57 protein-coding genes are annotated in these 57,671 nt (G+C 42.6%); 19 read left to right on the top strand and 38 right to left on the bottom strand.

Annotation, left to right across the window (positions count from 1 at the left end):
* Window positions 1-439: 439 nt before the first annotated feature.
* A complete protein-coding gene (pssA, locus tag RM556_RS10655; protein ID WP_311362658.1) occupies window positions 440-1,291 on the bottom strand; it encodes a CDP-diacylglycerol--serine O-phosphatidyltransferase in 852 nt (283 codons plus the stop codon).
* A gap of 303 nt (window positions 1,292-1,594) precedes the next feature.
* Between pssA and xdp1 the strand changes: the two genes are divergently transcribed.
* Both xdp1 and prsT read left to right on the top strand, forming a co-directional pair.
* On the top strand, window positions 1,595-2,485 hold the full coding sequence (gene xdp1, locus RM556_RS10660; protein ID WP_311374574.1) for an exosortase-dependent surface protein XDP1: 891 nt from the start codon (window positions 1,595-1,597) through the stop codon (window positions 2,483-2,485).
* Window positions 2,486-2,582: 97 nt separating this feature from the next.
* Window positions 2,583-5,354, top strand: coding sequence for an XrtA/PEP-CTERM system TPR-repeat protein PrsT (prsT, locus tag RM556_RS10665; protein WP_311374575.1), 2,772 nt, complete (start codon window positions 2,583-2,585; stop codon window positions 5,352-5,354).
* A 68-nt stretch (window positions 5,355-5,422) separates the two neighbouring features.
* On the opposite strand, the gene clpB is transcribed toward prsT, so the two are convergent.
* The 3 genes from clpB to rluD form a co-directional block, all read right to left on the bottom strand.
* Complete coding sequence (clpB, locus tag RM556_RS10670; protein WP_311374576.1) at window positions 5,423-7,993, bottom strand: ATP-dependent chaperone ClpB; 2,571 nt, start codon at window positions 7,991-7,993, stop codon at window positions 5,423-5,425.
* Window positions 7,994-8,078: 85 nt separating this feature from the next.
* Window positions 8,079-8,837, bottom strand: a complete 759-nt coding sequence (pgeF, locus tag RM556_RS10675) for a peptidoglycan editing factor PgeF (protein ID WP_311362670.1) — start codon at window positions 8,835-8,837, stop codon at window positions 8,079-8,081.
* On the bottom strand, window positions 8,837-9,817 hold the full coding sequence (rluD, locus tag RM556_RS10680) for a 23S rRNA pseudouridine(1911/1915/1917) synthase RluD (protein WP_311374577.1): 981 nt from the start codon (window positions 9,815-9,817) through the stop codon (window positions 8,837-8,839). The genes pgeF and rluD overlap by 1 nt, the downstream gene beginning before the upstream one ends.
* Before the next feature lie 246 nt (window positions 9,818-10,063).
* Here rluD and RM556_RS10685 point away from each other — a divergent pair, with 246 nt between their 5' ends.
* Complete coding sequence (locus RM556_RS10685; protein ID WP_311374578.1) at window positions 10,064-10,831, top strand: outer membrane protein assembly factor BamD; 768 nt, start codon at window positions 10,064-10,066, stop codon at window positions 10,829-10,831.
* A gap of 85 nt (window positions 10,832-10,916) precedes the next feature.
* Here RM556_RS10685 and RM556_RS10690 read toward each other — a convergent pair whose 3' ends face one another.
* The 3 genes from RM556_RS10690 to RM556_RS10700 all read right to left on the bottom strand — a co-directional run bounded on the left by RM556_RS10690 (window position 10,917) and on the right by RM556_RS10700 (window position 12,849).
* Window positions 10,917-11,582 carry a ChrR family anti-sigma-E factor gene (locus RM556_RS10690; protein WP_311362673.1) on the bottom strand — a complete coding sequence of 222 codons (666 nt, stop codon included), beginning with the start codon at window positions 11,580-11,582 and terminating at the stop codon, window positions 10,917-10,919.
* On the bottom strand, window positions 11,575-12,189 hold the full coding sequence (locus tag RM556_RS10695; protein ID WP_311362674.1) for a sigma-70 family RNA polymerase sigma factor: 615 nt from the start codon (window positions 12,187-12,189) through the stop codon (window positions 11,575-11,577). Before RM556_RS10695 ends, RM556_RS10690 begins: the two co-directional genes overlap by 8 nt.
* 93 nt (window positions 12,190-12,282) lie before the next feature.
* Complete coding sequence (locus RM556_RS10700) at window positions 12,283-12,849, bottom strand: LON peptidase substrate-binding domain-containing protein (RefSeq protein WP_311362675.1); 567 nt, start codon at window positions 12,847-12,849, stop codon at window positions 12,283-12,285.
* Between the two features lie 154 nt (window positions 12,850-13,003).
* Between RM556_RS10700 and RM556_RS10705 the strand changes: the two genes are divergently transcribed.
* Genes RM556_RS10705 through RM556_RS10725 form a run of 5 tightly spaced genes read left to right on the top strand, consistent with a single transcriptional unit; the run spans window position 13,004 to window position 17,445 of the window.
* Window positions 13,004-13,426, top strand: coding sequence for a nuclear transport factor 2 family protein (locus RM556_RS10705; RefSeq protein WP_311362676.1), 423 nt, complete (start codon window positions 13,004-13,006; stop codon window positions 13,424-13,426).
* The gene (locus tag RM556_RS10710) at window positions 13,426-14,166 is read left to right on the top strand and encodes an SDR family NAD(P)-dependent oxidoreductase (RefSeq protein ID WP_311374579.1); all 741 of its coding nucleotides are present in this window, start codon (window positions 13,426-13,428) and stop codon (window positions 14,164-14,166) included. Before RM556_RS10705 ends, RM556_RS10710 begins: the two co-directional genes overlap by 1 nt.
* Window positions 14,166-15,446 carry an FAD-dependent oxidoreductase gene (locus RM556_RS10715; RefSeq protein ID WP_311374580.1) on the top strand — a complete coding sequence of 427 codons (1,281 nt, stop codon included), beginning with the start codon at window positions 14,166-14,168 and terminating at the stop codon, window positions 15,444-15,446. The genes RM556_RS10710 and RM556_RS10715 overlap by 1 nt, the downstream gene beginning before the upstream one ends.
* Entirely contained in the window at window positions 15,443-16,174 is a 732-nt protein-coding gene (locus tag RM556_RS10720; RefSeq protein WP_311374581.1) for a DUF1365 domain-containing protein, read from the top strand. The genes RM556_RS10715 and RM556_RS10720 overlap by 4 nt, the downstream gene beginning before the upstream one ends.
* Before the next feature lie 14 nt (window positions 16,175-16,188).
* Complete coding sequence (locus tag RM556_RS10725; RefSeq protein WP_311374582.1) at window positions 16,189-17,445, top strand: cyclopropane-fatty-acyl-phospholipid synthase family protein; 1,257 nt, start codon at window positions 16,189-16,191, stop codon at window positions 17,443-17,445.
* Window positions 17,446-17,483: 38 nt separating this feature from the next.
* Here RM556_RS10725 and RM556_RS10730 read toward each other — a convergent pair whose 3' ends face one another.
* Together RM556_RS10730 and pomA are read right to left on the bottom strand one after the other, a co-directional pair.
* Window positions 17,484-18,422 (bottom strand): flagellar motor protein MotB, encoded by a 939-nt coding sequence (locus RM556_RS10730; RefSeq protein ID WP_311362681.1) that lies wholly within the window; start codon window positions 18,420-18,422, stop codon window positions 17,484-17,486.
* Window positions 18,422-19,183 (bottom strand): flagellar motor protein PomA, encoded by a 762-nt coding sequence (pomA, locus tag RM556_RS10735; RefSeq protein ID WP_311362682.1) that lies wholly within the window; start codon window positions 19,181-19,183, stop codon window positions 18,422-18,424. The genes RM556_RS10730 and pomA overlap by 1 nt, the downstream gene beginning before the upstream one ends.
* 274 nt (window positions 19,184-19,457) lie before the next feature.
* On the opposite strand from pomA, the gene xseB reads away from it, so the two are divergent.
* From xseB to dxs, 3 genes are all read left to right on the top strand, one after another.
* A complete protein-coding gene (gene xseB / locus RM556_RS10740) occupies window positions 19,458-19,691 on the top strand; it encodes an exodeoxyribonuclease VII small subunit (RefSeq protein WP_311362683.1) in 234 nt (77 codons plus the stop codon).
* Between the two features lie 6 nt (window positions 19,692-19,697).
* On the top strand, window positions 19,698-20,588 hold the full coding sequence (gene ispA, locus RM556_RS10745; protein WP_311362684.1) for a (2E,6E)-farnesyl diphosphate synthase: 891 nt from the start codon (window positions 19,698-19,700) through the stop codon (window positions 20,586-20,588).
* Between the two features lie 124 nt (window positions 20,589-20,712).
* Complete coding sequence (gene dxs, locus RM556_RS10750) at window positions 20,713-22,575, top strand: 1-deoxy-D-xylulose-5-phosphate synthase (RefSeq protein WP_311374583.1); 1,863 nt, start codon at window positions 20,713-20,715, stop codon at window positions 22,573-22,575.
* Between the two features lie 21 nt (window positions 22,576-22,596).
* On the opposite strand, the gene RM556_RS10755 is transcribed toward dxs, so the two are convergent.
* From RM556_RS10755 to lpxD, 11 genes are all read right to left on the bottom strand, one after another.
* Entirely contained in the window at window positions 22,597-23,091 is a 495-nt protein-coding gene (locus RM556_RS10755; RefSeq protein WP_311362686.1) for a phosphatidylglycerophosphatase A, read from the bottom strand.
* Window positions 23,091-24,065 carry a thiamine-phosphate kinase gene (gene thiL / locus RM556_RS10760; protein ID WP_311362687.1) on the bottom strand — a complete coding sequence of 325 codons (975 nt, stop codon included), beginning with the start codon at window positions 24,063-24,065 and terminating at the stop codon, window positions 23,091-23,093. Before thiL ends, RM556_RS10755 begins: the two co-directional genes overlap by 1 nt.
* A gap of 3 nt (window positions 24,066-24,068) precedes the next feature.
* Window positions 24,069-24,491 (bottom strand): transcription antitermination factor NusB, encoded by a 423-nt coding sequence (nusB, locus tag RM556_RS10765; protein ID WP_311362688.1) that lies wholly within the window; start codon window positions 24,489-24,491, stop codon window positions 24,069-24,071.
* On the bottom strand, window positions 24,492-24,968 hold the full coding sequence (gene ribE, locus RM556_RS10770) for a 6,7-dimethyl-8-ribityllumazine synthase (RefSeq protein WP_311362689.1): 477 nt from the start codon (window positions 24,966-24,968) through the stop codon (window positions 24,492-24,494).
* Window positions 24,969-25,037: 69 nt separating this feature from the next.
* Window positions 25,038-26,144 (bottom strand): bifunctional 3,4-dihydroxy-2-butanone-4-phosphate synthase/GTP cyclohydrolase II, encoded by a 1,107-nt coding sequence (gene ribBA / locus RM556_RS10775; protein WP_311362690.1) that lies wholly within the window; start codon window positions 26,142-26,144, stop codon window positions 25,038-25,040.
* Between the two features lie 60 nt (window positions 26,145-26,204).
* Window positions 26,205-26,864 carry a riboflavin synthase gene (locus RM556_RS10780; protein WP_311362691.1) on the bottom strand — a complete coding sequence of 220 codons (660 nt, stop codon included), beginning with the start codon at window positions 26,862-26,864 and terminating at the stop codon, window positions 26,205-26,207.
* 28 nt (window positions 26,865-26,892) lie between these two features.
* Complete coding sequence (gene ribD, locus RM556_RS10785) at window positions 26,893-28,065, bottom strand: bifunctional diaminohydroxyphosphoribosylaminopyrimidine deaminase/5-amino-6-(5-phosphoribosylamino)uracil reductase RibD (RefSeq protein WP_311374584.1); 1,173 nt, start codon at window positions 28,063-28,065, stop codon at window positions 26,893-26,895.
* Window positions 28,065-28,514, bottom strand: a complete 450-nt coding sequence (gene nrdR, locus RM556_RS10790) for a transcriptional regulator NrdR (RefSeq protein ID WP_311362693.1) — start codon at window positions 28,512-28,514, stop codon at window positions 28,065-28,067. Before nrdR ends, ribD begins: the two co-directional genes overlap by 1 nt.
* A 190-nt stretch (window positions 28,515-28,704) precedes the next feature.
* Complete coding sequence (gene glyA, locus RM556_RS10795) at window positions 28,705-29,961, bottom strand: serine hydroxymethyltransferase (RefSeq protein ID WP_311362694.1); 1,257 nt, start codon at window positions 29,959-29,961, stop codon at window positions 28,705-28,707.
* A 150-nt stretch (window positions 29,962-30,111) separates the two neighbouring features.
* Window positions 30,112-30,963, bottom strand: coding sequence for a zinc-dependent peptidase (locus RM556_RS10800; protein WP_311374585.1), 852 nt, complete (start codon window positions 30,961-30,963; stop codon window positions 30,112-30,114).
* A gap of 51 nt (window positions 30,964-31,014) precedes the next feature.
* Window positions 31,015-32,034, bottom strand: coding sequence for a UDP-3-O-(3-hydroxymyristoyl)glucosamine N-acyltransferase (gene lpxD / locus RM556_RS10805; protein ID WP_311362696.1), 1,020 nt, complete (start codon window positions 32,032-32,034; stop codon window positions 31,015-31,017).
* Window positions 32,035-32,176: 142 nt separating this feature from the next.
* Between lpxD and ettA the strand changes: the two genes are divergently transcribed.
* Complete coding sequence (ettA, locus tag RM556_RS10810; RefSeq protein ID WP_311374586.1) at window positions 32,177-33,841, top strand: energy-dependent translational throttle protein EttA; 1,665 nt, start codon at window positions 32,177-32,179, stop codon at window positions 33,839-33,841.
* Window positions 33,842-33,917: 76 nt separating this feature from the next.
* Here ettA and RM556_RS10815 read toward each other — a convergent pair whose 3' ends face one another.
* Window positions 33,918-34,646 (bottom strand): alpha/beta hydrolase, encoded by a 729-nt coding sequence (locus RM556_RS10815; RefSeq protein WP_311362698.1) that lies wholly within the window; start codon window positions 34,644-34,646, stop codon window positions 33,918-33,920.
* Window positions 34,643-36,010: a DNA repair protein RadA gene (gene radA, locus RM556_RS10820; protein ID WP_311362699.1), complete on the bottom strand. Its 1,368-nt coding sequence runs from the start codon at window positions 36,008-36,010 to the stop codon at window positions 34,643-34,645. Before radA ends, RM556_RS10815 begins: the two co-directional genes overlap by 4 nt.
* 206 nt (window positions 36,011-36,216) lie before the next feature.
* Here radA and RM556_RS10825 point away from each other — a divergent pair, with 206 nt between their 5' ends.
* Both RM556_RS10825 and RM556_RS10830 read left to right on the top strand, forming a co-directional pair.
* Window positions 36,217-38,661, top strand: coding sequence for a PilZ domain-containing protein (locus RM556_RS10825; RefSeq protein ID WP_311362700.1), 2,445 nt, complete (start codon window positions 36,217-36,219; stop codon window positions 38,659-38,661).
* 531 nt (window positions 38,662-39,192) lie between these two features.
* A complete protein-coding gene (locus tag RM556_RS10830) occupies window positions 39,193-39,720 on the top strand; it encodes a CreA family protein (protein WP_311362701.1) in 528 nt (175 codons plus the stop codon).
* On the opposite strand, the gene serB is transcribed toward RM556_RS10830, so the two are convergent.
* On the bottom strand, window positions 39,709-40,734 hold the full coding sequence (serB, locus tag RM556_RS10835; RefSeq protein WP_311362702.1) for a phosphoserine phosphatase SerB: 1,026 nt from the start codon (window positions 40,732-40,734) through the stop codon (window positions 39,709-39,711). The two genes, RM556_RS10830 and serB, sit on opposite strands and share 12 nt — an antisense overlap.
* A gap of 130 nt (window positions 40,735-40,864) precedes the next feature.
* On the opposite strand from serB, the gene RM556_RS10840 reads away from it, so the two are divergent.
* Entirely contained in the window at window positions 40,865-41,449 is a 585-nt protein-coding gene (locus tag RM556_RS10840) for an AhpA/YtjB family protein (protein ID WP_311362703.1), read from the top strand.
* Here the strand turns inward: RM556_RS10840 and RM556_RS10845 are convergent.
* The 10 genes from RM556_RS10845 to rpoE form a co-directional block, all read right to left on the bottom strand.
* Window positions 41,425-42,219 (bottom strand): TatD family hydrolase, encoded by a 795-nt coding sequence (locus tag RM556_RS10845; RefSeq protein WP_311362704.1) that lies wholly within the window; start codon window positions 42,217-42,219, stop codon window positions 41,425-41,427. The two genes, RM556_RS10840 and RM556_RS10845, sit on opposite strands and share 25 nt — an antisense overlap.
* 30 nt (window positions 42,220-42,249) lie before the next feature.
* Window positions 42,250-42,894, bottom strand: a complete 645-nt coding sequence (gene pdxH, locus RM556_RS10850) for a pyridoxamine 5'-phosphate oxidase (protein WP_311362705.1) — start codon at window positions 42,892-42,894, stop codon at window positions 42,250-42,252.
* A 50-nt stretch (window positions 42,895-42,944) separates the two neighbouring features.
* Window positions 42,945-43,850 carry a GTPase Era gene (gene era, locus RM556_RS10855; protein ID WP_311362706.1) on the bottom strand — a complete coding sequence of 302 codons (906 nt, stop codon included), beginning with the start codon at window positions 43,848-43,850 and terminating at the stop codon, window positions 42,945-42,947.
* Window positions 43,843-44,517 carry a ribonuclease III gene (gene rnc / locus RM556_RS10860; protein ID WP_311362707.1) on the bottom strand — a complete coding sequence of 225 codons (675 nt, stop codon included), beginning with the start codon at window positions 44,515-44,517 and terminating at the stop codon, window positions 43,843-43,845. Before rnc ends, era begins: the two co-directional genes overlap by 8 nt.
* A gap of 88 nt (window positions 44,518-44,605) precedes the next feature.
* Complete coding sequence (lepB, locus tag RM556_RS10865; protein ID WP_311374587.1) at window positions 44,606-45,532, bottom strand: signal peptidase I; 927 nt, start codon at window positions 45,530-45,532, stop codon at window positions 44,606-44,608.
* Entirely contained in the window at window positions 45,532-47,328 is a 1,797-nt protein-coding gene (lepA, locus tag RM556_RS10870; RefSeq protein ID WP_311362709.1) for a translation elongation factor 4, read from the bottom strand. Before lepA ends, lepB begins: the two co-directional genes overlap by 1 nt.
* Before the next feature lie 248 nt (window positions 47,329-47,576).
* On the bottom strand, window positions 47,577-48,059 hold the full coding sequence (locus RM556_RS10875) for a SoxR reducing system RseC family protein (RefSeq protein ID WP_311374588.1): 483 nt from the start codon (window positions 48,057-48,059) through the stop codon (window positions 47,577-47,579).
* Window positions 48,056-49,105, bottom strand: a complete 1,050-nt coding sequence (locus RM556_RS10880; protein ID WP_311374589.1) for a MucB/RseB C-terminal domain-containing protein — start codon at window positions 49,103-49,105, stop codon at window positions 48,056-48,058. The genes RM556_RS10875 and RM556_RS10880 overlap by 4 nt, the downstream gene beginning before the upstream one ends.
* Before the next feature lie 63 nt (window positions 49,106-49,168).
* Window positions 49,169-49,774 (bottom strand): RseA family anti-sigma factor, encoded by a 606-nt coding sequence (locus tag RM556_RS10885; RefSeq protein WP_311374590.1) that lies wholly within the window; start codon window positions 49,772-49,774, stop codon window positions 49,169-49,171.
* 73 nt (window positions 49,775-49,847) lie between these two features.
* Window positions 49,848-50,426 (bottom strand): RNA polymerase sigma factor RpoE, encoded by a 579-nt coding sequence (gene rpoE / locus RM556_RS10890; protein ID WP_311362713.1) that lies wholly within the window; start codon window positions 50,424-50,426, stop codon window positions 49,848-49,850.
* A 192-nt stretch (window positions 50,427-50,618) separates the two neighbouring features.
* Between rpoE and nadB the strand changes: the two genes are divergently transcribed.
* On the top strand, window positions 50,619-52,214 hold the full coding sequence (gene nadB / locus RM556_RS10895) for an L-aspartate oxidase (protein ID WP_311362714.1): 1,596 nt from the start codon (window positions 50,619-50,621) through the stop codon (window positions 52,212-52,214).
* A 5-nt stretch (window positions 52,215-52,219) separates the two neighbouring features.
* Here nadB and RM556_RS10900 read toward each other — a convergent pair whose 3' ends face one another.
* The 3 genes from RM556_RS10900 to RM556_RS10910 all read right to left on the bottom strand — a co-directional run bounded on the left by RM556_RS10900 (window position 52,220) and on the right by RM556_RS10910 (window position 53,971).
* The gene (locus RM556_RS10900; protein ID WP_311374591.1) at window positions 52,220-53,170 is read right to left on the bottom strand and encodes a MaoC/PaaZ C-terminal domain-containing protein; all 951 of its coding nucleotides are present in this window, start codon (window positions 53,168-53,170) and stop codon (window positions 52,220-52,222) included.
* Window positions 53,167-53,628: a hypothetical protein gene (locus RM556_RS10905; protein WP_311362716.1), complete on the bottom strand. Its 462-nt coding sequence runs from the start codon at window positions 53,626-53,628 to the stop codon at window positions 53,167-53,169. Before RM556_RS10905 ends, RM556_RS10900 begins: the two co-directional genes overlap by 4 nt.
* A 91-nt stretch (window positions 53,629-53,719) precedes the next feature.
* Window positions 53,720-53,971 carry a succinate dehydrogenase assembly factor 2 gene (locus tag RM556_RS10910; RefSeq protein WP_311362717.1) on the bottom strand — a complete coding sequence of 84 codons (252 nt, stop codon included), beginning with the start codon at window positions 53,969-53,971 and terminating at the stop codon, window positions 53,720-53,722.
* A gap of 126 nt (window positions 53,972-54,097) precedes the next feature.
* Between RM556_RS10910 and ygfZ the strand changes: the two genes are divergently transcribed.
* Window positions 54,098-55,075 (top strand): tRNA-modifying protein YgfZ, encoded by a 978-nt coding sequence (gene ygfZ / locus RM556_RS10915; protein ID WP_311374592.1) that lies wholly within the window; start codon window positions 54,098-54,100, stop codon window positions 55,073-55,075.
* Between the two features lie 11 nt (window positions 55,076-55,086).
* Entirely contained in the window at window positions 55,087-55,572 is a 486-nt protein-coding gene (locus tag RM556_RS10920; protein ID WP_311362719.1) for a peptidylprolyl isomerase, read from the top strand.
* A 46-nt stretch (window positions 55,573-55,618) separates the two neighbouring features.
* Here RM556_RS10920 and RM556_RS10925 read toward each other — a convergent pair whose 3' ends face one another.
* Window positions 55,619-55,957, bottom strand: a complete 339-nt coding sequence (locus RM556_RS10925) for a P-II family nitrogen regulator (RefSeq protein WP_311362720.1) — start codon at window positions 55,955-55,957, stop codon at window positions 55,619-55,621.
* Window positions 55,958-55,982: 25 nt separating this feature from the next.
* Window positions 55,983-56,819, bottom strand: coding sequence for an ammonia-dependent NAD(+) synthetase (gene nadE / locus RM556_RS10930; RefSeq protein ID WP_311362721.1), 837 nt, complete (start codon window positions 56,817-56,819; stop codon window positions 55,983-55,985).
* Between the two features lie 140 nt (window positions 56,820-56,959).
* Between nadE and RM556_RS10935 the strand changes: the two genes are divergently transcribed.
* On the top strand, window positions 56,960-57,532 hold the full coding sequence (locus RM556_RS10935; RefSeq protein ID WP_311362722.1) for a GspH/FimT family pseudopilin: 573 nt from the start codon (window positions 56,960-56,962) through the stop codon (window positions 57,530-57,532).
* The last annotated feature ends 139 nt before the right edge of the window (window positions 57,533-57,671 follow it).

A 57,671-nucleotide genomic window follows, 5' to 3' on the forward strand; every position in this document is an offset into this window, starting at 1 on the left:
TGTGCCGTCTCAAGCGGGATGCGTATACTACCTACATCCAATTTATTGTCAAGCTTTTTTACGATTTTATTTCAATTTATTTTTGACCGAAGTCCTTAGTAAATCGAAGCCAAATTGTAATGTTGCTAGCCACTCCAACATTGTCTCTAAACTTTCGTTTGGATGTCTCCGTTGAAGTGAGCGCGCATTTTACAGACTTCTTTCATCGAGTCAAGCCTAAAGACAAAGTTTATTTATCATTTACTCAATGTATAACAACTTTACATTCAAAGGTTAAAAAACACACAAGAATTAATATTAAAGCCATGTTTTTCAGTTAGATACAAAAGAGCCAGGACAACTTAGTAGTTTGTCCTGGCTCTTTTATCGTTTATGTAGCCCCACAAATAGGGGTTACATGATCTAAAAGTTTCTTACACAGATAAGTGATATATTTGTCTTAATTTTTGCTACCCGTTTCTTCTTTATCTACAGGCATTTTTTCTTTGCTGTTATCATCCTTAATATCTGGTTCATCGCTAACCTCTTCTACTGGGTCAAAATCGGCGTCTTCCTCTGCCTCTCCGATCACATCTTCGAGAGTGACTTTATCAACAGTTCTAAATGTATTTACCGGACCAGCAATTGCGTAAAGCATAAAGACAATAAAAAGAACTAATGACGGTGCTGTTGCAACAACAATAAATATCAACATAACCACAAGAAGTGCCACGAAAGGGACTTTTCCATGCCATTCGACTTCTTTAAAACTGTTGTATTTGAAATTACTGACCATTAATAGCCCTGATAGGCCAGTCACAAGTGCAACGATCACACCGTAGTCGTTTCCATCGATATCATAATCAATACCTACCCAAACCATTCCAGCAACTAAGGCAGCAGCTGCCGGACTCGCCAAGCCTTGGAAGAATCGTTTGTCTGCGATGCCGACCTGTGTGTTAAAGCGTGCGAGTCGCAATGCAGCACCTGCAACATAAACAAATGCTGCTAACCAACCAATTTTTCCCAAATCGGCTAAGCCGTAATTATAAGCTACCAACGCTGGTGCCATACCAAAAGAGACCATATCTGCCATAGAATCGTATTCGGCACCAAAGTCACTCTGCGTATTAGTCATTCTGGCGACTCGGCCATCTAACCCGTCAAAGATCATCGCAACAAATATCGCTATTGCTGCTGACTCAAAATGATTATTCATCGACATAACAACCGCATAAAACCCTGAAAACAACCCCGCGGTTGTTAGCAAATTGGGCAGTAGATAAATACCTTTTCTTTTATTCGCGGTCATGTCGTTCAATTATTCCTCTGAGTAAAGTAATACGTAATTGTTAACTGGCTAATATTATCATACATATCAATGCAACGTTAATGAAGCGTAGTTATGCAAATGCGTAGTAATCAAAATCTATGTTAATATTCTACCGTCACTTTCTTACTACAGAGTTGTCAGCTTTTTATACACCACCTGTAGAAGGGAAACAAACATTTCACCTTAACTATTGTTTAGTATAGTAAATTTATCACTGGCTTATATTTTGCATAGGGTTATATTAATAAAATTTGAAAGTAGTAATAGAGAATTGGAATTCAAATGACTTTAAAAAAATTAGGTTTTCTTATCGCACTAACGTCGATATCAGCAACATCGTTTGCGTCTAGCCAATATGCATCTGTAGACCCTGCGTGGGATTTCAGAGCTTCATCTAACGATACGAACAGTCATTTTAGTAGCCCATCGGATTTTGGTAACATCAATCCTTTCGGTACTAACAACCAATTAAACGGTTCCGTTAACGGGATAGACTTGTCAATAACGGCTTGGTCTAGCTCTTTACACAACAACGTTTCTAGCTGTAAAGACAGCCAAGGCCAAGACCTGTGCATACAAAGCGTTGAGTTAACACGCTACAGCACGGGCCTGGGCGTAATTAATGGCGATGAGAGAGATGATACACCTAATCACTCTGTAGATAATAACAACCAAGATTATGACATGGTTCTTTTATCATTCAGTGAAAAAGTGAATATCAGTAATTTGTATACTGGCTGGAACTACGCTTATACAGATGCTGATGGCTCTAATGAGTCGAGAACACAAGGTGGCGCTGGCGCATCGATTATGGCTTATACCGGCGGCAGTATCACAGGTAATTTACCATTTAGCACAACTGACACATGGGAAAGTATTACTCATCAAGGTTGGAACTTACTAGACGCCGATACCACACGAAACGGTCGAGTGCGTAGCAGCGGCCAAAACCTGGATGTCCTACCTGTTACAAGCTCGGGTGTTTATTCAAAATTCTGGCTCGTGGGTGCAGCTCACTCTGTGCTGAGAAACGCGGGTCATATAACTGATCACATCAAAATTGCTGGTGTAGATTTTGTGAAGCAAAATACACCTAACATTCCTGCAAATGCACCAGGCATCTTAGCATTGTTTGGCGCTGGGGTGCTCTTCTTGTTAAAACGTAAGAAGTAACATAATAACTAAATTTAAAAAAGGCGGTCTTTACCGCCTTTTTTTTTGATATTATCTTGCCATTATCTGCCTGTTCCTGAGTAAAGACGTACCTACTATGAAACTTATTCCAATCATTTCCGCTCTGATTTTGTGTTTTCCAGCGCTAGCTCAAGTAAATACTGACTTTGAAAACGCAAAAACTGCATTTGATAATGGCAACCTTGATGCTGCCTATATCCATTTGAAAAACAGCTTAGATAAAGATGCAAGTCACCTTCCTAGTAAAATATTGATGGGGAAAGCCCTAGCTATTTCTTTTTATTACGAAGACGCTATATTGGAATTCGAGGAGTCCTTGGATGCGGGTGCTGATGCTAATCTCATCATCGTAGATTACGCTAACGCCCTTTTGGTCACAAAACAATACGAGACAATACTAGGGCTGTCGGCTAAAGGCTTAACTCAAGAAAACGAATCGATATTGAACACGTTGCAGGCTAAGAGTCATAACGCATTAGGCAACACGCAAAAAGCCGCGCAGTTGTTTGATAAAGTGGTAAGAATCAGCAACAATCCTGACGTACTTGTTTCAGCAGCGCGCTTTAAGATTCAGCAAGAAAATTATGATGAAGCTCAAACGCTATTAGATAACGCGCTCAGCAAAGATGCATTCAATACCGAAACACTGCGTACTCAAGCAACACTTTATAACATACTAGGCGATACCGATCGTTATGTCATTGCCTTAGAGAGTGCTATTGCAGCTGACGAAAACCAACCCTTAGTGTTGAGAGATCTTATTTCTGCTTACCTTTCTTCTGGAAAACTGGAACAAGCAAGTGATTTACTCGATAGAGTTTTAGTCAGTGCGCCAGATGACCCGATGGCTCAGTTTTTAAGTGCCTGGGTACTTACTCAAAAAGGTGATTTTGACAATGCTAACGTTAAACTCGAAGAGCTCGTCAACTACCTATCATTAATTGATGATGAATTAATGCAAGACGCTGATGGTTTGGTCTATATCAGCGGTATGTCTAATTATGCAATCAACAACTTCGAAGCTGCTAGCCAAGATTTAGAAAAGTATCTCGCGAAACGTCCTAATGATTTAAATGCAAGTTTGTTACTTGCTGATATTTATAGCCAAGAAGGAAACTATACGACCGCAGCAAACCTTTTAGAAAAATTTCAAGAAATCGCTTTAGAAGACTTAAATTTTGGCAATAAATTATGCACGATATATTTGCAAGCAGATGCCAATCACAAATGTAACTGGCTTATCCTCCAGATGGAAAAAAGTTTCGCCGGTAATCCTGAATTTATCGCTTTAAAAGCGAAAGCCTTAGCCTCTAGAGGAAAACTAGATGAGGCACTAAAAGAGCTGGACTCTATTGGCGAAGATTCTGAGGGGGCGCTGCTATCCAAGACACTGCTTAGCATTCAGGCAAACCGCTTGGTCGAAGGCAGAAAACTTGTAGAAAAGCTTTTGGCTAAACAACCTGCGAATAACGATTATAAAAACCTTCAAGCTAGCATCGATATAAAAGAGGCAAAGCTCGAAACGGCTGAAAATACGATAAATGAAATACTTGAAAGCAACAATTCACACTACTCTGCTCGTTTTAACTTAGCTTCTATCCGCTTTAGGCAGGCTCAGTATGATGATGCTTTTACTCTTTTATCGAAATTAGTGGCGGAGCGTCCCAATGATATTACTACCCTTCTTCTCAAATCGAGAGTACTTCGTCAACTCGAGCGCTTTGATGAGGCTAAGGACCAGGTATCTAACATACTGTTAATTGATAGTAGTTATATCCCAGCGAAGCTGGAGCTTGCAGAATTGTATGAACTAGAAGGTCAATATGAAGATGCTATTGCTATAGTTACTCAACTTTTAAAGAATAGCTTTTTGAATGCAAGGTACCTAGATAAACGAGCCAATCTTTACCTCGCTCAAGGTAATTTGGCAGCTGCAAGAAAAGACCTTTTAACACTATTCAGCTTATACAAAGACAATTCGTTTCAGTTACTCGATTTGATGTTATTGCAGAAAAGAGCAGATGACTTTGCAAACGCTAGAAAGAGTATCGAACGTGCCATTTCCATCTCTTCTGATGAATATGTCATTCGACGTGAATACACAAAGTTATTAATTCAAACATTCGATATGCAACTGGCAAACAAAGAGCTAGAAAAGCTCTATCAAGATTTCCCTGTTGTCGCAGACACTGATGTGCTCAAGGGTGACTATTTAGTTGGCCAAAAGAAGCTGGAACAAGCTAGTAATTACTATCTGGACGCGGTTGAAAAACAAAATTTGTTCGCCCAAGCCATGGCAAAAAGCTATCAACTCGCGCAATTAGGCTATAACGAAGAACGTTTTGTTAAACTTTTTGAATCTATCATAACAGATGATGAACGTTCTGATTTGGCTAGAAACCTATTGGGCGATTATTACAGCAAGAACGGTATGTTTACTCTAGCCAAACAACATTACTCACAAATAATCAAAAACAACTCCTATACGTTTTTACCTATTGTAATGAACAACTTAGCCAACATTTATTTGCAGGAAGATAAAATAAATACCGCGTACGACTTAGCTAACAAAGCCTATGTACTCAGCCCAAATAACGCAAACATCTTAGATACACTTGGCTGGACCCTGTCATTGCAAGGTAAATATGATGAGGCACTGAGCCTACTTCGTAAGTCTTTTGCAATGAACACAGCGACGCCTGACGTTCGTTATCATATTGCTTATACATTAGCGAAGCTAGGTCGTAAGGCAGATGCCCAAACCGAACTCGAAAACCTACTACAGTTGTTCGAGTCCTTTAGCTACGAAGAGGAAGCAAGCGCATTGTTGAAGCAGTTGAAGAGCTGAATAATTCGCTAAGACCAAGCCTCCAATGACGGTAGTGTTCTGTCAATGGAGGCAAAAGTTAGCAAAAATTACACTATAGACAAGCGTCCATCTAGCACATCAATACGCACCACTTCCTTATCTGCCAGACCATCACTTAAGAGTTTTTCCGCTAAGGGATTCTCTATCTGTGTTTGAATCGCTCGTTTTAATGGCCTTGCTCCAAACACTGGGTCAAAGCCAGCATCAGCAATGAGATCTAATGCGGCGCCAGAAATTTCAAACTTAAGCCCCATCTCTTGCAAACGCTGACGCAAACCTAACAATTGGATTTTGGCAATTGACTTGATTTCGTCTTTTCCAAGTGAGTGGAATACCACAATATCGTCTACACGATTAATAAACTCAGGACGGAAATGGTTATTCACTTCTCCCATCACCTGCTGTTTCATTTGCTCGTAACTACTGTCATCTTTATGGTTTTGAATAATGTCAGAGCCTAAGTTTGAGGTCATTATGATCAAGGTATTCTTAAAATCAACTGTACGGCCCTGACCATCTGTTAACCGTCCATCGTCGAGTACCTGTAACAAAATATTGAATACATCCGGGTGGGCTTTTTCAACTTCATCCAACAAGATGACTGAATATGGTTTGCGGCGAACGGCTTCGGTTAAGTAACCGCCCTCTTCATAACCAACGTAACCTGGAGGTGCACCGACCAAACGAGAAACAGAATGCTTTTCCATGAACTCTGACATATCAATTCGCACCATTGCGTCTTCTGTGTCAAACATGAAATTAGCTAATGATTTACATAACTCTGTCTTGCCCACACCTGTTGGACCTAAGAATAAAAATGAACCCGTTGGTTTATCTGGGTCCGCTAAGCCAGCCCGAGAACGTCTAATTGCATTCGAGACAGCTTTTACTGCTTCTTGTTGTCCAATGACTCTCTTCCCGATACTGCCTTCCATGTTGATCAATTTATCTTTTTCACCCTCAAGCATTTTACTGACTGGGATGCCAGTCCAGCGAGAGAGCACATCGGCAATTTCATTCTCTGTCACTTTATTCTTGAGCAATAGTGTTTCAGTCGTTTCCGCTTCACTGGCTTGTTCAAGCTTTAATTCGAGTTCGGGAATCCTTCCGTATTGTAGCTCGGACATACGAGATAAATCGGATGCTCGTCGAGCTACTTCCAAATCAAGCTTAGCCTGCTCCAACTCAGCCTTTATAAACTGCGTGCCTTGCATTGCTTGTTTTTCTGCACGCCATAATTTTTCTAGTTCGGCAAATTTTAGTTCAAGCTGTTCCCGTTCTAACTCAATCACTTCCAAGCGTTTATGCGATGCAGTATCGGTTTCCTTCGCCAGTGCTTGTTCTTCCAGTTTCAATTGAATAATACGACGCTCGAGCTTATCCATTTCCTCTGGCTTCGAATCAATTTGTAATCGAATGCTCGAGGCCGCCTCATCAATAAGATCTATTGCTTTATCAGGCAATTGTCTGTCGCTAATGTAACGGTTTGACAAGCTCGCTGCTGCAACAATAGCAGGGTCGGTGATATCCACAGAGTGATGTAGTTCATAACGCTCTTTTAAACCTCGCAAAATTGCGATCGTATCTTCAACCGATGGTTGATCTACCTGTACTTTTTGAAAGCGTCGTTCAAGGGCTGCATCTTTTTCAATATATTGACGATATTCGTCAAGAGTCGTTGCACCAACGCAGTGTAACTCGCCTCTTGCCAGCGCAGGTTTCAGCATATTACCAGCATCCATTGCCCCTTCACCTTTGCCAGCGCCGACCATGGTGTGCAATTCATCAATGAAAAGAATCACCTTCCCTTCTTCTTTGGCTAGTTCGTTTAGTACTGCTTTGAGCCTTTCTTCAAACTCACCGCGGTATTTAGCGCCAGCCAGCAGTGACCCCATGTCTAAGGACAATACACGTTTATTTTTTAGGCCTTCCGGCACTTCACCATTAATGATACGTTGCGCTAAACCTTCAACAATCGCTGTTTTACCTACACCTGGCTCACCAATAAGAACGGGGTTGTTTTTAGTTCTTCTTTGCAGCACCTGAACTGTTCGACGAATTTCATCGTCTCGGCCAATGACAGGATCTAATCGACCCTGTTCAGCGCGCTCAGTTAGGTCGCTAGTGTATTTTTCAAGTGCTTGACGAACATCTTCCGCGTTAGGATCCGTGACCTTTTGGCCATTTCGCATTGAATTTATCGCTTCTTCGATTTTTTCTTTTTTTACCTTCAAGCTTTTGAAGATTGTTCCCAAGTAGCCTTTATCTTCAAGTGAGGCCAACACAAATATTTCAGAAGTGATGTAATCATCTTTGCGCTGTTGCGCGATTTTATCGCTCAAGTTCAGCAGCTTAATTGAATCATTCGACAGCTGAACATCACCGCCGATCCCCTGAAGTTGCGGCAACCTCTCAATGGCTTCAGACAGAGAAGAACGCAAGCTATTAACGTTAACGTCAGCTTGGTCAAATAACGAGCGCACCGAACCGCCTTGCTGGTTCAGCAAAGCCATCATCAAATGTACCGGTTCTATATATTGTTGGTCACGACCAAGCGCTAAACTTTGCGCATCAGAAATGGCTATTTGAAACTTACTAGTGAATCTATCTAATCGCATAAATAATATGACTCCATTACTTGTATGATTAGTATTTGGTGGCGAATAAGACAACTTTCAAGTTTATTTCTTATTCAATTGTCAATCATTTGATTACGATCAAGTTTGCCATTCGCCCGCAGGCTTTGAAGTTTTGGTGCGTCGTTCTGCGATGAGAGAATAGATTGCCGCTTAAATAAGTGCACATATTTGCAAAATACTGATGCTTGACACCAACGGCTGTGAGTTTTTGACTGGCAACTAGCTGCAAATCTAATAGATACTTGTTTTCTTGGTCGCAACTTGAGAGCGATTCTGGATATGCACCAAATAAATCCGCAACATCATGCCCGACTTCAAAGTTCGAAGCGGAAATAGCAGGTGCAAACCAAGCATAAATATCAGCTTTCTGACATATAAATTGACCCAAGGTGTTTTCAATCACACCATCAATCAACCCTCTCCAGCCGGCATGCACAGCAGCAATTTGTGTTCCCGCTGCATCTACTAGCATTATCGCCATGCAGTCAGCTGTCATTACGACACAAGGCTGCGCTTTACTCTGTGAATATGCTGCATCTGCAGATATCGGTATATTAAGCTTGTCATTTGACGAAGCTTCTAAGGAAACACACTTCGTACTGTGAGTTTGATTCAGCCAATGAACTGGCTTGATGTATGGAAGTTGTTTTGAAAGGTAACTATTTAGGCGTTGACGATTTTCAGTAACATTGGCTGCATCGTCACCAACATGGGCCCCAAGGTTCAAGCTAGCATAAGGGCCCTTGCTGACGCCGCCATTTACTGTCGTACTACAGCAAATGACTTTGTCACGTAAAGGCCACTCTGCGTGAATAAGCTCCACTATATATCGATACCATTAATCTTGGTGTCTTCACGTACTTCTGCAAGCAAGTTGACAAAATCTTCAGGTAGTGGCGCTTGAAATGTCATTTCTTCCTGGCTGATTGGATGAGTGAGTGACAATTGCGCAGCATGTAAAGCTTGACGTTTAAATCCACGAAGCGTATTCACAAAGGATTCACTGGCATGTTTCGGTAAACGTGGGCGCCCACCATATAAAGTATCACCGACCAAAGGATGCTTAATATGTGACATGTGAACACGGATTTGGTGAGTTCTGCCACTTTCTAGCTTTAAGCGTAAATAGGTATAGGCACGAAACTTTTCTTTAACACGGTAGTGAGTAACTGCTTCTTTCCCCGCTTCAGACACAGCCATGGAAGTACGCTTATTCGGGTGCCGACCAATGGGCTCATCTACCACGCCACCTGCGACCATTGTGCCCATGACGAGAGCTTCATATTCTCGCCCCATGCTTCGTGACTGAAGTTGTTCAACTAAGCTAGTTTGGGCAGGCAAGGTTTTAGCAACAACCATTAAACCAGTCGTATCTTTGTCGAGACGATGCACTATCCCAGCCCGAGGTACTTGATCGATATTTGGTACTTTAGCCAATAAAGCATTCAGTAATGTACCATCTTGATTACCAGCACCTGGGTGAACGACTAAACCAGCATGTTTGTTAATAATTATGATGTGCTCATCTTCGAACACAATATCTAAATCGATATCTTGTGGAGTGTTCGTTACCTGAACTTCTTGGGTCGCTTTTATTTCGATCAGCTCCCCACTCTTTAGCTTGAGACGAGGCGTGTTGACTACTTCGCCATCAACAAGGACGTAATCAGCTAAAATCCACTCTTTTAGCTTTGAACGTGAATATTCAGGGAACAAAAGCGCTAAACATTGGTCTAGTCTTTTATCGAACATCGTTTCTGGTACTTCTGCAGAAAGATCAATTTGTATATTATTGGCTGGCATAGGTTTCGCTTAATTAAGAATAGCGGTCATTATACCAATACAAGCGCAAGAGTATAACCAGAGAATGTCATGAATCGCGAAAAGAACAAATTATTCACTCTGCCTGAGTTTAAATAAGACAGTAAATAAAGCTTAGTGTAGAATATGACGCAAGAGAATATGCGACCATAGCGAGTTACTTGAAACTAGCCATGATAGAGCAAGAATTATAAACTCAGTTATAAATAGAAAGGTAAATCGAATTCAATGAAATTCACGAAAAAAACAGGCGTAGCAATATTAGCCGCATCAATTTTTACTTTAGGTGGTTGCGCATCATCTGAAGAAGAGCAAATCCAAGCGGTTGCTAATCAGGGCGTACAAGCCTTATATACCGATGCAAGAGACAGTATGTCGGTAGGCAACTTTGCCCAAGCTTCTCAAATTCTCGGCCTAATCGATTCGACGTATCCCTTTGGTGCACACTCACACCAAGTACAACTTGATCTGATCTATTCATACTACAAAGGTGGAAAGCCTGACCAAGCCTTAGCAACGATCGATCGCTTTGTACGCTTGAATCCTAACCACGCCGATGTTGACTATGCGTACTTTATGCGTGGTGTCACAAACATGGAATTGGATAACAATTTGTTTCAAGAGTTACTTGGCGTCGACCGTGATGACCGTGATCCTTCGAAATCAAAAGAAGCGTTCGAGGATTTCCGTCGATTAATTCAGAAGTACCCAAATAGTAAATATGCTGCCGACGCAAGAGAGCGTATGTTACATATCAAAAACCGTTTGGCGAAGTATGAGATTGCGGTTGCTCGTTTCTATATGCGTCGCCAAGCCTATGTTGCCGCGGCAAACCGGGGTCGATATGTGATCGAGAACTTCCCTGATACAAGTCAAGTGCAACCTGCACTTGAGGTAATGGTGTCAAGTTATGATCAGTTAAACCTTACCGAACTTAAAGAAAACACGATGCGTACGCTGCGTTTAAATTATCCGGATAGTGAATTCTTAGATTAAGCAAAAGCCGTCACCAACATGATGGCTCTCAAACAAAAAAACACGTCAAATGACGTGTTTTTTTTTGATCAACATTCTTCAGATATTATTTGAAGAACAAATGGCTAAATGGATTTATCAATCTAGCCCAACCCGAAGTAAAGTGAAGAGGTTTATCAACGATACTAAATACCAAACAGCCTTCATCTGCTTGCGTACTTGGGCTGTGCTTGTGCTCGCCATTCATGACCATGAAGTCACCAGTGTCGTATTCTGATATACCGTCACTGAACTCACCATTTATGACTAGGGTCATTTCGCTACCACGGTGAGTATGTTCAGGTACGCTCCCGCCCTTCTCCATGTAAATGAAGTTGGCAACGGTGTCACCACCGATATCAACAGGCGCTTGCCATAGTTTACCTACAAGATGGGACCAGTTCCCGATTGAATCAGCAAAACGCGTTAAGGTACGAGGTAACTCAAACGTCTTTCCATCCAAATCGATGATATGGTTCTTAGGAGTGACTTGAATACCCGCATCAACTTCCTGAGAAGTGATCATCTCTAGCATGCCAGAAAATTCACTTTCAGTGCTGTCAATTGTTTCGGGAAACGCCACTTCTGCATTCGCTTCTATGTATAACTCAAGCTTGTTTCGACATTGAGAACACATATCGCAGTGTGCTGAAACAATAAGTGCTTCAGTAGACGATAGTGTCCCATCTGCGAACTGGCTGAGTTGCTGGATGCTGGGATGAAACTTAATCATGTGTTGCTAACATGTCCTTCAATCTTTGAAGCGCAAGTCTTGTTCGAGACTTTACTGTGCCCAAAGGAATTTCTAATTCGTCAGCAACTTCTTGTTGTGACTTTCCATCGATATAAATTGCCTCAATGACTGCTTTCTGCTTCGCTGGCAACTCATCAAACAATTCACCGACTTGCTCTAAGGTTATCTTTTCTTCGAGCGACGTCTCTTTTGGATCTGCTGTTTGCTCGCACAATATTGGCCACAGATCATCGGAACATACATCTTCTTTTCGGTTCTGCAATTTACGCAACATGTCAAAGCGGATGTTTCTTGCGATAGTAAAAATCCAAGTAGATGGAGAACCTTTCTCTGCGTTAAACAGGTGTGCCTTTTGCCAAACGTTAGACATTGTATCTTGCACAAGCTCCATTGCGATTGCCTCGTTCCCCATTTGTTTGAGGGCATACGAACGCAAGCGAGGGGCAAAGTAGCCGAACACTTTGGCAAACGAAGCTTTGCATCGTTTTTTTGCTACTGTATCTAGGTGAGCAGACATCTCAGCCGCACAATCTTTAGGCTTTCGAACGTCTGGCTTGTTATTTTCCAATGGAATTCCGATTAGCATTCAATTCAGTCCTGTCGTATTGATTACTGTAGTATACGAATCGTGATTAAGAAAGATCACTTATTAAATTCTTTCTGTTGGCTGTAATTACGATTACTCAATTAGCTGTGAAAGATACGCAACAATCTTTTTGCAGTCTTTTTGCGCGAGAAAATGCTGCTTTTGTTCTGCATCAACCGGCAGCAATTCTAACCACCGATTAATCACCCACAATGGGTCGTCTAGCTTGACCTGGTCGTATAAACCGCTAACTTCCTGATAAGTTTCAAATATCTCACCAAGTCGCTCATTCATTGGGCTCAGTTCATTAATGTCAAAGTTACACTGCCATACATCCACCGGCTCGCAACTCGCCACTCGGAGTTCATCTTTTTCGGTTTCAATGTCGTTTATGCTGACGCAGTACTGGCCTTCTACCGTAATCCCTAAAAGACCATCCTCAAGGACATCAAAATCAATCACTTTGCAATACGTTCCCGTAGGAAAGATATGAGTGTTGAGCGTTTTATCTCCCTTTGCATTCAACATACATATCACGAATCCACCGTTGCTTTCGCAGGCTTCTTTTACCATGCGAGTATACCTGGGCTCGAAGATGCGTAAGGCCATTCTCCCCTCGGGAAGAATATGTGATGACAGTGGAAATAATGGAACTTTCATAAATGTTTTCTTAACTCAATAAATTTGAACTACACTTTCATTACGGGATGAAGGATAAATAGATCGAATTGTTTAAAATTAAAAATAATTAATATCCTGATCTCAACTGTAAACAGAAGGGTACAATCACTATCATTTCGAAATTTAGAACAACATGACCGCAATACAAAAATTTGAATCGTTCTACACAGATTTAGCGTCGATGAAAATAGAACAGCTTGCCAGCGTTTACAGCAACGATGTTGTATTTATCGACCCAATAGCTGCTCATGAAGGCATCAACGCGGTTGAGGATTACTTTTCAAAACTGCTGCACAACGCGAAGTACTGCACATTCAACATACATGAAATCCAAGAAACAAAGACAAACAATCATGTAGTCACGTGGCAAATGGTATTCACATCGTCGCGCATGAACAAGGGAAAGCCAATCGCCGTTGACGGTATTACGATGTTAAAAATAGCTGACGACCGTGTCGTTTACCACCGAGATTATTACGACTTGGGTCAGATGGTGTATGAGAATATCCCACTCATCGGTCGACTAATAAAGAAAATAAAAAGGGCTTTGAGCTAATGACGACAATATTAATAACAGGTGCAACCTCGGGTATAGGAGAGGCGCTCGCAAAACTAGCCGCACAATCCGGCCACCAAGTCATCGCATGTGGAAGAAACGAAGACAAGCTTGCTGAGCTTGAGAAATTACCTTGCATCCAAACCTGCAAGTTCGACGTTACTAATGAAGAAGAGACAAAAAAGGCACTGGCTGATGTTAAATGCGACATTGCTGTGCTTAACGCTGGTACTTGCGAATACGTAGACTTACCTGAACTCGAACCAGACATGTTCAAACGCGTGTTCGATGCAAACGTATTTGGGGTTGTAAATATGATTGCGGGCCTACTGCCTAAATTGGAAAAAGGAAATAAAATCGTTTTCGTTGATAGCTTAGCTAGGCTATTGCCATTTCCACGCAGCCAAGCATACGGTGCTAGTAAAGCAGCGCTGAACTACATGGCGAAAAGCTTTGAAGTGGATTTAGCAAATAAAGGAATTAAAGTACAAACTTTATCTCCGGGCTTCGTAAAGACGCCTCTTACTGACAAAAACGACTTTCCAATGCCAATGGTGATAACTGCTGATGATGCAGCAAAATATATGCTAGATGGGATATTTAAGTCTCGGTCGAGCGTTTATTTCCCGCGTCGGTTTAGTTTTATCGTTCGCCTATTAAACCTTTTACCTGAATCCGTTCAGCGTAAACTCTGCATTGGTATGAGACAGAAACCACGGAAAGCTAGGAACAAAAAATAATGACAAAGCGCGTTGCCATCGTTGGCACTGGGATATCAGGCTTAACAACAGCCTATTTATTGAATAAAGAACATAATATTACTGTATACGAAGCCAACGATTATATCGGCGGCCATACAGCAACTAAGAAAGTCGAAGTAGACGGTAAGGAATATGCAATTGATACAGGGTTTATTGTCTACAACGATTGGACTTATCCCAACTTCATAAAGCTACTCAGTACACTAGGTGTTCCAACTCAAGCGACCGAAATGAGTTTCAGTGTTAAGAACCTGAAAACCAAAATGGAGTACAATGGGAACACCATCAACAGTTTGTTTGCTCAGCGACGCAATATATTTAGGCCAGCATTTTGGCGTCTAGTGCTTGATATTGTAAAATTTAATAAACTTTGCAAAGCTCATATTGAAAATCAAAGGTCGACTGACAATATAACGCTTGCTGATTTTATAAAACAGCACAAACTCAGTGATGTTTTTACGCAAAATTACATCCTCCCGATGTGCGCTGCAATTTGGTCCACTAGCTTAGAAGCTTCAGCGAATTTTCCATTAGCCTTTTTCCTTAAGTTTTTTAATAACCATGGACTGCTCAATATTACTAATCGCCCTCAATGGTACACGCTCATCGGCGGCTCCAGCGAATATATTGGTCCGTTGACAGCATCATTCAAAGATAAAATCTTACTCAACTCACCCGTTCAAAGCGTATCGCAAAAAGATGGAAAGTTTATAGTCACTAGCGGTGAAAATGCACAGACATTTGATGAAGTCGTTTTCGCTTGTCACAGTGATCAGGCCTTAGAAATTCTAAGTTCCGATGCATCCAGTGAACTTGACCTCGATAGCTACTCGGCAGTGTTGAGTGAAATCCCCTACTCTATGAATGAAGTCGTTATGCACACTGACACAAGTATATTGCCAGAGCGGCCGCTTGCATGGGCTAGTTGGAACTATGAGATAGAGGGGGCTGCTTCTGAATCCACCAGACCAGCGGCGATCACATACAATATGAATATCTTACAAAGACTGAATAGCGATACCACGTTCTGTGTCAGTCTGAATAACACTGCGGCAATTGATCCAGCGAAGATTCTCGGTACGTACCATTACGCTCACCCTCAGTTTAGCCCTGCTATGGTCTCTGCTCAGGAGCAACGCGAATTAATTTGCGGCAAAGAAGGCATCCATTTTTGCGGCGCTTATTGGTATAACGGCTTTCATGAAGACGGTGTACGCAGTGCGCTTGATGTTTGCGAAAGGTTTGGAGCAAGCCTGTGAGCGAAACGCTAGAGTCTGGTATTTATCACGGCATAGTGCATCATCAGCGCTTTGTGCCAAAAATACACCGCTTTAACTATCGTATTTATCTGTATTGGCTCAAGCTAAGCGAACTCCCGACATTGAATGAGCGAGTTCGTGGATTTTCAACCGAGCAAAAAGGGTTCAGTCCTGTTAAGTTTTTACGACCAGACTTTTTAGGTGAGCCCACTTTACCGATTGAAGAAGCCGTATTGCAGCGAATGAATGAGCTTCATGGCAGCCACCTTGAAGGTGAGGTGTTTTTTCTTGGCCAAATAAGAACATTTGGGTGGTATTTTAGCCCAGTGAACTTCTACTATCTACGTAATAAACAAGGATATTTCACACACATGCTAGCTGAAGTGAGCAATACTCCTTGGAATAAACGTCACCATTATTTAGTAGACCTCGATAAACAAGAAAACAATGACAAAGCGTTTCACGTTTCGCCATTCAACCCGATGGATATGCAGTATCAGTGGCGAATCAAACAGCCCGCAAGTAAGCTAAATCTGCACTTAGCCTGTATAAAGGACACAAAGCATTTTGAAGCAGCATTAGATATGGAATTGCAACCACTAAACAGTCAAACATTACGTAGCGCCTTGTTATCCATTCCCAGCATGACTATCAAAACTGTCGCTGGCATTTACTGGCAAGCTCTTAAGCTATTCTTTAAACGCGTACCAATTTATATGCACCCATGAGGTAAGGATTAAATATGTCACATGGTGAACAAACACTTCCCAATTCAGATTCAATGTCATTTATGGACAAGACCTACCGTAGTCTATTTGTAAAAGCGTTACAGAATATGCCTGAGGGTCACTTAACACTAACCGAAAATGGACACTTGGTCGCCCAGTGTGGCGATCCAGACCAAGACTTACACGCTGAAGTTAATATTATTGACACCCGTGCCTACAAAAAATTATTGCTCGGTGGTAGCGTTGCATCTGGTGAAACTTTTACAGAAGGTTGGTGGACAACGCCAAACCTGACCAATGTAATCAGAATTTTTGCTCGTAATTTAAGTACGCTCGACGAATGGGAAAATAAGTTTAAATGGGTAACGATGCCTGTCATGAAAGTACAACACTTCATGCGCAGAAATAGCCGAGACCAAGCGAAGAAAAACATCTCAGCTCACTACGATCTTGGAAATAAGCTTTACACTAAGTTTTTAGACGATTCCATGATGTATTCTGCAGCTATTTATCCAGACGCAAACGCCACTCTGGCCGAGGCGCAGGAAAATAAACTGAGATCAATCTGTGATAAGTTGCAGTTAACACCCAGCGACCACCTTATTGAAATAGGCACTGGTTGGGGCGGTTTAGCAATATTCGCGGCAAAACACTATGGCTGTAGAGTCACAACCACCACTATCTCAGATGAACAGTATGCCTATGCTCAGGACTGGGTAGCGAAAGAACAACTAGAAGACAAAATTACACTACTAAAGAAAGACTATCGCCTGCTTGAAGGCAAGTTCGACAAATTAGTGTCGATCGAGATGATTGAAGCGGTTGGCAAAGCCTACCTGCCAAACTTCTTTGAAAAATGTTCTAGCCTTCTTAAACCGCAAGGTTTAATGGTGTTACAGGCGATTACTATCGATGATCGTCGTTATGACAGTTACTCAAATAGCGTCGACTTTATTCAAAAGCATATCTTCCCAGGTGGCTTTTTACCTTCTCAATTAGCAATCAATCAGTTTTTGAAAAAGAAAACCGATATGAATATTCGAGACCTACACGACATTGGTTTGGATTACGCTAAGACCTTGAGAGATTGGCACACCGCATTTAATGAGAACAAGCAAGCACTGGAAGCAGATGGTTATGATGAACGTTTTGCTAGAATGTGGCAGTACTATTTGAACTATTGTGAAGGTGGTTTTTTAGAGCGTGCTATCAGTACAGTACAGTTGGTGCTGAGTAAACCTCACTATCGAGCTGAACTGGATCGCGCATAGGTGAATAGATAGCCCTGGAGTCAGGGCTTTTTTAACATTTACTGTTCTGGTTCGGTGCCAGGTAATACCGAAATAGGCTCAGCATATTTCGGTTTGCCTTGCATGACTGAAATCTCGACTCGACGATTTTTGCTTCTGGCCTCAGGAGTGTCTTCTTCTTCCATTGGTTGCGTAGCTGCTTTACCAACTATTTTCATACGCGCTTCATCAAACCCTGGCGCTCTTCTTAACTCTTCTGCCACTGCAACGGCTCGCTGTGCAGATAAGTCCCAGTTAGAACGGTATAACTCGTTAGAAATGTTGATGCTGTCGCTGTGCCCGGTAACTTCTATTTCACCAGGCATTTCAGCCAGTAATTCACCAATGCTGCGTATGACCGGCTTAAATTGCGGTTGCAAGAATGCAGAGCCAGCTGAAAATGAACCGTTTTCACGAATACGAATAACGATCTGCTGTCCAAGATTTTCAACATCCACAGCACCATCTTTGATTTCCTTTTGAAGGAGATCTTCCACTTTCTTTGTGTTTTGTTCGGTTTGTTCTTTGGTGGAAGCTGACGCTGCAGCTGCCGCAACCTGATTCGCCGTTTGTGACGATTGACCGCCGCGGAAAGTACCTCTTTGTTTCTGTCTACCACCCGCATTATCTTCCTCGCCATCTTGGAAGTTCAGCATTGGCTTTGTAATTTCTTGGGTAATTTGCTGCACGGTTTCAATTGGTGTTGGGTCGGGCTTGCCTGGTCTGAACTCCATAGCAATCACACTGGTACCTTTGGGAATATCTTTTAGTTCGATTTTGTTTTGCACACCAAAAGCAAACTTCATTGAGCCCGCTATTTGTTTAAACTTCTTCACGTCCATTTCAGAGAATGAAAGTAACAGTACAAAGAAGCACATCAATAAAGACATTAAGTCAGCAAACGTCCCCATCCAAGCGGGTAGCCCTTCGGGGGGACATTTTGGGCATTCGTCATCCACTACTCTGTCTCTCCAGAAGCACGCTTACCTTCGGCGATGTAACCTTTTAGTACACCTTCAATGACACGCGGGTTTTGGCCATCAGCAATACCTAGAATACCATCCAATATAAGACTCTGGTTCAACTTTTCTTCAGCCGCTCTGACACTTAATTTAAAGGCAATTGGCAAACATACGATGTTTGCTAAGAAAGCGCCATAAAGGGTAGTTAACAATGCAACAGCCATTGCGGGACCGATTGCTTTTGGATCATCCATATTTGATAGCATGGCTACCAGACCAATCAATGTACCAATCATTCCCATTGCAGGCGCAACATCGCCCAATGATTTAAAAATAACAGAGCCAGCATCATGGCGCTCAGAAGTGTTGATAATATCTTTACCCATGGTCGTTCGGACAACGTCAACATCGTGACCATCAACTAACATGTCAACTCCCTTTTGCATAAAGGAGTTATCTATTTGCGCCTCTTCCAATGCTAAAAAGCCGCCTTTTCTAGCAGCATCTGCCATCTCAACGATCTTTTCGATCAGTTCCTCTGGGCTCTGAATTTTGAACATGAAAGCCTTTCCGGCCACCTTTCCAGCGCCAAGAAACTGAGCGAGTGGATATTGTGATAAAACAACGAAAATTGAACCACCAAAAACGATCAAGACTGAAGGTACATTGAAGAACATACCTAAATCACCGCCAAGGATCATTGCCATTAAGACAAAGCCAATTGCGCCAATCATGCCTATAAGGGTAGCTAAATCCACCTGTCGCTCCTAAAATGCCTGCTGTTTATCTGAAGAAATTCACTCGGATGTGAAGTCTACCGCCTACTTAAAAAATCGCGGTATCAAGTTTAATACCTTTGTATTTTGAACAGTTTTAAGCTGTCTATAGCGTTAACGGCAATTCCCATTAAAGCTTTATGTGTGAAGCTACATTTTATATGGAATTATCGTCAAATAGGTGGAAACTCGTTGACCTTATAAACCGCCTCAGTTATGGTTCTGCCAATGCTTTTAGAGGAAAATAATAAGTCCAATGACTGAACAAAAAACAACGTTTGAAGCGGCAATGCTAGAACTAGAACAAATTGTGACCGAGATGGAAAAAGGTGACATTCCACTGGAAGAGTCATTGAAGAAATTTGAACGCGGTATTCAACTTGCCAGGCAAAGCCAGCAGCAATTGAAAGCTGCCGAGCAAAAAGTGCAAATATTGATGCAATCGAATGGTGGCGAAAGCTTAGAAGAATTTGAAGCTGAAGAGCCATAGAACCAGATGCAAGTTCATGATATTCAAGCAGCATTGCAGCAAAGAATTGACGATAAACTGACCCAGTTCATATCTCAGCAGTGCTTAATTGCGGAAGAATTATCTGCGGCAATGCAATATAGCTTATTTGCAGGCGGGAAAAGAATGCGTCCGCTTCTACTTACTTTAGTAGGCGATATGCTAGGTGCACAAAAAGATGATTTAGATGTTGCGAGCATGGCAATTGAGTGCGTGCATGCTTATTCACTTATTCATGACGACTTGCCAGCGATGGATGATGATGCTTTACGAAGAGGCAAGCCAACAAACCATATTAAATTTGGTGAGGCAACCGCAATACTCGCAGGTGATGCCTTACAAACCTTGGCTTTTGAAATTGTGTTGAACCACCCTCTTTCAGAAAAAGCGGAGAATAAACGTTTGGAAGTAAGTCGAATTCTCGCTCATGCTTCAGGTCTTAACGGCATGTGCGCTGGCCAAAGTATCGACTTAATGGCGACTGGTAACACTATCTCACTAGATGCACTGACAGAATTACACCGTTTGAAAACAGGGGCTCTACTAGAAGCATGTGTTTCTATTGGTGCGGCTTTAGCGCCCGATGTCGATGTTCAGCACATCAGCACATTACAGAGTTATGCACGCACCATCGGTTTAGCATTTCAAGTACAAGATGATATTCTGGATGTTGTATCAGATAGCGAAACCTTAGGTAAACCGCAAGGTTCGGATTCTGAACTTGATAAAAACACCTTTGTGTCACACTTGGGCTTAGAGGGCTCTCAAAGCTTTCTGCAGAAATTACATCATGAAGCGCTACAAGCCTTACATTCGTTGCCATATGACACCGAGAACTTAGTCGCTTTTACCGATTATCTGGTGACTCGAAACAATTAGTTTCATAATTAGCGCAACAAGCACCTTTTTAGGTAAAATAATCATTAAAGCCGCAACATAATATTCGCAGAATACTGTTATAATTAGCGAAGTTGATGCAGTAACGACAGAAGACAAAACATACATGACACTAGATTTAGCTAACTACCCTAATTTGGCAAAAGCGAACATACCTGAAGAGCTAAGAAAACAGCCAAAGGAATCGCTGACCAAAATAGCCAATGAATTACGCCGCTATTTGCTTGATAGCGTCAGTCAAAGTAGTGGCCATTTCGCGTCTGGATTAGGCACAGTCGAATTAACCGTCGCTTTGCATTATGTTTACAACACCCCCTTCGATCGTCTTATTTGGGATGTGGGCCACCAAGCATATCCCCATAAAATTCTGACTGGTCGCCGTGATCGCATGACAAGCATTCGTCAAAAAGGCGGATTACACCCCTTTCCTTGGCCGCCTGAGAGTGAATACGATACTTTTGCTGTTGGACACTCATCTACTTCTATTAGTGCTGCTTTGGGCATGGCAATAGCCGCAGAAAAAGAGGACAAAGGACGTAAGGTGGTCGCAGTAATCGGCGATGGCGCTTTAACCGCAGGGATGGCATTTGAAGCTTTAAATCATGCAGGTGACATCGCTAAAGATATGGTTGTCATATTGAACGACAATGAAATGTCTATCTCGGAGAATGTCGGTGCACTGAATAGCCATTTGGCTCGTTTACTGACAGGTAACTTTTTCAATTCCATCAGAGATGGTGGCAAGAAGCTGCTAAGTACTGTCCCTCCGATCAAAGAGTTTGCGAGTCGCGCAGAAGAGCATATCAAAGGTATGGTCGTGCCTGGTACGATCTTCGAGGAACTTGGCTTTAATTACTTCGGCCCTATTGACGGACATGATGTTGCGGGCATGGTAGATACACTTTCAAACATGCGTAAAATGTCAGGCCCTAAAATTTTGCATGTCGTGACCAAGAAAGGGAAAGGCTATGAGTTAGCCGAACAAGACCCAATTAAGTGGCACGCCGTGCCTAAGTTCAATCATCTAGAGCAGAAGTTACCCAAATCAGCACCTAGCTCACCTAACTTCTCAGCCATTTTTGGTAAGTGGTTATGTGAGATGGCTGAGAAAGATGCAGACTTAATGGCAATTACCCCTGCTATGAGGGAAGGCTCTGGTATGGTTGAGTTTTCTCAGCGCTTCCCTGAACAGTATTTTGATGTAGCGATTGCAGAGCAGCACTCTGTGACTCTAGCTGCCGGTATGGCGAGAGAAGGTAAGAACGCTATTGTGGCAATTTACTCTACTTTCCTTCAACGAGCATATGACCAACTCATTCATGATGTGGCTTTGCAAAATCTACCTGTGCTCTTTGCAATTGATAGAGCCGGTCTAGTAGGTGCCGATGGACCAACACATCAGGGAGCCTTTGATATCAGCTTCTTGCGCTGTATTCCAAATATGCTCATCATGACTCCTTCCGACGAGCTTGAATGCAGAAATATGTTGTATACGGGGCATATCGCTCAACAACCAGCTGCAGTAAGGTATCCACGAGGTTCTGGCTCTGGTATCGATGCCACTGGTGAAATGGAGGCCATCGAAATTGGAAAAGCCAAGAAACTCAGCGACGGTGAGAAAGTTGCAATCCTGAATTTCGGAACGCTAATGCCATATGCGAAGGAGGCCGCAAAGGCACTTGGAGCAACCTTGGTAGATATGCGCTTTGCTAAGCCTTTAGACGAAAGCATGCTCGTAGAACTGGCTGAGCAACATACATTGTTAGTGAGCTTAGAAGACGGTGCTATTGCTGGAGGCGCTGGCAGTGCAGTAGCGGAGGCCTTATTTAAACACAAGCTCACACCAAACTTACTACAATTAGGTTTACCCGATGAGTTTGTTATGCAAGGCACTCAGCAAGAGATGTACAAAGAACTGAAAATTGATTCCGATGGTATCGTTGCGCAGGTAAAAGACTTTCTAGCCTAGACTTTAGGTACTAAAAGGAAGCTAAACTAATGGGACTGGTGTGAAATAAACAATGGCATGCAAGCATAAACATGCCATAGCCCCTGCGACGATATCATCAATCATAATACCAAACCCACCATGTACTTTTTTATCAAACACACGAATGGGCCACGGCTTTAAGATATCAAAAAAGCGAAATAGTACGAAACCCAAGACTAGAGTAATCGGTGAGATTGGCACCGCAATAAAACACACCATCATTCCGGCGATCTCATCCCAAACAATAGAGCCATGATCATGCATACGCATATCTCTCGCCGTTTTACCGCATAGGTAAATACCGACTAAAAAGCTAACTATCGTGATGCCAATAAAGGCATACAAATTAACGTAAGCCATAGCGATAAGAAGAGGAATGGCTGCCAATGACCCGAAAGTACCAGGCATTAAAGGAATTAAACCTGTACCGAAGCCTAGGGCCAAAAAGTGCACTGGATTTTTCATACTCACTCTTGCGCGAAGTACTTTATCCATTAGGAGAAGTGCTCAAAACCTTTTGCCGAGGCAGAAAACTTAAAAGGCTTTTCATCAATTCTAAGATCAACTTTACCTACTGCTCCGGTCACTTGACCTATGCAGGTCACGGGTATGTCATAGCTTGATAGGGCTGTTTCTATATTCACTCTTTGTTCTTCCGGTACAGTGAATAAGAGTTCGTAATCATCACCAGCGGTGGCTGCGTAAGTGATTGCGTCAAGCAGATTATCAACATTTTCACCCAAGGCTTCTGAAATAGGTAGTTTATCAAGATGAATAAGAACACCTACTTGAGAGGCCGCTGTAATATGTTGTATGTCTTGTACAAGCCCATCTGACAAATCTATGCATGAGCTTGCAATACGACGCATCGTAGTGCCAGCTAGGACTCTTGGTGTAGGATACCAATGACGGTTCTTTAGGTAAGACGCTTGTTCAAGGTTTTCCACTTGGCGCAAACCTTTCAATATATCAAGACCGACGCCTGCATCACCTAAGCATCCCGTAACCATTATCCAATCACCCGCCTGCGCGCCAGCACGAGTGATTTGATTGTCCTCTGGTATAAAACCTTGGGCTGTTAGGGTAATACTCAAAGGGCCTTGGACAGTATCACCACCAATTAGTTGAAAAGAAAAATATTCACTCAAACTGTGCAGCTTCTCTGAGAAAGCCTTTATCCATGCTGGATCAATTTGTGGTAGTGATAAAGACAAACTCACCCATGCAGGCTCTGCGCCCATCGCTGATAAATCGCTTAAATTTACCGCGACGAGTTTATGAGCAATGGCTTCTGGTTGAGTACCAGCAAGAAAATGTACACCTTCAACCATGGTATCCGTTGTGGTCACTAAACACTGTCCACTTGGTACTCTGGTGACAGCAGCATCATCGCCGATACCGATCAAGACATCTTTACGCTGAAAACCACCTTTCGAAAAGTGATTTGATATTAAGTCAAATTCTTTCAAAATTTAGCTTCTTTCGCCTTTTCTTAATGTCTTCACTGCTTTATCTAAAACACCATTGATGAATTTGTGACTTTCTTCTGCACCAAACGTTTTGGCTAGTTCGATAGATTCATTGATCACCACTTTGAATGGTGTGTCGAAACGCTCTAACAACTCTAGCGTGGATAATCGCAAAATGGCTTTCTCAACTGGGTCTAACTCTTCTGGCAAACGACCAAGATAAGGCTTAATGGCTGTATCAAGTTCTTCAGTCCGCTGAGCAACACCGCGAAGTAGCGCTTGAAAATAGTCCATATCGACTTTGCTCATGTCGTTTGTAGTGGCAATACCTAATTCGATTTGCTCAATTGGATTGCCACTCATTTGCCAACCGTACAGGCCTTGTACAGCGAGTTCTCTAGCCTTGCGGCGAGCTGCAGGTTTCACTTATTTTGCCTCTTCGATAGCACTAATAACGTTAACCATTTCTAGCGCGCTTAAAGCAGCTTCAGAACCTTTATTTCCGGCTTTGGTACCCGAGCGTTCAATAGCTTGTTCGATGCTGTCGGTGGTAATGACACCAAACGCTACTGGAATACCAGCATCAAGCGATACTTGAGCAAGGCCTTTATTACATTCACCAGCAACGAAATCGAAATGAGGCGTCCCACCGCGTATAACCGCACCTAAAGCGATAATACCGTCGTATTGTTTCTTTTCTGCGAGCTTTTTAGCAACAATAGGTAATTCGTAAGCACCAGGTACACGAACAACAGTGATGTCATCTGTATTCACTTCGCCATGACGGTCTAAAGTGTCAAGTGCACCATCTAATAAGCTCTCTACTACAAAGCTATTAAAACGCGCAACGACAATTGCAAATTTCTTACCTGTCGCTCGGATGTTACCTTCAATTTCTATCATTTTTGCTCTCCAAAAAAATCGGCGCGAAGTATATCATAAGTCGCTCGGAAAATATTCGTTTAAAAAGGGTTATTTTTCATCATACACATATTCAACGACCTCTAGGCCAAAGCCCGATAGTGCCGAATATTTAATTGGTTTACTTAACAAGCGCATTTTCTTTATCCCTAAGCTGGCTAAGATTTGACTCCCAACACCAACGGTACGAGAAGAACCTTGCCAAGCTTTGCCTTGCGCTACCTCATCATTGTCTTCGGCTTGAAACTGTTTAACTTGCGATACAATATCTTCTTTCTTACCTAGCAATACCAAAACCCCGCCTTCATCATTAATTCGCTGCATTGAGGCTGATAGGGGCATAGAGCGATTAACCGCTCTGGTAGAACTTAAAAGATCGCTGAGTGTGTTGTGTAAATGCACTCTTACCAGTGTTGGTTCATCTTCTTTGATGTCACCTTTTTTCAAGGCAAAATGAATTTGCTCATCGATAACATCTTTAAAGGTAATCAGCTCAAAATCGCCATAGGCAGTTGGAAGCTGGCAAGTGGCCACCTTTTCTATGGTCGTTTCGTTTAAGTTTCGATATTCAATCAAATCGGCAATCGTACCAATTTTCAAATCATGCTTTTTAGCAAACACCTCTAACTCTGGTCTGCGCGCCATCGTGCCATCTTCATTCAAAATTTCGACAATGACAGATGCGGGTTCGCAGCCCGCTAACCTGGCCAAGTCGACACCGGCTTCAGTATGACCAGCACGATTTAAGACGCCACCTTCTTTAGCAATCAAAGGAAAGATGTGACCGGGTTGCACAATATCTTTTGCTTCAGCTGTTTTACTCACTGCAGCCAGCACAGTGCGCGCTCTATCTGCGGCAGATATTCCGGTTGTAACACCCTCTGCAGCTTCGATTGACACTGTAAAGTTAGTTGAGAATTGAGCATTGTTATTGTCTACCATCAAGGGCAACTTGAGCAATTTGCAGCGCTCAGCTGTCATGGGTAAACAAACTAGGCCTCTGGCGTGCGTGACCATGAAGTTAATTGCTTCAGGAGTAACATGTTCACCAGCCATGATGAGATCGCCCTCGTTTTCGCGATCTTCGTCATCCATCAAGATAACCATTTTACCTTGTTTGATATCTTCAATTATCTCTTGGGTTGTGTTTAAAGCCATCTTTGCTCTCTTCGTGTTTGTGTTGTGTGTTTTGGTACGTTATTTTTTGTGTTTATGGCGCTACTTTAAGTAACCATGTTCGGCTAAAAATGACATGCTGATATCAGACTTTTCAGCATCCGCCGCTTTATCGCCTAGCATTAAACGTTCTAAGTAGCGTGCCACGACGTCTACTTCTAGGTTTACTTTGGTTCCCTTTTTGTACTCACCTATAATTGTTTCTTGCAGAGTGTGTGGGATTAACCAGAGCATAAATGCGGCTCCCTTGACTTCATTTACAGTCAGGCTAACACCGTCTACCGTAATGGAGCCTTTGTGGGCGATATATTTTGCAAGCTCATCTGGCGCTTTCACCCATACTTCTACGTATCTCTGGTGATCATTAACTTCGATGACTTCTCCCACCCCGTCAACGTGACCACTAACAATATGCCCACCAAAGCGCGTATCTGCTCGCATGGCTTTTTCTAAATTCACCTTACTCCCATTCGAGTAGTTAGCAAATCCAGTATATTTTATTGTCTCAGCCGACACATCAACACTGTAATAATGTTCACCAAAGTCGACGACCGTCAGGCAGACCCCATTTGTCGCAATACTATCACCTAATGCGACATCGCTCATATCGAGCTTGCCCGTCTCAACGGTCAAGCGTATGTCATCTCCATGATTAACCAGAGACTTAATCGTGCCTAAGGCCTCTATAATGCCGGTAAACATATTTCTAATCCTTATCTTCTATTGCTTGCTAGCTTTTAACTCTAAATCGCCGCTTTAGATCGTTTCCAAGCTGAGTTATTTCTAATGACTCTAGAGCGATCGCATCATCGAGCTCGGTTAGACTGTGAATATTAATTGTACCCTTCGCTTTATTTCCCAATAACATGGGTGCTTGATACAAGACAAATTCATTCACTAAACCCTGTTCAAATAGCGCGCCGCACAAGCTGGACCCGGCTTCCGTCCAAATACGATTAATTTGCAAAGCAGCCAGGTTATTCATAACTTCTTTTAAATCTACAAAATCGCCTTTCTTATTGAGCTGTATTTGCTGACAATTGGCTTCTTTAAGTTGTGGGTTATGTTCAGTATTAAATACTAAGACCTCTTGGCCATCATTAAACAGATTGTAGCGACTATTTAAACGATTCTTACCATCGATTATCACTCGCAAAGGCTGCTTTTGTCTTTTTGAAAAGCGCGTTTTTGTGGTTTCTTGTAATTCAGCTTCGCGCACGTTCAATTGAGGATCATCCGCAATGATTGTATCCGCACCACTCAAAATAGCACAAGCACTGGCTCTTTCCTGCTGCACATCTAAGCGTGATTCTGAACTAGTGATCCACTTGCTTTTACCATTCTCTAGGGCAGTTCTGCCGTCCAAACTACACGCAAGCTTTACGCAAACCCAAGGTAGATGATGTTGCATACGATAATTGAAGGCGACATTCATATCTGTTGCTAAGGTGTCCATTAAACCGGTTTCAACAATAATGCCAGCCTCGCGTAACATCGCGACGCCTCGATTTTTCACTAAGGGGTTAGTGTCGATACTGGCGATGACAACACGCCCAACTTTTGCTTCAATCAATGCATTTGCACAAGGTGGTGTGCGGCCAGTGTGGCTGCAAGGTTCAAGTGTAACGTAGACAGTAGAACCATCGGTTGGAGGCGGCTCTGATGACTGCTGCGCTGAACTGGCAGCTCCTTGATGCGGTGTAAAGCCAGCATCAATAAGGGCATTGACTTCAGCGTGTCCCTGACCTGCTTTTTGATGATAGCCCTTGCCCAACAGAACGCCATCGGCACTCACTATCACGCATCCCACCATAGGATTAGGTGTTGTTGAGAACCTTCCTTTGCGCGCCAATTGAATTGCTAGCGCCATCCATTTTGCGTCACTTGCAGAAAACTGGGGCATTAGTCACCTAATTTTGCGATTTCTTCACCAAATTCACGTATGTCTTCAAAGGAGCGATAAACCGACGCAAATCTTACATAGGCGACTTTATCAAGCTCTTTGAGAGCATCCATAATTAGGCTTCCAACCAACTCACTATTAATTTCTCGTTCGCCCGTAGCTCGTAAAGCGGATTTTATCCTCACAATACAGTTCTCAACTTGTTCAGTGCTTACTGGCCTTTTTTCTAAGGCTCGTTGTAAGCCAGCGCGCAGTTTATCCTCATTAAATGGCTCTCTTGAACCATCTCTTTTGACCACTCGCGGCATTACTAGCTCAGCAATTTCGAAGGTCGTATAGCGCTCATGACACTCAAGGCACTGACGACGTCTACGCACCTGAGCTCCGTCTGCAACTAAACGCGAATCGATAACTTTGGTTTCCTGTGCGGAACAAAATGGACAAAACATGTAGATAAACTCCCTGCTAACCGCATAAATTAGCGGTGCAACCAAATATCTGCTTAGAGAGAACAGCTTGTGTTTCTCTAAGACTTAAAAACAGAAAAACCGGACTAGTCCGGTTTTTCAATTAGCTAGCTTGTGCGCATTATAGCAATAAAAACAATACTGTGCCGCACAAAGACCCGAGTGTTTTTACTTAGGCATAAACAGGGAAGCGTTCACATAATTCAACGACTTCTGCTTTCACTTTAGTAATGACCGAATCATCACCCATATTATCTAAAACATCACATATCCAGCTTGCGACTTGTCCAGCTTCGGCTTCCATAAAACCTCTGCGTGTAATAGCAGGAGTCCCGATTCGCAAACCGCTGGTAACGAATGGTGAACGCGGATCATTTGGCACTGAATTCTTATTCACAGTAATATTTGCATTGCCCAAAGCAGCATCTGCGTCTTTACCTGTGATGTCTTTATCAATAAGGTCTAACAAGAATAAATGGTTGTCAGTGCCATTCGACACAATGTTATATCCACGTTCTTGCATAACCGCAACCATTGCTTTTGCATTTTTAAGCACTTGTTGTTGATAAGACTTGAACTCTGGCTCAAGCGCTTCTTTAAAGGCAACCGCTTTAGCAGCGATCACGTGACACAAAGGCCCGCCTTGGTTACCTGGGAATACAGAGCTGTTGAACTTTTTGTACAAGGCTTCATCACCACAAGCAGACAAGATGAGACCACCGCGAGGACCCGCTAAGGTTTTATGCGTCGTTGTTGTAACTACATGTGCGTGTGGAAGTGGGCTTGGGTAAACACCTGCTGCGACTAAACCAGCAACGTGAGCCATATCAACCAATAGGTAAGCACCCACTTTATCCGCTATCTCGCGGAAGCGAGCCCAATCGACGATACCAGAGTAAGCTGAAAAACCACCAATGATAAGTTTAGGCTTGTGTTCGATAGCCAAAGCTTCAACCTGATCATAATCGATAATACCTGTTTCTGGGTGCAAACCGTACTGAACCGCATTGTACGTTTTACCCGAAAAGTTAACATGAGAACCATGGGTCAAGTGACCACCGTCTGAAAGGCTCATACCCAAAACAGTATCATTTGCTTCGATGAGTGCCATGAATACTGCAGTGTTCGCTTGTGAACCCGAATGAGGCTGAACGTTTGCGTAATCACAATCAAACAATTGCTTCGCTCTTTCAATCGCCAAATCTTCAGCAATATCGACAAACTCACAACCACCGTAATAACGCTTACCAGGGTAACCTTCAGCATATTTGTTCGTTAGTTGAGAACCTTGAGCTTCCATAACACGTGGGCTGCAATAGTTTTCTGATGCAATTAACTCAATGTGATGTTCTTGACGTTGATTTTCTTTTTCGATTGCGGCTGCTAATTCTGGGTCGAATTCGCCTATGTTCATGTTACTAGATAGCATGCGGTTCTCCTGCTGAGCCTTAACTGCGGGTACTTTTTTCAAGGTCGATATTTTAAGCATTTTGACGCACTTGTATAGCGCTTTATTGGAATTAAATATACTTAAACGTAAAGCGCAGTCGTAGTGGGTTTTACGACTCAGTTTCTTTGACTAACTTGTGGGTAGGCAACAGCGCTTATACTTCTTCGCGCTGCCGCAGGGGCAAGGCGCATTTCGTTTTGGCTGCAAGTCTTGTTCAATTTGCAAAATATCCTGCTGATAGAATTTTTCTAGCTTTTCAAATAAGTGAGGGTGTTTTTTCTTGAGCATTTTAGGTCGCTCAAAAAAGTATTCAGAGGCAACGGCAAAAAACTCAGCTCTATTGGTCGCTCCATAATCACGAATATTACTCTTTCGTGCGTGAATAGCTTCAATTTTCTCACCGACTAATTCAAACCAAGGGATCGAAAATGAATGCGCTTTTAAACGCTCAGGATAGCCATCACATTCACCGTCCATCATATCGATAAGATGAACAAACTCATGGATACCCACATTTTGTTTGTCTTGGGTATTTTCAAAACCAAGATACAGAGCAGGACGGCTGAGGACGAGTTTATTGGCCATTCGACCAGTCCCAACCATACCGGTAATAAGAGAGTCAGGCCGACCAAATTCTATATTTTCATTAAATGCGGCAGGCAACAGATACACTGTTTTCAAGTTAAAATAATGCCACTGCTTAAATCCCCAAACGGGAATGATTGCGCTCGCTGCTACCAACAGACGATCATTATCGCTAACCACAAGTTGTCCCCCTTCAATCGCTGTTGTGCTAAGAAAAAGAAGCACACGCTGATTGAACAACAGTCTATCCTCAGCATGAAGGACGCGATAAAAGGCCACTTTTGCAAGCAAAAACTCAGTCCATTCTGGCTGCCAAGCTGTCGGGGGACTACTTTCTGCTATCTCTTTTCGAGAAGAAGAAAATAATGTAAGCAGTGATTTTATCCAAGCAAGCATGTCCATTCCCTTTGCGAACCAATATTGAAACGCCTGTCACCTAAGCTTGTTCTACTTTTGTAGATTTTCCAAGGTTTTCACTCGATCAACGAGTTTGTCGATCTGTCTCAATCTGACCGTGTTGCGTTGCCAATCTCGATTGCTTTGTACTGGCATACCGGAAGAATACACACCTGGCTCCGTAATCGACTTTGTCACCATACTAAAGCCAGTAATTTGTACTTTATCGCAGATATCGATGTGCCCATTAATTACGCAAGTGCCTGCCACCACGACATATTTACCAATATTGGCGCTACCAGCAATGCCGGTGCCGCCGCAAATACATGAGTGATCTCCAATAGTCACGTTGTGCGCTATTTGGACTAAATTATCAATAATCACGTCTCTACCAATAATGGTATTGTCGAGTGCGCCTCTGTCAATACAAGTATTGGCACCTATCTCACAATCATCACCGATCACTACCGTTCCAGTTTGTGGGATCTTTACCCAAGTGCCTTTGTCATTGGCATAGCCAAATCCATCTGATCCAATGACTGTGCCGCTATGAATGGATACTCGGTTGCCAATGTCAACTCTATGGTAAAGGGTCACATTTGCTCGCAAGTGCAAATCATCACCAATCTGTGCTTCTTCACCAATGTATGAGTTCGCTCCGATTCGCGCATTGTCGCCAATGCGAACATTTTTATCGATGACAACGCCCGCTGCGATACTTGCGTTACTCCCAATAGTCGCGGTTTCATGAACGCTAGCTAGAGGTGAAATGCCAGCAGCTTGAACTGGCGTTGAATCTAGCAATTGCGCCGCTTTGGCAAAAGCAACATAAGGATCACTGTGAATAATTTTATCTACTTGGCAATGCTCGGCATCATCAGCTTTCAGAATAACAGCGCTGGCTTTAGTCTCAGACAAAACGGTTTTATATTTGCTGTTTGATAGAAAAGATAGTTGGCCTGAACTAGCGCCTTCTAATGTGCCCATGCTATGAATTGTCGTGTTAGGATCGCCCTGTAATTCGCCACCAATTTGGTCTACAAGTGCTTGTAAAGTGAAAGACTTTGGCATAGTTGTCCTTTTTCTTATTTTATTACTGATGAAGCTTGAATTTTTTGCGATGATATCACAGATATTTGCTAGCACTTAGTTTGTAATGTCCTTACAATCCCCAATATAAATGCAGCACAACTTTTCAATAGAGAGAATCAATATGGCTCAATATGTATATAGTATGCATAGAGTGGGGAAAATCGTCCCACCAAATCGTCAAATTTTAAAGAACATCTCCCTTAGCTTCTTCCCAGGAGCAAAAATCGGTGTTTTAGGTCTCAATGGTTCAGGTAAATCTACCCTACTTCGCATCATGGCTGGATTAGATACCGAAATTGAAGGTGAAGCCATCCCTCAACCCGATCTAAAAATTGGTTACTTACCACAAGAGCCTCAGCTCGATGAGAGCAAAGACGTACGTGGCAACATTGAAGAGGCCGTTGCAGATGTTGCTCATGCCTTGAAACGTCTTGATGAAATTTATGCCGCCTATGCTGAACCTGACGCAGACTTTGATGCCCTTGCTAAAGAACAGGGAGAAATGGAAGCGATCATTCAAACCAAAGATGGTCATAATTTAGAGAATGCACTAGAGCGCGCGGCTGACGCACTTCGCTTGCCACCTTGGGATGCAGATGTGAGCAAACTTTCAGGTGGTGAAAAGCGCCGAGTTGCCTTGTGTCGCCTGCTCTTAGAAAAACCCGAAATGTTGCTGCTAGATGAGCCAACAAACCACTTGGACGCTGAATCTGTTGCATGGTTAGAACGTTTCCTACATGACTATGAAGGAACCGTAGTCGCTATTACCCATGATAGGTACTTCTTAGATAATGTGGCTGGCTGGATACTTGAGCTTGACCGTGGCCAAGGTATTCCTTGGGAAGGTAACTATTCAAGTTGGTTGGAGCAAAAAGACGCTCGATTACAGCAAGAAGAACGTACTGAGAATGCTCGTCAGAAATCGATTAAACAAGAACTAGAATGGGTCCGCAGTAACCCTAAAGGTAGACAAGCAAAAAGCAAGGCAAGAATGAGCCGTTTCGAAGAGTTAAACACAGGCGACTATCAAAAACGAAACGAAACCAATGAATTATTTATTCCACCAGGCGAACGTCTTGGCGACAAAGTCATTGAAGTGACGAATTTAAAGAAATCATATGGCGATCGCCTCCTGATTGACGATTTGAGTTTTAAAATACCGAAAGGTGGGATTGTAGGTATTATTGGACCGAATGGTGCAGGTAAATCTACCTTATTCCGCATGCTAACAGGTCAGGAAACACCTGATTCAGGAAATATCGATATTGGTGACAGTGTGCAGTTGGCTAGTGTTGACCAGTTTCGTGATCACATGGATGGCAATCAAACAGTTTTCAATGAAATATCTGACAGCCAAGACATCATTAAAATTGGTAACTTTGAAATCAATAGCCGCGCATACTGCAGTCGCTTCAACTTTAAAGGAACCGATCAGCAGAAATTTGTAAAAGATCTGTCTGGTGGTGAGCGAAACCGAGTTCATCTAGCGAAGTTATTAAAAGCGGGCGGTAATGTACTCTTACTCGATGAGCCAACCAACGATCTCGATGTTGAAACCTTGCGAGCCCTAGAAAACGCTATCTTAGAGTTCCCAGGTTGTGTCATGGTAATTTCGCATGACCGTTGGTTCCTAGACAGAGTGGCTACTCACATTATGGATTATCGTGATGAAGGGAAAATTAACTTCTACGAGGGTAACTATAATGAATACGAAGCATGGCTGAAGGCCACTTATGGCCAAGACGTGGTTGAACCCCATCGTCTAAAATACAAAAGCATTAGCTAACACAGAAAAAAGGCCGCAATCGCGGCCTTTTTTACGTTCAATCACCAAGTTCTGGCGTCAGTGCTATTCGATTTGTTTAGCCTTTAAATGTCTTACTTAAGGCTAGCGCTAATTGTTTACTTTTTTCAAGCGGTAGCATATGCCCCGCGCCTTCAATCACGGTAGTTTGTATTTGACGAGAAAGTGAAGCATGAGACAAACACTGCTTTGGTGAAGCAATTTTGTCGTGCTCACCGAGTATGAAATGAACTGGAATTTGCAAATTCGCTAAGGCATCTAATACATTTTTGCGCTCGCTAGTGGCTTCAGTTTGAGTAGCTAAAGTAGCTGGCCCTAGGTCGTCGGACATTGCTTTAATAGTAGAAGAAAGCTCGGTGTCGTCAGCGTTATTTTGGTGCAGCATAAAGTTAATGCGTGCTTGCGTCATTCCCTTGTACTGTTTCTTTTTGATACTTTGAAGTAGCAGTTTACGTTGTTCCAATTCACTGTTTCCTAAGGCTGTTCCTGAACTGCTGACCATACTCAACGAAGCCACCTTACGCTTTGACTTATCCTTTACTATATTTGCTTCTTGGATCGCAGTTAATGCCGCGATATACCCCCCCATTGAATAACCAACTAAGTGCACTGGTTCATCGAAATAGGCGAGTCTATCCATGCTCAAAGATTGCATTTGAGCTAAGTTTTCTGCCCATTGCAATGGCACAAAAGCCTTGTTGTTTAACGCTAATTCAGACCATAACGGCATGAAAACTCGCTCATCACACAAAGTCCCAGGGAAGAAAATGACTGGAGACTGACTCATAAGGCTTCCAACGCTTCTGACAGGCGACTCACGGGAACCACTTCGATTCCGGGGATTTTTTGTTTTGGCATATTTCCTTTCGGAACGATTGCGCGTTTAAAACCATGTTTTGCGGCCTCTGTAATTCTTTCCGTACCATTCGGCACCGGGCGGATTTCGCCAGATAAACCGACTTCCCCAAAGGCAATCAACTCTTTTTGTAAGGTGTAATTGCGGAAACTCGACACCATGGCCAATAATAAGGCTAAATCAGCGCCAGTCTCATTTATTTTGACACCGCCCACTACGTTGACAAAAACATCTTGATCGTTCATTTGCACGTTGCCATGTCGATGCATCACAGCGAGTAACATCGCTAAACGGTTTTGGTCTGAGCCCACTGCGACCCTGCGTGGATTTGAGAGTTGTGAATAATCAACTAAAGCCTGGATTTCAACCAGCAAAGGCCTTGTGCCTTCCCAGATTGTCATTACGATACTGCCGGGAGACGAGGCTTCTTCTCTATTTAAAAAAATGGCAGAAGGATTTGAAACTTCTTTCATACCCCGCTCGGTCATACCAAAAACACCCAGTTCGTTAACTGCACCAAAGCGATTCTTTGTGCCGCGCAGTGTGCGAAAACGACTGTCACTTTCACCTTCCAGCATCATCGAGCAATCAATACAATGCTCTAGGACTTTTGGACCGGCAAGACTTCCATCTTTTGTTACATGGCCAACTAAAAACATTGCAATATGATGCTGCTTAGCAAAACGAGTTAATGCCGCGGCACTTTCTCTTACTTGTGACACACCACCAGGGGCAGACTGTATATCACTCATGTGCATCACTTGAATCGAATCAATAACCATTATCGAAGGCTTATGCTGGAGCGCCAGTTGACAAATAGTGTCGACATTTGTCTCGGCTAATAATTTGAGCTTATCATCTGGCAGTTGCAGTCTTTTGGCGCGCATGGCCACCTGTTGCAATGATTCCTCACCCGTCACATACAGCGTTGAATTGGTTTTCGCTAACAAGCACATCACTTGTAATAATAAGGTACTTTTACCTGCGCCTGGCGAACCGCCAATTAACATCGCCGAGCCTGGCACAATTCCGCCACCTAATACTCGGTCAAGTTCTTTAAAGCCGGAAGAAAAGCGCGGTAATGCTGCTAGGTCTATCTCATTGAGCACTTCTACTTTAGCGGCAGTAATGCCAGAGTAACCACCTCTGCCGGTAGGGACACCTTTGGTTGGCGAGTTTTCGATAACAATCTCTGAAAGCGTATTCCATTCTCTACAATCATTGCACTGGCCTTGCCAGCGTGGGTGTTCAGAGCCACATTCATTGCATACAAAAGCCGTTTTTCTTTTTGCCATTTACTAATTATCTTCCAAGGAGTATGTTTGCGTTTAGCGCTTGATTTAAAGCCTATTATGTTAGCTCAATTCACTCTAAAAATCTGTTTAGCTTTAGCGTAAATTGCCGATAATCTCATTTAAGGCGAGAAAAAATATCAGGCTTATTTATGCAGTGAGCTTAACCTAAATTACAATAATATCTAGGGCCTACAGTCTAGGAATACATGTCTAACGAACTTTCTGAATATCGAGCATTGATAAATAAGCTAGCCCCCATGTTGGAGCAAGCCGCGTTCAAGCGCCTGTTCGAGGATGTTACGAAAGACCTCAGCAATGAAAAGCGTTTTCTGATCAAAATGGAAATTCAACGCTTAGCCAAACCGTGTCTGCGCGTATTGGACTTGCGTTCAAAGGTTCCACAACCTTGTGAGTTTGTTACCTATAAAGGTATCACACACTACCTTGATGCTAAATCAAGCAAGTTGTTTGAAGAACAGACGCGTGCATATGGCAAATATACTTTTGGCGTATACGAAGCTGTGCTGGCATTAGCTGAACAACAATCACACCACACTTCCGTATTTAATCATTTAGTCTCCAATGAACAAGTATCACCGACCGACAGGAATGGCACGCAATACTTGGCTGAAACAGAGCCACTTTTAGATATCGCCCACCGCTATGAAGAGCGCATGAATTTCGTGGTTCTTGTAGAAGTTTTCCTGCCTGACAATCAGAGCTTTTTTGCAACGACAGTCGACATTAGTTTGCACGGTTTAAAACTCAAGTTAAAAGAAGCAAGTCAGATACATGCCCTACAGGAAAACACGACATTGAGTGTGATATTCCGAGGTTTTAGTGCTGATTCTGATTTACGAAAAACGGCAGTTGAGTATCAACTAGTCCAGATTACAGGGCAAGAAGAGCAAGCTCGGCTGCATTTAGAGCGGGATCATAATAGGTATCCGAGCTTATTTGACGACTATTTAAGAAAGCTCATAAAAACGAACAAACGTCGTTATAAGGTCAATCTTGACAATGTTGTTGCTGCGATTGAAAACAAAATATATGAACAAGCGTTTAGCAGCACGGCACCCGGACTACCGGTGTTTATTGATACACAAGACAAAGATGAGCCAGTCGCTAAGTTTGCCTGTGTTAATGGTAGCAACAAGGAAATCTTAGATTACTGGCTTGACGAGGATGATGAGCAAAACATCGGTTTTTTACTCAACTCAAGTCGGTTAAACACCTTGTTCGGATCTTATCCCTCAGCGTCAAGCCTATGGGTTTATGCATTTACTCATATAAAAGATGGCAAAATCTACTTCTATTCCGCAACGACAAATGAATTAGACGCAAATCCAGAGTTGAAATCCGTATTTTTAAGTTATGCGTCTCGCCGCGTTAGCTGGCGAGTTTATCGTTTGAGTTATGATGTCGTCGATCCAAAAATGGCGCATGTACCGACCTCACTTCCCAACGGTATTAATAAAAAAATAGATCGTTTAAATAAAAAGATTTCGCCACGACTCGAATCCAAACTGCAACACATTACCACTATGATAACCGTCTCGGATGTTTCGCACTTAGTTGGTCAGCAGTGTTACCAAAAAATTGAACTTGAGCGTGATAAAGTGAAAGAACTCGCTGTATTTGGTCACCCAAGAAACAAACCACCAGAACCTGTACTATCTTTTCGATACAAGCAACAGGAGTTGCGTAAAGAGACACGTTACAAACTGCGCTCATCCGTTGAGTTATCCACTTATTCAGATACCATAAGCGGCATCAGCGAAGACTGTTCGGTCAGTGGCTTAAAGATTGAACTAGACTTACCCTATGAACAACGCATCAATTCGCGCGTGAGTGTTTCGTTTCCCAAATTACAAAAGAAAACAACTCAGTTCGTACTTGAAGATTTAAAATATCGAGTTAGACATATCAGTTACGATAAACTTGTACTCCATTTAGAGGCGATATCGGAACACGAGTTAAGTGTGGCAGAACAATTTTTCACCGCGTTAATCGAGAATAACAAAGACAAATTAAAAACCATCAGTAATGAGGAAACTGTGCCGGGTATGGGACATGCACTAAGATGTTTGCATGCAAAACATAGCAGCGAATTTTGTGCATTTATTGGTAAACAGAAGGGCAGCTATTACCCACTGAGAGTTATTTTTGAAAATCGCAACGCAGCTTGGGCTGCTTTGCTGAAACATCAACGACCAAGCCCAAAATTGAATCTTTCGTGGCTATTTCAAGATAAACATAAGAGCAATGCTTTTGTGCGCGATGCGCTGAGAACACTGCGGGTCGATTCACGCCCAACGCAAGCTGAGCTATATGTTGCTTATGACCCGCGCAACCATGATATTGAAAATGCGATCACTGCGCATTGGGAAAATGAACTAGCAACACATCGCTCCAAGTTACAATTTATAAAAGCAGCACGCGAACGCGGTGAGTTTTTTGCGTTTAGCGTGTTTATTAACAAGAGCGCTCGCCCTGATGTGTCGCTCTTAGAACAAGAACTTAGCTACTTAACTCGCTACGCAGTGCATAAAGCGAAGCTACTTGAGGAGTACATGTGGGATATTTCTGGCCAAGTCTTCTTGAGCGATATCACCGACGAGTTTTTATTCCGATATCAAGTGCACAAATAAGCACCAATCTACGTTTACTCAAACAATTTCACCCCTAAAAACACTGATTTATTTGAAATTCACTGAGCTGAATAAGGTAATCGTAGCAAAAGCGCCAAAAGTAATACATTACCTCACCCTACAAATCTAACACATTGTTTTTAAATGATTTTAATTCATCCCAAACATCATCACTGCAATAAATTCTATACTAAAGTCCAAGCTTGAATTTATACTTTAGTCTTAACCCCATGTTTTATATGTATTTTATTGATATCTCTAAAGATACTTATTATTTGTTTTTATACGGTTTTACCCTTTTCATCGTGATTTAATCAACACATCAAAGAACGGCGACACAATCAGTAGCAGAAATGCTTCTTAAGAGTTAACAGGATTTGATGTTAAATAAGGAAACACCCACCAAAATAAAAAAGACGGTAAGGATATCGTCTTTTTTATTTTACTCTCCACGCTCCAAACAAAATGTTCCTTTCAGCGCTTGATTGTCAATGCTACATTAGCTTTTACGACAACTTAAATGGACCAAATATGAGCACATCAAACACAACGATTTCCAATACATGGGCGAATAAATACAAGCGCCTTGGTCTACTCTTAATTTGCGTTGGAGGACTCGCTGCTTGCGATAAGTCTGAGGTAGGTGATATATCCCTTGGCGTCTTCACGACGCAAGATATTAAGCTCAACACTTTAGTTGACCCTTTAGTGCCTGGTGTCACATGTCACGTTGCAAGTATTGAAGCTGACTTAAGTCTTGCTGACCCTTCTGACAGTTCGATCGCTTGTAGACAAACAGGTGAAATTACGCCGAGTATGATAGCGCAAATTGATAAATCTAAATCAGGAGAAGTCGTATTCAGAAAGTCAAAAAGTATTTTCTTCAAAACCATGAAGATCAGACGTGTATATGATGCAGGTTCTCAAACCCTAATGTACGTGTCATATTCAACCAAAGAAACGTCTGGCAGCTTTAAGCACAGCTTATCTACTGTGCCGTTATGGGGAACACAAGCTTATAACGAGAATGTCAAACCAGCGAGTGAACTAGCCGAGTAAGTAAAGCACCCCTTCCAAGCCGCTGAAACGAATAGCATTTGCGGCTTGCGCTTCCACCTTAGGTTTAGCTTTAAATGCAATTCCGGCGCCGGCTTTTGCCATCATCAATAGATCATTGGCGCCATCCCCTACCGCAATAGTATGCTTCAACTGGATATTATTATTAGTGGCAAGCTTTTCCAAGATATCAGCCTTCGCTTGTGCATCGACAATATCACCGCTGACTCTGCCACTCAAACGCTCACCAACTAACTCTAAAGTGTTGCTAAAAGCGTAATCAAAGCCAAACTGTTGTTTGATGTGATCAGCAAAGTAGGTAAAGCCACCTGAGGCAATTGCGATTTTCCAGTCATGTTTTTTTAACTCTTGAATTAACAGCGTAAAACCTGGCATGAAAGGCAAGCGCTGGCGGATATTCAACAAAGCATCAAGGGATACGCCCTCTAAGCATTTCACACGATGATGCAAACTTTCTGAGAATTCGATCTCACCACGCATGGCTTTTTCGGTGACTTCGGCCACTTCTTCACCTACGCCAGCTAAACTCGCTATTTCATCAATGCATTCCATCTCAATAAGTGTGCTATCCATATCAAATACAACAAGCCCTTTAGATTCAATATTCACATCTTCTTGAACGAATATATCCATAAAGTACTGACGGCTAACTTCGGCAATACGTTCCCGCCATTGAAGTGTTTCAGGCAGTTCGCATGAGACGTTAATCACCGTTTTATCATAAATTTGGTGGTATTTGTTCAGTTCAATTTGCAGTGTTTGTTTGTGAATACCGAGCGCGACGAACATGTTGGCCAGCGAGTCAAAATGTAAACTAGCAGCGGCTAGCACCAGTCTGCTCTGTTTGGACTTATCAGTTTGTTGCTTGGCAATTAATGTTGAATCATCTGGATGCCAAAACAGCGTTTCCTCGCGGTGTAGTATTTGTGTGAAAGTTTGCGTACTGAGTGTATCAATTAGGCTAGTATCTACAGTTTCTTTTGAAGTGGCGTACAAAGTGATTCCGATAACGATTTAGATATTAATGTCGATACTATAGCGAAAGCAGTAGGGCAAGAAAACTATGTCTTGGCAAAAAGCCTGATTTATCCTATTGTGCTAGCTGAGAAAATAATAAGAGTAAACAGTGGACGCCAAGAAACCAGCCAAATTTTCAATGCTAAAGCGTATTTCCAATTTCGTATTGGCCGTTTGTGTGCTTATTATTGCTGTTAATCTTTGGCTTATGTATACAAAGAATGCTTATGAATGGTATAGCTTAGAATCAGAGCAATTAGGTCGCAGTTTGGCAGCCCAGGCAGCAAGAATGTTAGCCTCACCTATGCAGTCTGGAGATGAGGAAAGTATAGAGAGTTACGTCGATACCATTGAAACAGATAGCTTTGTGAAGGGCACTTCCCTATATGACCAACATGGTAAAACCATCAAAAGCTTCGATGATGATTACAGTATTATTGAACAATTTAGAGTACTTAATGAGCCACCTCTAATATTCGTTGAAGATATAGTACACGACGGCAAAACCATTGGATATGTGAAACTAGTTCTAGACCGCGACTCTATTATTCAGCATCACCGCGCCTTTACCAAAAGCCAACTCATTCAAACTGCTTTAATTATGTTTTTAACCGCTGTCTGTGCAATTATTCTGACGCGTTTATTCTATAAAGTGAGAGCAAATTACCGTTACTCTGACACCTTAAATAAATGACGGTAATTTAAGGTCGTTTGTTCTTTTACGGTATCGACAGAAACGTCTTTCAATTCGGCTAAGGCCTCGGCGACTAAGGGAAGTTGCCCTGGTGTATTTCGTTGTCCTTGAAAATGGTTCAGAGGCATATCTGGCGAATCAGTTTCCAGCATTAAATATTCGAGCGGTATATTTTTTATCGTAGCGCGAGTTTTCTTCGCTCTTGGATAAGTAATGGTTCCGCCTACTCCCAGTAAAAAGCCTAAATCTAGGTAGGTTTTTGCAACCTCAGCACTGCCAGAAAAAGCATGAATAAGCCCACCATATGAAAATCGCATCGATTTAAGTATTCGAATTAAATGATTGTGAGACTGGCGATGATGAAGGATCGCAGGCAACTGAAGCTCCTTCGCAACGGATAGCTGTGCCCTCAACAAGGTCTCTTGAGTGTCTAGATCACACTTGATGCTCGCATCCATACCCGTTTCACCAAGTGCTACTACATCTTGCCGGTGCTGCTTGGCATGTGCTTCGAACAAATCTAGCGCAGGCGCTATCCCATTGGCCAAAGTACTCGTATAGAAGTACGGGTGGAGACCTAGCGCAATATCGATGGGTATGCCGTGACTATCACGTAGTAATTGCTGCAAGCCTAAGAGTGTAGTGAATTGCTCGTTACTTAAGCCAGGCACTAAAAAACGCTCTACACCGCTGTTTGCTGCCGCTTTTAAGACTGCTATGCGATCATGATCAAATGCAGGCAAGTCGATATGGCAATGGCTATCTATCAAGATGCCTCCAGAGAAAATGGTAAGAGATATCTAAGGCATTAAGCGCTGAGTTGTCCAGCTTGCATCGCTTTGCTTGGTATATTCAAAACGATCATGTAAGCGATGCTCGCCGCCTTGCCAAAACTCGATTTGTTCGGGCTCTACACGAAAGCCGCCCCAGAAATCAGGTAAAGGTACTTGCCCTTTAGCAAACTTCTCTTTCATCTGTGCGAATTGCGTCACTAATAGTTCGCGTGTTGAAATAGGCTGGCTTTGTTGCGACGCCCAAGCCCCTATTTGACTGTCGGTCGGTCTGGATAAAAAATATTTCGCCACTTCAGTGCGACTAAGTGGTTTTGCAACGCCATTTACTCTTACTTGACGTTCCATAATATACCAAGGGAAGTGAAGAGAAATATGTTGATTATACTTCAAGTCTTTAGCTTTGCGGCTGCCCAAGTTTGTATAAAACACAAAACCGTCACGACTTACATCTTTGAGTAATACGATACGCTGGCTCGGTTTACCTGCTGCATCTACTGTTGCGACCGTCATCGCATTAGGCTCAGGCAAGCCCGCCTCTAAGGCGTCATTGAACCAAGTTTGAAAAAGGTCGACCGGATGCTCACTTAAGGCATCAGCATTTAGCCTTCCTAGTTTATATTCTTTTCTCAGGTCACTAATTGCTTTTGTCATTCTGCATTCCTAAGCTGGAAAATTTCTTTTAAGCTTTCATGGATGAATTTCTAAGCTTTGAAATCGCCGTCATATCCAAGAGAACGCAAGGCTCTTTCGTCATCCGCCCAACCCGCTTTAACTTTCACCCAGAGCTCTAAAAACACTTTGTTGTCGAACAGCGCTTCCATATCTTTTCGCGCTTCGGCTCCCATCGTTTTCAAATGGCTGCCCGCTTTGCCTATGATCATGCGTTTTTGAGTTTCTCGCTCAACCAAAATCAAGCCGTTAATGTGATACACACCGGAGGGGGTCAATTTAAACTGTTCTATTTCGACTGTTGTAGAATAGGGTAATTCATCCCCCGTAAATCGCATTAGCTTTTCACGAATAATTTCAGCGGCCATAAAACGGCTAGATCGGTCGGTAATGTAATCATCAGGAAAATAAAACTCACTTTCCGGAAGTGCTTTCAATACTAACTGACGCACTCTATCAACCTGTTTGGCTTGCTTAGCGCTTACCGGAATAACATTGTCAAAGTCATGTTTTGAGCTCAGCACTTGGAGCTGTTCCATTAGCTTATTTTTGTCGGTGACTTTATCGGTTTTGTTGACCACCAGCCAGCACGGGATGTTCGCCTGTTTTATTTTTGACAAGACTAGCTCATCATCCTCAGTCCAGCGCGTACCTTCTACGACGAAAAGAACCAAAAACACCTCACCTAAAGAGCTCGATGCAGCACGATTCATGAGTTTATTTATCGCGCGCTTCTCTTCAGTGTGTAACCCAGGTGTATCAACATAAATCGCTTGGCGATCGGCAATGGTGTCAATCCCCATTATTCGATGGCGTGTCGTTTGCGGCTTGCGTGAAGTAATACTCACCTTCTGCCCCAAAATTTGATTTAAGATCGTTGATTTGCCCACGTTTGGGCGACCGACGATTGCGATCATACCGCAATGCGTGTTACTCATTTATTAGCTTCTCTAATGTTAGTTTTGCAGCATTTTGTTCGGCTTGGCGACGGCTTTTACCGATGCCAAGCTGATTTGAATTCAGAGGTTCTACTGTACAGTTAACCTCAAAGGTTTGCGCGTGATCTTTACCGCGAATTGACACTACTTCATAAATAGGGAGTGGCAATTGGCGCGATTGCAAAAACTCTTGGAGCTGTGTTTTGTTGTCTTTAATCTGAATATTTGGGTCTAGCTCAGCGACTCTCGATTCAAACAGCTTAATGATAGTATTCTTTGCAGCGTCTATCCCAGCTTCGATGAATATAGCCCCAATAACCGCTTCAACTGCATCAGCGAGTATAGAGCTACGACGGTGTCCACCGCTTTTCATTTCACCCGAGCCAAGCTTTAAATACTCGCCAAAGTTATGTTCCTTGGCTATTTTCGCTAATGTATCGCCTTTAACTAATGAGGAGCGCATCCGAGTGAGTTTCCCTTCTGGTTGCTCAGGAAAACGATGATATAGGATCTCTGCAACCACCATTCCGAGTATTGCATCGCCTAAAAACTCTAATCTCTCATTATGCTGTTTGGCGGCACTTCGATGCGTAAAAGCTTGTTCCAACAATGCCATGTCAGTGAATGTGTAGTCTAGTACTGCTTTCAGTTTATCGTATCGATTCATGTCAACTCTTGTGCTTACTCAAGGAATCGCCATTACTAATGGCGATTTCTAAGATACGTTTTTACCTGCACGCTTAATAGGTAAGCGCTTATTGAATGGAGCCGCTTCTTTCAAATCTAATACCTGATGGCACCCACGTAGGCATAAAGTCCTCTGGTTGTCTCTCAAATTCAAAACTAACCCAAATTAAGACGGCGTTACCAACCAGATTCTGTTCAGGAACGAAGCCCCAAAAACGTCCGTCTTCACTATTGTCGCGATTATCGCCCATAACAAAGTAGTGGTCTTCCGGAACAAGCCATTCGTTGTAGGCAGTACCGGGTTGTTTTGGTTCATAGCGGCTGATTGCGTCTCTCTCGTTTGGATCTTTGAGTATTCCCGTCGTATTTTCTCCGAGCGTTTCTTTGTACTCTACCAAACGACCATTCAAACGACCAATAAAGTCAGTTTTACCCACTTCTTCTTGCGCAATCGCAGTTTGTGGACAAGGCCTCTGCTCACACGCTGGCGTAATAAAAAGCTTCTTGTCTTTGTAGACGACTCTATCTCCGGGCAAACCGACCACTCGCTTAATGTAGTCAACACTTGGGTCTTCGGGAAATTTGAAAACGACAACGTCTCCCCTGCTAGGCTCACCGGTTTCAATGAGTTTGGTCCTAAAAACAGGGTCCTTGATACCATAACTAAATTTTTCAACTAGAATAAAGTCACCAACCAATAATGTCGGCATCATCGAGCCCGAAGGAATTTGAAACGGTTCATAAAGAAAAGAACGGAAAACCATCACTAAAGCAAAAATAGGGAAGAATTGCTTGGCATTATCTACCAGCATTGGCAAATGTGGATCAGCTTCTTCACCTTCTAATTTAGTGATTGTGTCGTCGCCCAGTACAGCGCGTCGTTCTTCTAATGCCATTGCCTTTCTTTCTGGCGCAAAAAATATAGCATCAATCAACCAAATGAGACCGGTAACAGCCGTCATGACCACTAAGAAGATTGCAAAATAATTCGCCATTAATTATCCACCTTTAGAATTGCTAAGAATGCGTCCTGCGGCAATTCAACATTACCTACTTGCTTCATTCGTTTCTTACCATCTTTTTGTTTTTGTAATAGTTTTTTCTTACGACTAACATCACCGCCATAACATTTAGCAATAACGTTCTTACGTAACTGTTTCACTGTGCTTCTCGCAACAATATGCGTACCTATCGCCGCTTGTATAGCGATATCAAACATTTGACGAGGAATCAGTTCGCGAAGCTTTTCAACCAAGTCACGTCCACGATACTGAGCGTTGTCCTTATGGGTAATGATCGCTAACGCATCGACTCGTTCACCATTAATAAGGATATCTAGCCTGACCATATTAGCTGATTTAAATTGACTAAAGTTGTAATCAAGTGACGCAAAACCGCGGCTGGTTGATTTTAGTCTATCGAAGAAATCAAGCACTACTTCAGCCATTGGAATGTCGTAGGTGATTGCGACTTGCTTACCGTGGTAAGTCATCGCTGTTTGCACACCACGTTTTTCTACGCATAGCGTGATTACGTTTCCGAGGTATTCTTGTGGTACGAGTATGTTGGCAGTAACAATAGGCTCACGCATCTCATCAATATCGTTGATAGGTGGCAGTTTGGAGGGGTTATCAACCTGTATGACTTCACCTTTCGTTGTTTTCACTTCATAAACCACGGTCGGTGCGGTTGTGATGAGATCCAGGTCATATTCTCGTTCTAAACGCTCTTGAATAATCTCCATGTGCAACATACCAAGGAATCCGATACGGAAACCAAAGCCTAGCGCTGCTGAACTTTCAGGTTCATAAAACAAGGAAGCATCGTTTAAGCTGAGTTTTGCCAAGGCATCTCTAAAATCTTCGTAATCATCAGAGCTGACTGGGAACAAGCCAGCATATACTTGCGGCTTAATCTTTTTAAAGCCCGGTAAGGCTTTATCAGCAGGTGCTTTCGCAAGGGTAATAGTATCGCCGACTGGCGCACCATGAATTTCTTTAATACCAGCAATGATGAAGCCAACTTCACCGGTTTTCAAAGTACCCGTATCTGTTTGCTTTGGTGTAAAAATACCCACTTTATCAACTTGGTGAACTACGCCATTAGACATAATTTGAATCTTGTCTTTGGCATTAAGCTCACCTTGAACGATACGAACCAAAGAGACAACACCTTGATAATTGTCGAACCAAGAATCAATAATCAGTGCTTTTAAGGGAGCTTCACGATCACCCTCTGGCGGCGGAATTCTCTTTACAATCTCTTCTAAGACATCTTCGATGCCAACACCTGTTTTTGCCGAGCACTTGACGGCGTCAATAGCATCAATACCAACGATATCTTCTATTTCTTCAGCAACCCTTTCCGGCTCAGCTTGGGGTAAATCAATTTTATTGAGGATAGGCACAACTTCCATATCCATATCGATGGCGGTATAACAGTTAGCTAAAGTTTGCGCTTCTACACCCTGCCCTGCATCAACAACAAGGAGTGCGCCTTCACACGCGGCCAAAGATCGCGATACTTCATAAGTAAAATCTACGTGCCCTGGCGTGTCGATGAAATTCAATTGGTACTTTTCGCCATCCTTCGCTTCGTAGTACAAAGTAACGCTTTGCGCTTTGATCGTGATTCCACGCTCTCTCTCAATATCCATTGAATCAAGTACCTGAGCAGACATCTCACGATTCGTTAGACCGCCACATGTTTGAATCAAGCGGTCAGAAAGCGTCGATTTACCGTGATCGATATGCGCAATAATACTGAAGTTGCGAATGTTCTTTAGTTGCATAAATTTTGCTAAATACCTTGAAGTAGACCGTGCTTTTATATCTGAGATCCTCAACTTACTGTAGGATCTGCCCGAGCAGGGACTGTTGTGCGAAAAATAGAGCCGCGATTTTACCGTTTTATCGGCACAAATGCGAACGATTAGAGGATAATTAATACCCTATCACACACATTGTTACTTATTTTCTTGGCAAGGAGTTTATTTAAAGGTGGTATGTGACTGATTCAGCGCGTATTCAAGGTGTAAAGTCAGGAAAGCTTCTTTAGTGGTATCTCGTTTTTCATGGTCACCGTGTCTTCGTTCACAGCACCAAGAATAATAGGAGAAAAGTGTTTCTGTTTGCCATTCAATTCACGTCTGCGCAATGCGTAGAAACTCATCGCCATAGCAGTAAAACCTAAGCCTACTTGCCATATTTCATGCGCTGATGGTAAAAGGCTTTGTAGTAAAACAACGGCAAAGATCAAAGCAAAAAGTGGCAATATATAAACAAGCATTGAAGCAGACAATAATTGGCTCTCTGAGACGCCCAGTTTGACTCTTTGACCAACGACAAGAGAATCTGGTGCTTGTAACTTTAGTAACTCAGGCTTATTTGTAAATGCCTTTGCAATTACACTGGTGCCACAGTTTTCGCTCGCATGGCAGCTACCACAGGTACTCTTAACCGTAGTCTCTATCCAAACAGTGTTACCTTCGACTATGCGAACAATGCCAGTTTCTTCAATCATTGAGGGTTTATCACCTCAATGGATTCAGCCATTAACTGCGCTGTCACTAAGGGGATATCTCCCACCACGGTCACTTGTACTTTGCCATTTGTTCGTGAATGCACCGTATTAGCCCCGCTATTCAAATTAACGTCCTCTTGAAATGCACCGCTTGCGGCTTGAATATACACAGAAACATTAACTAATCCATCGCTAAACAAACTGTACTCAACCACCTGCCCAGTAATAGCCAACTGATGTATGTCTTGTTTCACTACTCTCATGCCAACAGGAACGAAAGCCAAGCGCCATTCGTGCTGTCGCTGTGGAGGCATTTTAACGGTGATCGCTTTTGGTAAGCTATCTCGTTGTAATTGTTTGAAAATATCGGCTATTCTCTCGTCTAGCTTTAACTGGGTAACTTGGATTTGTTGCAAAAGTTCGCCATTCAACCCGTACATGTTTAGCTTTAGTAACATGCCTGTTTCTTCGTCCAACCAGATTTGATAACCGTAGCGTGTTTTATCTCGACTAGTGACTCTAATTTGTTGCGCTGAACGGCCTGAAACTCGGTTTCTTCCGACTAATATAAATTGGTAAGCTTGCTCGAGAGTCTCTGGTTCGTATAGCAATGCATATGGAATAGGACCATCGATCGCTTTGCCCGCAATACTATACGGTGGGTAACCAGGCTGAAACAAACTCACCACATTATTGACCCTAATATGTTCGAAACCAGGACCATTAAGTAGGCTTAATTGTTCAATGTGCGTCTCATCTTCCAACACAGCATGACGCCATAAATAAGGCTGCGCATCTTTGCCAGGAATATTGAGCACAAAGGACACTTCATAACTTTGAGTTTTGGTTTGTTTGGCAAGTCGTTCTAGCCATGCTTTTGGCGAACGAGGATCGAAACTATCTGCCTCTTTCAACACATTGCGAGAGACTTCTTCAACGAGAGAATTTTGTGTTTCGGAATGTTGGCTTTGCTTCGCTTCAGTACTTTGACTGTGAGCTAGGGTGTGAAAAGCTAAACCACTGACAACAAAAGCGAAGCTAATCAATATGCTTCGCTTTTTTGCTAACACTGCCCTATAAAACATCGATAGTGCTCACTTCTTAATTGACTATTTCTGAGGGGGCGTTTGCTCGCTTAACTCATCGCCTTCGGTTGTGTTTGCTTGATTAGATTCTGCATTGCCCGCATTTTTCAAGCGAATTTGTCTTTGGTGATCTTCTATTAGCGCATTTATCTGGCGCTGTTGCTCTAGGAGTCGAGCCATATCATCACGATTAACACCGTTACTAGAGGACAAGCTCACCGGTGCTAAACCACCCAAAGGTCCATTCGTTGGTGCAGTCAAAAACGGCTGACTTTCTTCAGGCTGATTATAAGACTGATAGCTGAAAATCATTACCGCAGTCACACAAGCAGCAACCGCGAGTTGGCCGCTTTGTTTGACCAAAGGAATCACAGAGGCAACAACTGGAAGCTCTTTCCAGCTAGGCTTAGGTGCTACCATTGGAAGCTCGCCTTCTAGCTTGCTAGCCACTTGTGCACTTATGTCAAAGTTCAGATCCGAGGTCATCTCATTGCGCATGCAATCTCGAATGAGGTGATATCGTTTCCACTTATCTGCAAGTTCAGCATCGCTAGTTAAGCCATTAATTACATCGCTATCATGACCTTCGCCATCTAAAAATGCTGATAGTTTTTCTTGCTGTTGCGTCATATAAGACTTTCCTACTTGAACACTACTGATATCATAACGCGAGTTTCCGCGTTCGGTAAATACCTGTAGATGTTTATGTTTGCACCAGAGGCAATATCACTTTATCAATTGCTTCTCGCGCTCTAAAAATCCGTGAGCGAACTGTTCCCACAGGACACTCCATTACAGTTGCTATTTCTTCATAGCTAAGGCCTTCGATTTCTCTTAAGGTTATCGCGGCCTTCAAATCATCCGGTAAGCCATCAATGGTAGAAAACAGTTTCTCCTGAAGTTCATCGGATAATAATGACCGTTCAGGTGAATTGTTTTCTTTTAAAGCATCACTACCATCATAATAATCAGCTTCACTCGCATCGACATCACTCGCAGGCGGCTTTCGTCCCTGCGACGTTAAATAATTTTTTGCGCTGTTTACCGCAATTCGGTACAGCCAAGTGTAAAAAGCACTTTCCCCTCGGAAATTAGGTAACGCTCGATATGCTTTGATAAACGCTTCTTGAGTAACGTCAGCAACATCACCGCTGTTTTTTACGTACCTTGAAACGATATTCATCACCTTGTTTTGGTGTCTTACGACTAACAGGTTAAATGCGTTCTTGTTACCTTTTTGTACTTGTTCAACTAACTCTTGGTCGGTTTTCTGCTCGCTCATTCGAGCCACTACTCCTAAACTGAATCACTTATGGCTCATGCAAGTGTAGTAATAGACAGACACTTTATGGATAAGTTCGATTAAAATGACAAATAATTAAAAATAAAACGAAAACATAGAAAGTTGTTTTTTTTATTTAGTAGATTAGTATTGCCAGACATTTATCTGTGTATTTTACCTAGAATTTTCTATATGTCTCAAACAATTGAACATCGTTGCGATTTATTAATCGTCGGAAGTGGTGCTGCGGGTCTCAGTTTAGCCTTAAAAATGGCTGAACATTGCGATGTTATCGTACTCAGTAAAAGTGATATTGATGAGGGCAGTACGCGCTACGCTCAAGGTGGCATAGCTGCGGTATTTGACGATACCGATTCAATTGATAGCCATATAAAAGATACTCTTGATGCTGGCGCTGGGATTTGTGATGAAGCCGTTGTTGCGTTTACCGCCAGCAATGCGAAAGAAAGCATGCAATGGCTAATTGAAAAAGGCGTGCCTTTCGACCAAGAGCCCAGTACTACCGGAGAAACAAAATATCACCTTACACGTGAAGGTGGCCATAGCCATCGACGCATCTTACACGCTGCAGATGCGACTGGTGCTGCAGTGCAAGAAACACTTTCTGATAGCGTCGCCAATCACCCAAACATCCACCTTTTTGAGCGCTACAACGCAATAGACCTTATTAAAAGTCAAACTCAGAAAGGCCAGTGTGTTGGGGCATATGTGTGGAATCGTAAGAAAGAACAAGTTGAAGTGATTCGCTCCCGTTTTATTACTCTCGCAACCGGCGGTGGCAGTAAGGTTTATCAATACACGTCCAATCCAGATGTATCAAGTGGTGACGGTATCGCAATGGCATGGCGCGCAGGCTGTAAAATTGCAAATATGGAATTCAATCAATTCCACCCTACCTGTTTGTATCACCCTGATGCCGGTAACTTTTTAATCAGCGAGGCCTTGCGTGGTGAAGGGGCTTTCCTATGTCATGAGGATGGTACTAAATTCATGCATAAATTTGACCCACGCGCTGATTTAGCACCACGTGACATTGTCGCTAGGGCGATAGATTTTGAAATGAAGCGCTTAGGTGCTGATTGCATGTACTTAGACATCAGTCACAAGTCGACTGACTTTGTGAAAAAGCACTTCCCTAATATTTATAGACGCTGTCGCTCTCTGGGTATTGATATTACCAGACAACCTATACCTGTTGTTCCCGCAGCACACTATACATGCGGTGGCGTTGTCACTGATTTCGATGCACGAACAAACTTAGATAATGTGTATGCGATCGGTGAAACCGCCTATACCGGCTTACACGGCGCTAATCGAATGGCGAGTAACTCGCTTTTGGAGTGTATTGTGTTTGCACACGCTGCCGGTAAACATATATTGCAGCATTTAGCTGGTGATTGGTTAGATGAAGAGATTCCCGCCTGGGATGAAAGTCGCGTTATTGATTCGGATGAGCAAGTGATTATCCAACATAACTGGCATGAACTGAGACTTTTTATGTGGGATTACGTTGGAATTGTGCGCACAAATAAACGACTTGAGCGGGCAAAACGTCGAATCAATCTTTTAAAACAAGAAATTGATGAGTATTACAGTAACTTTAAAGTCAGTAATAACATGCTGGAACTCCGCAACCTTGTGTGTGTTGCACAGCTGATTGTCGAATGCGCCATGCAGCGCCGTGAAAGCAGAGGTTTGCATTACAACTTAGACTATCCTAATTTACTACCTGAGTCAGGACCGACAATTATTGTAAAAGAAAGCTAACGGCTTCAAATAGTGCTTACTTCACCTAATATATGCAACCTTGTTTTAGCGCGTTGTTGAGATTTGAGCGAAAAACGTAAACTGGGTAGTTCATTACCTTGGATTTCGTCACTTTTGGGGATTGCCTGACTGACCTCCATCTCTGTTGCGCTTGGCAAGTAAATGGGTTGAACAAATTGCGTTGTAATCGCTTTATCCGCGAAAATAGATGGGCTAGCGGTTCTGCAATCAAAGGCGTCATTTTTTGCGAGCATCGATATACAGATAGCTTTTGAATACATGCCGTGCGCTATTGCTCGCCTAAAACCCAGCAGTTTCGCACTCCAACGGCTCAAGTGTATTGGATTGTAGTCACCAGACGCACTGGCATATCGTCTGCCTATGCCTTGTTCGAATGTTAGCGGAAATGATAAAGATGGCCCTTGGTGGTCATTGTTGTTCAATGACGGTAACAATTGTGTAGTTTCTGGATTCGATGCTATGTGACCGCTTTGTTCATCATGCGCTAAGTCGTGTTTAACTCTTGCTAAATAGAATGATGTTGCTTCAATCGCTAGCGCTTCGTCAACAAAGCCTTCACTTTTCAATGCAAATACATATCCACGCTTGTGGACTTGAAGACCAGCGAAACTCGTTTTCAGGTTTAACTCAGCGTTTTGTTCCGGCAACTCATTCACTTTTATTTCATTTGCCAAATGCACTAAACCCATGGGTTTAAATGGAAATGGTTTATTTACCATCATTGAAAGCTGCATCGGCAACGTCAGTACCTGTAAATAGTTTGGGTGAATAACCGATGCGATACCCGAATTCCAAGCAACTAAGTTGTGATACTTCTCACAATGCCTGGTGTTGATTTGATGCTTTTGCTCACGCACTTGTGTGGGTAACGCAAGCTCTTCTGAAGCGGCTTGAGGAGGCTTGTAAAAAGCAGCTTGTAATAAACCCATATTCATTTCGACACTTTATCCTTTTGCTGCGAACGAAAAATACAACATGCAAGTGCGCGATACGTTCTTTTACTGACACTGCTTGGTAATAGCACTACGTCTTTGACGCTAGTGACTCTGCTTCCACTCATTGTTGACTCTTTATCGATAAGCTGCAACTTGAGAAACAGTAGCCAAGGGCTGACACGCGAACTTGGTAATATTCTATATTGTGACGCTAAATCACGATATATTTGACCGTCGCTCCTATCTGAACCCGGGCTAACCCTAGGGTGTTGTAGTATCGTCAGAACGCCATCTGCTAGTTCAAACCAACACTTTAGGTGGATAGGTGTTCTTTTAGAGAGACCACGCCAGAGCCAGACCGAGAAAAAAACGCCTGCAAAGCCTAGCCCCCAAAGTGTTAATTGCTTTAGATATGGCGATGTTACAACCGAGGCAAACCAAGGCGGCAATAGTGTCACACATGCTAAGATAAAGAGCAGTAGGTAGTTACATAACTTTATTGGCGAATAGCGTGAAAAGTAAATGCAAACGACCAAATGAACTGCTCGCCTAAACTTTGACTCTACTGAGTACTCTTTGAACCATGCTAGCTAAATCAGGATCGTGACATTTCTGATGCCCCATGAACCAAGCAAATAAATCAGGATCGTCACACGTCAATAAACGTTCAAACGTCATCTTTTCACCATCACTCAACTCATCAAACGCCTGCTCCACGAACGGCAGAAACAAAACATCTAGCTCTAACATGCCGCGTCTACAAGCCCATTTTAATCTTGCTAATCTTTTTGCTGTGAACATTGTTTTACCTTATTTAAGTCCCATTAATGATATCATAAGAAGCAGTTATTTATAGCTGCACTTGGGATCAAACGATGTTTTTCATTAGGTCCCAAGACTAATACAGAATTATTGGAGTATTGATTCATGACAGACCCTCAGAATTTTGTTGCTAGCCTAGACGAAATGGCAGTAATTAGTGTCACAGGCCCACAGGCGAAGGAATACTTACAAGGTCAACTCACCATAGACCTCGACCGTGTTAACGAAACTAATGCTCGGTTTGGTGCGCATTGTGATTTCAAAGGTAAAACTTGGTCCGTATTCACGATCGTTAGTGTTGCTGGTGGCTACGAATTAATAATGCCGAAAGAGTGCATAGACAAAAGTCTTCCTGAACTCAAAAAGTACGGTGTGTTTTCGAAAGTAGAGATAAACGATATTCCTTCCCACCCGAATTTTATTGGGCTAAGTGGCAGTGATAATATTGCCTTAGCTAAAAACTTGTTTCCTGAGTTAGCGACAGAGCACTTGAGTAAAGTGGAAAATGCTAACGGCATAGCAATCTGTATAAATTTGTCTACACCCAAGTTACTATTAATGCTAAGCCATTCCGGTTTCGAACATTTTACTGCAGTGATAAAAGAGTCAAGCTGTCCTGGGCTTATGTCAGCAGCCGGTCAGAATGATTGGAATTTTGCCATGATTGCTGACGGTATCGCCTCGCTCAGTTCAGCTACCAGCAATGAATTTGTCCCACAAATGCTGAATCTTCAGTTACTCGCCGGAATCGACTTTGATAAAGGCTGTTATATGGGGCAAGAAACGGTGGCTCGAACTAAATTTCTTGGCCGCAATAAGCGAGCGACTTACCTACTTTCAGGCAATACGAACAGCCAGTTTCCATTCATTGCCAATGGTGCAGCACTTGAGAAACAAGTTGGAGAAAACTGGCGAAGCGGCGGTACACTTTTACAAGCCGCAACTTGTTCGGCAAATACCGATAATGTGCTGGCACTTGCGGTCCTATCGAATGACACAGACTTAGGGTCTGTGTTAAGGTTAAAGGAACATCCTGAGCAAAGTTTCACTGTAGAAGCCTTGCCATACACTCTAGATGAATAATAGGACTCAGCATGGAAATTCAAAAAGACCACGTAGTTAGCCTTCATTACACTGTAAAGACAACTGAAGGAGACGTGATCGACTCTTCTCGTGAAGCAGAGCCACTTGCTTTCTTGCAAGGTAGCCATTTTATGATTGAAGGGATAGAAGATGCCCTTTACGGTAAAGAGAAAGGGGCTACTTTCGACTTAGAGGTGGGCCCGGAAAAAGCATATGGTCATCGCCACGATGATTTGATCCAAGAAGTCCCCGCAGCTATGTTCGAGGGTATGGACGTAGAAGTGGGTATGAGCTTCAGAGCGACAACCGATGACGGTGAGCAATCTGTTCTTATCGTGGACAAAACAGACAGCACTGTGACAGTAGACGGTAATCATCCATTGTCTGGTATGTCATTGGCTTTTAGCATTGAGGTTGTTGATGTAAGAGCAGCTACTGCAGATGAAATCGCCCACGGCCATGTGCATGGTGAAGGCGGTTGTGGACACAGTCACTAAACTTCACAAGTGGCTGCACTGCGCTTAATACTGTATTGAGAGGAAGCTAAATAGCTTCCTCATCTGTTTCACCCGTTCGTATTCGAATGACTTGCTCGACTTCAAAGACAAATATCTTGCCATCTCCAATTTTGCCAGTTTTTGCATGCGTCTGTATGGTTTCTACAACACGTTCTGCAAGCGCATCTGGAATAACCATTTCAATTTTGACCTTTGGTAAGAAGTCCACATTGTATTCAGCGCCTCTATACAATTCTTTGTGGCCTTTTTGGCGTCCAAAACCCCTAACTTCAGTCATGGTGATACCAGATACTCCTACCGAAGAAAGAGCTTCTCTAACATCATCAAGCTTAAATGGTTTGATTATCGCTTCAACTTTTTTCATAGTGTAAAACCAGTCCTAGTTTATGTTATTCACTGTCGTATACTGTCGGGATCGCGACTCTTTTATGCTGCGTTTTTAAGTATATAGCTAATAGTTTGTCATCAGCAACCGTGTCTTCACTCTTGCCCTCAAGAAAATCATCAATTTGATCGTAAGTTAAGCCTAGAGAATCTTCATCAGATTTTTGTGGCGTTAATGATTCTAAATCGGCGGTAGGCGCTTTAGTAATCACTTTTTCTGGCGCTCCCATGTGTTGAGCAAGTTGTCGCACTTGACGTTTACTCAAACCAAATAAAGGAGCAAGGTCACAAGCGCCATCTCCAAACTTGGTGTAAAAACCCGTAATATTTTCTGCCGAGTGATCAGTACCTAGCACCAAACCTTGTGTTAAACCGGCAATATCATATTGAATAGCCATTCGACTTCTGGCTTTGGCATTTCCTAAAACAAAATCAGAATGTGTATCAGTAAAGCTATCGACACCGGCAGCTTTGAGGCCTTCAATGGCTGAAGCGTGGATCGCGTCGGCTGCTGACTTGACGTTCGCTGTCATCTGCACACTAGGTTGAATAAAATCTATCGACGCTTGAGCATCTTGCTCATCTGCTTGCACACCATACGGTAAACGCACTGCAATAAATCGGTAAGCAGCATTAGTTTCTTCATTTAGCTCATTTACCGCAAGCTGCGCTAACCTACCTAAAGTGCAGGAATCAATCCCACCGCTGATACCTAAAACCAATGTTGTTAACCCTGAGTCTGTTAATTGATTCTTTATAAATTGGGTGCGGCGCTGGATCTCAAGCTCCGCATCAATCTCAGGCAGTACACGCATTTCATTAATGACTTCTTGTTTTAACATTGTTCTCACTCTCAATTATTTCGATTCTCACATTTTCACTACATCGGCAAGGTATAAACTCGACTAACCTCCCCTGATTGTGTATACGCAAGAGGAAGGAAAATAGCGTATAGTAATGTGTATAAATTTCGGGGGTCTACGTGCTAACTAACAAACCTACATCACAAACGTCATTACAGAAAGGTGTTACCTTGCTAGAAATGATGATCGCTTTAGCAATCATAGCGATTGTATTGACAGTTGTCGCGCCTAACATTCGAGAATTTTTAATCAAAAATAGAATTACCGGTGAGCTAAATGAAATAAGCGGCATCGTTCAATATGCTAGACACGTTGCAATTGACCAGCAGTCACCTGTTATCCTATGCCCTGCCAGTGACTTTAAAGAGTGTGGGACCGATTGGGATGATCCAAAGATAGTATTCATCGACGATAATGGTGATGGCGACCGAAACGATGATGAAGATTTATTAGTGGCAAGCTCACCTACGTCGGACACAACGTATATGGACGGTCCGAATAATCAAGTCGAGTTCCAAGAAACGGGCGCATCCAACCGCAATTTCAACATCATACTCTGCCCAGATAGCAAAGATGTGAAATACGCTCGGGCAATTAATATTTCTTTACAAGGTCGTGTTCGCGTTAGCAAAGACACTGACAATGATGGCGTGCACGAAGATACATCTGGCGATGCGCTTACCTGTCCATAAAGACTTTCACAGATAAAAAATGAGACGCCTTTCAATCACGTCTCATTTTATTCTGTGTAATGCTAGACCACTCATTACTGAATTCGTTTAATGGTCACTTTCGCCACAGACTCTCTGCAATCATAGAAAGATATTGATA

Origin of the sequence: Alteromonas sp. W364, assembly GCF_031846205.1 — a bacterium.
Lineage (GTDB): Bacteria > Pseudomonadota > Gammaproteobacteria > Enterobacterales > Alteromonadaceae > Glaciecola > Glaciecola blandensis.

What these genes read in the sequence shown, in the direction of transcription:
- ribE (WP_311362689.1), bottom strand. Translation starts at nt 24,968, where the DNA reads ATGATAGAAATTGAAGGTAACATCCGAGCGACAGGTAAGAAATTTGCA.
- lpxD (WP_311362696.1), bottom strand. Translation starts at nt 32,034, where the DNA reads ATGCCAAAGTCTTTCACTTTACAAGCACTTGTAGACCAAATTGGTGGC.
- RM556_RS10755 (WP_311362686.1), bottom strand. Translation starts at nt 23,091, where the DNA reads ATGGATAAAGTACTTCGCGCAAGAGTGAGTATGAAAAATCCAGTGCAC.
- RM556_RS10710 (WP_311374579.1), top strand. Translation starts at nt 13,426, where the DNA reads ATGACGACAATATTAATAACAGGTGCAACCTCGGGTATAGGAGAGGCG.
- RM556_RS10900 (WP_311374591.1), bottom strand. Translation starts at nt 53,170, where the DNA reads ATGAATATGGGTTTATTACAAGCTGCTTTTTACAAGCCTCCTCAAGCC.
- rluD (WP_311374577.1), bottom strand. Translation starts at nt 9,817, where the DNA reads ATGCCAGCCAATAATATACAAATTGATCTTTCTGCAGAAGTACCAGAA.
- xdp1 (WP_311374574.1), top strand. Translation starts at nt 1,595, where the DNA reads ATGACTTTAAAAAAATTAGGTTTTCTTATCGCACTAACGTCGATATCA.
- xseB (WP_311362683.1), top strand. Translation starts at nt 19,458, where the DNA reads ATGACTGAACAAAAAACAACGTTTGAAGCGGCAATGCTAGAACTAGAA.
- radA (WP_311362699.1), bottom strand. Translation starts at nt 36,010, where the DNA reads ATGGCAAAAAGAAAAACGGCTTTTGTATGCAATGAATGTGGCTCTGAA.
- RM556_RS10685 (WP_311374578.1), top strand. Translation starts at nt 10,064, where the DNA reads ATGAAATTCACGAAAAAAACAGGCGTAGCAATATTAGCCGCATCAATT.
- clpB (WP_311374576.1), bottom strand. Translation starts at nt 7,993, where the DNA reads ATGCGATTAGATAGATTCACTAGTAAGTTTCAAATAGCCATTTCTGAT.
- RM556_RS10925 (WP_311362720.1), bottom strand. Translation starts at nt 55,957, where the DNA reads ATGAAAAAAGTTGAAGCGATAATCAAACCATTTAAGCTTGATGATGTT.
- RM556_RS10800 (WP_311374585.1), bottom strand. Translation starts at nt 30,963, where the DNA reads ATGCTTGCTTGGATAAAATCACTGCTTACATTATTTTCTTCTTCTCGA.
- RM556_RS10690 (WP_311362673.1), bottom strand. Translation starts at nt 11,582, where the DNA reads ATGATTAAGTTTCATCCCAGCATCCAGCAACTCAGCCAGTTCGCAGAT.
- pssA (WP_311362658.1), bottom strand. Translation starts at nt 1,291, where the DNA reads ATGACCGCGAATAAAAGAAAAGGTATTTATCTACTGCCCAATTTGCTA.
- RM556_RS10830 (WP_311362701.1), top strand. Translation starts at nt 39,193, where the DNA reads ATGAGCACATCAAACACAACGATTTCCAATACATGGGCGAATAAATAC.
- ettA (WP_311374586.1), top strand. Translation starts at nt 32,177, where the DNA reads ATGGCTCAATATGTATATAGTATGCATAGAGTGGGGAAAATCGTCCCA.
- RM556_RS10885 (WP_311374590.1), bottom strand. Translation starts at nt 49,774, where the DNA reads ATGACGCAACAGCAAGAAAAACTATCAGCATTTTTAGATGGCGAAGGT.
- lepA (WP_311362709.1), bottom strand. Translation starts at nt 47,328, where the DNA reads ATGCAACTAAAGAACATTCGCAACTTCAGTATTATTGCGCATATCGAT.
- nadE (WP_311362721.1), bottom strand. Translation starts at nt 56,819, where the DNA reads ATGTTAAAACAAGAAGTCATTAATGAAATGCGTGTACTGCCTGAGATT.
- glyA (WP_311362694.1), bottom strand. Translation starts at nt 29,961, where the DNA reads ATGCTATCTAGTAACATGAACATAGGCGAATTCGACCCAGAATTAGCA.
- RM556_RS10695 (WP_311362674.1), bottom strand. Translation starts at nt 12,189, where the DNA reads ATGCTAATCGGAATTCCATTGGAAAATAACAAGCCAGACGTTCGAAAG.
- ribD (WP_311374584.1), bottom strand. Translation starts at nt 28,065, where the DNA reads ATGCCCCAGTTTTCTGCAAGTGACGCAAAATGGATGGCGCTAGCAATT.
- RM556_RS10725 (WP_311374582.1), top strand. Translation starts at nt 16,189, where the DNA reads ATGTCACATGGTGAACAAACACTTCCCAATTCAGATTCAATGTCATTT.
- RM556_RS10715 (WP_311374580.1), top strand. Translation starts at nt 14,166, where the DNA reads ATGACAAAGCGCGTTGCCATCGTTGGCACTGGGATATCAGGCTTAACA.
- RM556_RS10700 (WP_311362675.1), bottom strand. Translation starts at nt 12,849, where the DNA reads ATGAAAGTTCCATTATTTCCACTGTCATCACATATTCTTCCCGAGGGG.
- pdxH (WP_311362705.1), bottom strand. Translation starts at nt 42,894, where the DNA reads ATGACAAAAGCAATTAGTGACCTGAGAAAAGAATATAAACTAGGAAGG.
- ispA (WP_311362684.1), top strand. Translation starts at nt 19,698, where the DNA reads ATGCAAGTTCATGATATTCAAGCAGCATTGCAGCAAAGAATTGACGAT.
- RM556_RS10875 (WP_311374588.1), bottom strand. Translation starts at nt 48,059, where the DNA reads ATGATTGAAGAAACTGGCATTGTTCGCATAGTCGAAGGTAACACTGTT.
- era (WP_311362706.1), bottom strand. Translation starts at nt 43,850, where the DNA reads ATGAGTAACACGCATTGCGGTATGATCGCAATCGTCGGTCGCCCAAAC.
- RM556_RS10780 (WP_311362691.1), bottom strand. Translation starts at nt 26,864, where the DNA reads ATGTTTACCGGCATTATAGAGGCCTTAGGCACGATTAAGTCTCTGGTT.
- prsT (WP_311374575.1), top strand. Translation starts at nt 2,583, where the DNA reads ATGAAACTTATTCCAATCATTTCCGCTCTGATTTTGTGTTTTCCAGCG.
- ribBA (WP_311362690.1), bottom strand. Translation starts at nt 26,144, where the DNA reads ATGGCTTTAAACACAACCCAAGAGATAATTGAAGATATCAAACAAGGT.
- lepB (WP_311374587.1), bottom strand. Translation starts at nt 45,532, where the DNA reads ATGGCGAATTATTTTGCAATCTTCTTAGTGGTCATGACGGCTGTTACC.
- RM556_RS10910 (WP_311362717.1), bottom strand. Translation starts at nt 53,971, where the DNA reads ATGTTCACAGCAAAAAGATTAGCAAGATTAAAATGGGCTTGTAGACGC.
- dxs (WP_311374583.1), top strand. Translation starts at nt 20,713, where the DNA reads ATGACACTAGATTTAGCTAACTACCCTAATTTGGCAAAAGCGAACATA.
- rnc (WP_311362707.1), bottom strand. Translation starts at nt 44,517, where the DNA reads ATGAATCGATACGATAAACTGAAAGCAGTACTAGACTACACATTCACT.
- RM556_RS10825 (WP_311362700.1), top strand. Translation starts at nt 36,217, where the DNA reads ATGTCTAACGAACTTTCTGAATATCGAGCATTGATAAATAAGCTAGCC.
- nadB (WP_311362714.1), top strand. Translation starts at nt 50,619, where the DNA reads ATGTCTCAAACAATTGAACATCGTTGCGATTTATTAATCGTCGGAAGT.
- nrdR (WP_311362693.1), bottom strand. Translation starts at nt 28,514, where the DNA reads ATGTTTTGTCCATTTTGTTCCGCACAGGAAACCAAAGTTATCGATTCG.
- RM556_RS10815 (WP_311362698.1), bottom strand. Translation starts at nt 34,646, where the DNA reads ATGAGTCAGTCTCCAGTCATTTTCTTCCCTGGGACTTTGTGTGATGAG.
- RM556_RS10920 (WP_311362719.1), top strand. Translation starts at nt 55,087, where the DNA reads ATGGAAATTCAAAAAGACCACGTAGTTAGCCTTCATTACACTGTAAAG.
- rpoE (WP_311362713.1), bottom strand. Translation starts at nt 50,426, where the DNA reads ATGAGCGAGCAGAAAACCGACCAAGAGTTAGTTGAACAAGTACAAAAA.
- ygfZ (WP_311374592.1), top strand. Translation starts at nt 54,098, where the DNA reads ATGACAGACCCTCAGAATTTTGTTGCTAGCCTAGACGAAATGGCAGTA.
- RM556_RS10705 (WP_311362676.1), top strand. Translation starts at nt 13,004, where the DNA reads ATGACCGCAATACAAAAATTTGAATCGTTCTACACAGATTTAGCGTCG.